The 57,459-nt window shown below is 71.9% G+C and carries 46 protein-coding genes and 2 pseudogenes (1 of these 48 running past the window's edge); 22 read left to right on the top strand and 26 right to left on the bottom strand.

What is annotated here, in order from left to right; translation table 11 throughout:
• Positions 1 to 110: 110 nt before the first annotated feature.
• Complete coding sequence (locus ACWCPM_RS13585) at positions 111 to 491, top strand: winged helix-turn-helix transcriptional regulator (RefSeq protein ID WP_450976312.1); 381 nt, start codon at positions 111 to 113, stop codon at positions 489 to 491.
• A 12-nt stretch (positions 492 to 503) separates the two neighbouring features.
• Here ACWCPM_RS13585 and ACWCPM_RS13590 read toward each other — a convergent pair whose 3' ends face one another.
• The 4 genes from ACWCPM_RS13590 to ACWCPM_RS13605 all read right to left on the bottom strand — a co-directional run bounded on the left by ACWCPM_RS13590 (position 504) and on the right by ACWCPM_RS13605 (position 3,618).
• On the bottom strand, positions 504 to 1,052 hold the full coding sequence (locus ACWCPM_RS13590; protein WP_450976313.1) for a TetR/AcrR family transcriptional regulator: 549 nt from the start codon (positions 1,050 to 1,052) through the stop codon (positions 504 to 506).
• Positions 1,053 to 1,063: 11 nt separating this feature from the next.
• Entirely contained in the window at positions 1,064 to 1,645 is a 582-nt protein-coding gene (locus ACWCPM_RS13595) for a sugar O-acetyltransferase (protein ID WP_450976314.1), read from the bottom strand.
• A gap of 221 nt (positions 1,646 to 1,866) precedes the next feature.
• A complete protein-coding gene (locus ACWCPM_RS13600; protein ID WP_450976315.1) occupies positions 1,867 to 3,126 on the bottom strand; it encodes a cation:proton antiporter in 1,260 nt (419 codons plus the stop codon).
• A gap of 6 nt (positions 3,127 to 3,132) precedes the next feature.
• The gene (locus ACWCPM_RS13605; protein ID WP_450976316.1) at positions 3,133 to 3,618 is read right to left on the bottom strand and encodes a cation:proton antiporter regulatory subunit; all 486 of its coding nucleotides are present in this window, start codon (positions 3,616 to 3,618) and stop codon (positions 3,133 to 3,135) included.
• A gap of 344 nt (positions 3,619 to 3,962) precedes the next feature.
• On the opposite strand from ACWCPM_RS13605, the gene ACWCPM_RS13610 reads away from it, so the two are divergent.
• The 5 genes from ACWCPM_RS13610 to ACWCPM_RS13630 all read left to right on the top strand — a co-directional run bounded on the left by ACWCPM_RS13610 (position 3,963) and on the right by ACWCPM_RS13630 (position 9,490).
• Positions 3,963 to 5,099 carry a PQQ-dependent sugar dehydrogenase gene (locus ACWCPM_RS13610; protein ID WP_450976317.1) on the top strand — a complete coding sequence of 379 codons (1,137 nt, stop codon included), beginning with the start codon at positions 3,963 to 3,965 and terminating at the stop codon, positions 5,097 to 5,099.
• Positions 5,100 to 5,389: 290 nt separating this feature from the next.
• A complete protein-coding gene (locus tag ACWCPM_RS13615; RefSeq protein ID WP_450976318.1) occupies positions 5,390 to 5,776 on the top strand; it encodes a BlaI/MecI/CopY family transcriptional regulator in 387 nt (128 codons plus the stop codon).
• A 6-nt stretch (positions 5,777 to 5,782) separates the two neighbouring features.
• Positions 5,783 to 6,715: a M56 family metallopeptidase gene (locus ACWCPM_RS13620; protein ID WP_450976319.1), complete on the top strand. Its 933-nt coding sequence runs from the start codon at positions 5,783 to 5,785 to the stop codon at positions 6,713 to 6,715.
• 397 nt (positions 6,716 to 7,112) lie between these two features.
• The gene (locus ACWCPM_RS13625) at positions 7,113 to 8,471 is read left to right on the top strand and encodes a hemolysin family protein (protein WP_450976320.1); all 1,359 of its coding nucleotides are present in this window, start codon (positions 7,113 to 7,115) and stop codon (positions 8,469 to 8,471) included.
• A complete protein-coding gene (locus tag ACWCPM_RS13630; RefSeq protein ID WP_450976321.1) occupies positions 8,468 to 9,490 on the top strand; it encodes a hemolysin family protein in 1,023 nt (340 codons plus the stop codon). Before ACWCPM_RS13625 ends, ACWCPM_RS13630 begins: the two co-directional genes overlap by 4 nt.
• A gap of 45 nt (positions 9,491 to 9,535) precedes the next feature.
• Here the strand turns inward: ACWCPM_RS13630 and ACWCPM_RS13635 are convergent, their stop codons facing one another.
• From ACWCPM_RS13635 to ACWCPM_RS13650, 4 genes and pseudogenes are all read right to left on the bottom strand, one after another.
• Complete coding sequence (locus tag ACWCPM_RS13635) at positions 9,536 to 10,060, bottom strand: hypothetical protein (RefSeq protein ID WP_450976322.1); 525 nt, start codon at positions 10,058 to 10,060, stop codon at positions 9,536 to 9,538.
• Between the two features lie 248 nt (positions 10,061 to 10,308).
• Positions 10,309 to 10,374, bottom strand: a pseudogene (locus tag ACWCPM_RS13640) (YciI family protein); the annotation flags it as partial.
• Between the two features lie 126 nt (positions 10,375 to 10,500).
• Positions 10,501 to 11,622, bottom strand: coding sequence for an amidinotransferase (locus ACWCPM_RS13645; protein WP_450976323.1), 1,122 nt, complete (start codon positions 11,620 to 11,622; stop codon positions 10,501 to 10,503).
• Positions 11,623 to 11,699: 77 nt separating this feature from the next.
• Positions 11,700 to 12,107, bottom strand: coding sequence for a RidA family protein (locus ACWCPM_RS13650; RefSeq protein ID WP_450976324.1), 408 nt, complete (start codon positions 12,105 to 12,107; stop codon positions 11,700 to 11,702).
• 242 nt (positions 12,108 to 12,349) lie between these two features.
• Between ACWCPM_RS13650 and ACWCPM_RS13655 the strand changes: the two genes are divergently transcribed.
• A complete protein-coding gene (locus tag ACWCPM_RS13655) occupies positions 12,350 to 13,021 on the top strand; it encodes a dienelactone hydrolase family protein (RefSeq protein ID WP_450976325.1) in 672 nt (223 codons plus the stop codon).
• Positions 13,022 to 13,154: 133 nt separating this feature from the next.
• On the opposite strand, the gene ACWCPM_RS13660 is transcribed toward ACWCPM_RS13655, so the two are convergent.
• A complete protein-coding gene (locus ACWCPM_RS13660; protein ID WP_450976326.1) occupies positions 13,155 to 14,141 on the bottom strand; it encodes an alpha/beta fold hydrolase in 987 nt (328 codons plus the stop codon).
• A gap of 168 nt (positions 14,142 to 14,309) precedes the next feature.
• Between ACWCPM_RS13660 and ACWCPM_RS13665 the strand changes: the two genes are divergently transcribed.
• Positions 14,310 to 14,678, top strand: coding sequence for a low affinity iron permease family protein (locus tag ACWCPM_RS13665; RefSeq protein WP_450976327.1), 369 nt, complete (start codon positions 14,310 to 14,312; stop codon positions 14,676 to 14,678).
• Positions 14,679 to 14,710: 32 nt separating this feature from the next.
• Positions 14,711 to 15,451, top strand: coding sequence for a VOC family protein (locus tag ACWCPM_RS13670; RefSeq protein WP_450976328.1), 741 nt, complete (start codon positions 14,711 to 14,713; stop codon positions 15,449 to 15,451).
• Here the strand turns inward: ACWCPM_RS13670 and ACWCPM_RS13675 are convergent.
• Positions 15,421 to 16,392 carry an AraC family transcriptional regulator gene (locus tag ACWCPM_RS13675; RefSeq protein WP_450976329.1) on the bottom strand — a complete coding sequence of 324 codons (972 nt, stop codon included), beginning with the start codon at positions 16,390 to 16,392 and terminating at the stop codon, positions 15,421 to 15,423. The two genes, ACWCPM_RS13670 and ACWCPM_RS13675, sit on opposite strands and share 31 nt — an antisense overlap.
• 92 nt (positions 16,393 to 16,484) lie before the next feature.
• Here ACWCPM_RS13675 and ACWCPM_RS13680 point away from each other — a divergent pair, with 92 nt between their 5' ends.
• Positions 16,485 to 17,501: an SDR family NAD(P)-dependent oxidoreductase gene (locus tag ACWCPM_RS13680; protein WP_450976330.1), complete on the top strand. Its 1,017-nt coding sequence runs from the start codon at positions 16,485 to 16,487 to the stop codon at positions 17,499 to 17,501.
• Between the two features lie 40 nt (positions 17,502 to 17,541).
• Here ACWCPM_RS13680 and ACWCPM_RS13685 read toward each other — a convergent pair whose 3' ends face one another.
• The 7 genes from ACWCPM_RS13685 to ACWCPM_RS13715 form a co-directional block, all read right to left on the bottom strand.
• Positions 17,542 to 17,874 carry an SCO0607 family lipoprotein gene (locus ACWCPM_RS13685; RefSeq protein WP_450976331.1) on the bottom strand — a complete coding sequence of 111 codons (333 nt, stop codon included), beginning with the start codon at positions 17,872 to 17,874 and terminating at the stop codon, positions 17,542 to 17,544.
• Positions 17,875 to 18,078: 204 nt separating this feature from the next.
• Positions 18,079 to 19,260, bottom strand: a complete 1,182-nt coding sequence (locus ACWCPM_RS13690) for an amidase domain-containing protein (RefSeq protein WP_450976332.1) — start codon at positions 19,258 to 19,260, stop codon at positions 18,079 to 18,081.
• 146 nt (positions 19,261 to 19,406) lie between these two features.
• Positions 19,407 to 20,687, bottom strand: coding sequence for a hypothetical protein (locus tag ACWCPM_RS13695; protein WP_450976333.1), 1,281 nt, complete (start codon positions 20,685 to 20,687; stop codon positions 19,407 to 19,409).
• Positions 20,688 to 20,740: 53 nt separating this feature from the next.
• A complete protein-coding gene (locus ACWCPM_RS13700; protein ID WP_450976334.1) occupies positions 20,741 to 22,996 on the bottom strand; it encodes a transglycosylase domain-containing protein in 2,256 nt (751 codons plus the stop codon).
• 554 nt (positions 22,997 to 23,550) lie between these two features.
• Entirely contained in the window at positions 23,551 to 26,019 is a 2,469-nt protein-coding gene (locus ACWCPM_RS13705) for a SpoIIE family protein phosphatase (protein WP_450976335.1), read from the bottom strand.
• 152 nt (positions 26,020 to 26,171) lie between these two features.
• Positions 26,172 to 27,011, bottom strand: coding sequence for an enoyl-CoA hydratase/isomerase family protein (locus tag ACWCPM_RS13710; protein WP_450976336.1), 840 nt, complete (start codon positions 27,009 to 27,011; stop codon positions 26,172 to 26,174).
• A 142-nt stretch (positions 27,012 to 27,153) separates the two neighbouring features.
• The gene (locus ACWCPM_RS13715; protein ID WP_450976337.1) at positions 27,154 to 27,852 is read right to left on the bottom strand and encodes an SDR family oxidoreductase; all 699 of its coding nucleotides are present in this window, start codon (positions 27,850 to 27,852) and stop codon (positions 27,154 to 27,156) included.
• Between the two features lie 339 nt (positions 27,853 to 28,191).
• Between ACWCPM_RS13715 and ACWCPM_RS13720 the strand changes: the two genes are divergently transcribed.
• Complete coding sequence (locus tag ACWCPM_RS13720; RefSeq protein WP_450976338.1) at positions 28,192 to 28,668, top strand: winged helix-turn-helix transcriptional regulator; 477 nt, start codon at positions 28,192 to 28,194, stop codon at positions 28,666 to 28,668.
• A gap of 112 nt (positions 28,669 to 28,780) precedes the next feature.
• On the opposite strand, the gene tatB is transcribed toward ACWCPM_RS13720, so the two are convergent.
• The 5 genes from tatB to ACWCPM_RS13745 form a co-directional block, all read right to left on the bottom strand.
• Positions 28,781 to 29,107: a Sec-independent protein translocase protein TatB gene (gene tatB, locus ACWCPM_RS13725; protein WP_450976339.1), complete on the bottom strand. Its 327-nt coding sequence runs from the start codon at positions 29,105 to 29,107 to the stop codon at positions 28,781 to 28,783.
• Positions 29,092 to 29,997 (bottom strand): twin-arginine translocase subunit TatC, encoded by a 906-nt coding sequence (tatC, locus tag ACWCPM_RS13730; protein ID WP_450976340.1) that lies wholly within the window; start codon positions 29,995 to 29,997, stop codon positions 29,092 to 29,094. Before tatC ends, tatB begins: the two co-directional genes overlap by 16 nt.
• Positions 29,998 to 30,037: 40 nt before the next feature.
• Complete coding sequence (tatA, locus tag ACWCPM_RS13735) at positions 30,038 to 30,334, bottom strand: Sec-independent protein translocase subunit TatA (RefSeq protein ID WP_450976341.1); 297 nt, start codon at positions 30,332 to 30,334, stop codon at positions 30,038 to 30,040.
• A 110-nt stretch (positions 30,335 to 30,444) separates the two neighbouring features.
• Complete coding sequence (locus ACWCPM_RS13740) at positions 30,445 to 31,776, bottom strand: epoxide hydrolase family protein (protein WP_450976342.1); 1,332 nt, start codon at positions 31,774 to 31,776, stop codon at positions 30,445 to 30,447.
• A 235-nt stretch (positions 31,777 to 32,011) separates the two neighbouring features.
• Positions 32,012 to 32,173, bottom strand: a complete 162-nt coding sequence (locus ACWCPM_RS13745) for a hypothetical protein (protein WP_450976391.1) — start codon at positions 32,171 to 32,173, stop codon at positions 32,012 to 32,014.
• A gap of 81 nt (positions 32,174 to 32,254) precedes the next feature.
• On the opposite strand from ACWCPM_RS13745, the gene ACWCPM_RS13750 reads away from it, so the two are divergent.
• Positions 32,255 to 32,830, top strand: coding sequence for an IS607 family transposase (locus ACWCPM_RS13750; protein WP_450976343.1), 576 nt, complete (start codon positions 32,255 to 32,257; stop codon positions 32,828 to 32,830).
• A gap of 29 nt (positions 32,831 to 32,859) precedes the next feature.
• On the top strand, positions 32,860 to 33,129 hold the full coding sequence (locus ACWCPM_RS13755; protein WP_450976389.1) for a helix-turn-helix domain-containing protein: 270 nt from the start codon (positions 32,860 to 32,862) through the stop codon (positions 33,127 to 33,129).
• Here ACWCPM_RS13755 and ACWCPM_RS13760 read toward each other — a convergent pair.
• Positions 33,119 to 33,895 (bottom strand): annotated as a pseudogene (locus ACWCPM_RS13760) (AI-2E family transporter); the annotation flags it as partial. The gene ACWCPM_RS13755 and the pseudogene ACWCPM_RS13760 overlap by 11 nt on opposite strands.
• Before the next feature lie 63 nt (positions 33,896 to 33,958).
• Between ACWCPM_RS13760 and ACWCPM_RS13765 the strand changes: the two are divergent.
• The 5 genes from ACWCPM_RS13765 to ACWCPM_RS13785 all read left to right on the top strand — a co-directional run bounded on the left by ACWCPM_RS13765 (position 33,959) and on the right by ACWCPM_RS13785 (position 39,806).
• Positions 33,959 to 35,155, top strand: coding sequence for a lipid II:glycine glycyltransferase FemX (locus ACWCPM_RS13765; RefSeq protein WP_450976344.1), 1,197 nt, complete (start codon positions 33,959 to 33,961; stop codon positions 35,153 to 35,155).
• On the top strand, positions 35,080 to 36,990 hold the full coding sequence (gene murJ / locus ACWCPM_RS13770) for a murein biosynthesis integral membrane protein MurJ (RefSeq protein ID WP_450976345.1): 1,911 nt from the start codon (positions 35,080 to 35,082) through the stop codon (positions 36,988 to 36,990). The genes ACWCPM_RS13765 and murJ overlap by 76 nt, the downstream gene beginning before the upstream one ends.
• A gap of 22 nt (positions 36,991 to 37,012) precedes the next feature.
• On the top strand, positions 37,013 to 37,696 hold the full coding sequence (locus ACWCPM_RS13775) for a response regulator (protein WP_450976346.1): 684 nt from the start codon (positions 37,013 to 37,015) through the stop codon (positions 37,694 to 37,696).
• 92 nt (positions 37,697 to 37,788) lie between these two features.
• Positions 37,789 to 39,240 carry an ATP-binding protein gene (locus ACWCPM_RS13780; protein ID WP_450976347.1) on the top strand — a complete coding sequence of 484 codons (1,452 nt, stop codon included), beginning with the start codon at positions 37,789 to 37,791 and terminating at the stop codon, positions 39,238 to 39,240.
• On the top strand, positions 39,237 to 39,806 hold the full coding sequence (locus ACWCPM_RS13785) for a hypothetical protein (protein WP_450976348.1): 570 nt from the start codon (positions 39,237 to 39,239) through the stop codon (positions 39,804 to 39,806). The genes ACWCPM_RS13780 and ACWCPM_RS13785 overlap by 4 nt, the downstream gene beginning before the upstream one ends.
• Positions 39,807 to 39,930: 124 nt before the next feature.
• Here the strand turns inward: ACWCPM_RS13785 and ACWCPM_RS13790 are convergent, their stop codons facing one another.
• On the bottom strand, positions 39,931 to 41,283 hold the full coding sequence (locus ACWCPM_RS13790) for a M28 family metallopeptidase (protein ID WP_450976349.1): 1,353 nt from the start codon (positions 41,281 to 41,283) through the stop codon (positions 39,931 to 39,933).
• A 296-nt stretch (positions 41,284 to 41,579) separates the two neighbouring features.
• Between ACWCPM_RS13790 and ACWCPM_RS13795 the strand changes: the two genes are divergently transcribed.
• The 3 genes from ACWCPM_RS13795 (at position 41,580) to ACWCPM_RS13805 (ending at position 49,589) form a co-directional block, all read left to right on the top strand.
• Entirely contained in the window at positions 41,580 to 42,848 is a 1,269-nt protein-coding gene (locus ACWCPM_RS13795) for a GAF domain-containing protein (RefSeq protein WP_450976350.1), read from the top strand.
• Positions 42,849 to 42,970: 122 nt separating this feature from the next.
• Positions 42,971 to 44,494: an acetaldehyde dehydrogenase ExaC gene (exaC, locus tag ACWCPM_RS13800; RefSeq protein WP_450976351.1), complete on the top strand. Its 1,524-nt coding sequence runs from the start codon at positions 42,971 to 42,973 to the stop codon at positions 44,492 to 44,494.
• Positions 44,495 to 44,807: 313 nt separating this feature from the next.
• Positions 44,808 to 49,589: an amino acid adenylation domain-containing protein gene (locus tag ACWCPM_RS13805; RefSeq protein WP_450976352.1), complete on the top strand. Its 4,782-nt coding sequence runs from the start codon at positions 44,808 to 44,810 to the stop codon at positions 49,587 to 49,589.
• Positions 49,590 to 49,877: 288 nt separating this feature from the next.
• Here ACWCPM_RS13805 and ACWCPM_RS13810 read toward each other — a convergent pair whose 3' ends face one another.
• Both ACWCPM_RS13810 and ACWCPM_RS13815 read right to left on the bottom strand, forming a co-directional pair.
• Positions 49,878 to 51,557 (bottom strand): B12-binding domain-containing radical SAM protein, encoded by a 1,680-nt coding sequence (locus ACWCPM_RS13810; protein ID WP_450976353.1) that lies wholly within the window; start codon positions 51,555 to 51,557, stop codon positions 49,878 to 49,880.
• A 96-nt stretch (positions 51,558 to 51,653) separates the two neighbouring features.
• Complete coding sequence (locus tag ACWCPM_RS13815; protein WP_450976390.1) at positions 51,654 to 54,818, bottom strand: amino acid adenylation domain-containing protein; 3,165 nt, start codon at positions 54,816 to 54,818, stop codon at positions 51,654 to 51,656.
• 616 nt (positions 54,819 to 55,434) lie between these two features.
• Between ACWCPM_RS13815 and ACWCPM_RS13820 the strand changes: the two genes are divergently transcribed.
• A protein-coding gene (locus ACWCPM_RS13820) for an amino acid adenylation domain-containing protein (protein ID WP_450976354.1) crosses the window boundary here: on the top strand, positions 55,435 to 57,459 show its start. Its footprint extends 4,293 nt past the window's final position; the window shows 2,025 of its 6,318 coding nt (coding positions 1-2,025); it begins with the start codon at positions 55,435 to 55,437; its stop codon lies beyond the right edge, outside the window.

Consider the following 57,459-nt stretch of genomic DNA (forward strand, 5'->3'; position numbering starts at 1 on the left):
CCCGGACCGGGCCGCCCGGACGCCTCCCCGTGCTCGCTTGCGGTTACCCGGTACCCGTAGGAGAGTGGCCGTCGACCGTGCTGAACACGCCTTGCCGAGCGGGGAGTCGTATGGGGACGAAGCAGTTCGGCGGCTCGCCCGAGGACGCGGACCTCAGGCGCGCCGACTCGCTCGCCCGGGAGATCTTCTCGGACGTCGCCAACAAGTGGGCGTTCCTGATCATCGAGGCTCTCGGTGAAGGCACGTTGCGCTTCAGCGAGTTGCGCACGAGGGTCGAGGGCATCAGCCACAAGATGCTGACCCAGAACCTGCGCATGCTGGAGCGCAACGGGCTGGTCCACCGCGAGGTGCACCCCGTCGTGCCGCCGCGTGTCGAGTACACCCTCACCGAGCCCGGCGAGGCCCTGCGCGCCACCGTCGACGGCATGTGCGGCTGGACCCAGCGGTACCTCGGCCACATCGAGACCGCACGCCGTCGCTTCGAGGTCTGACGGCCGCCGAGGTCACCGCCCCGTCGTGGTGATACGCCGGACGGCCTCACGGGTCAGGGCGCGGTCGTGGGGCTCCCGCGCCAGTGCGCGGTGCAGGATCAGTCCCTCGACGAGGGCGTCGAGCTGGCGGGCGGTGTCCGGGTCGAAGTGCCTTTCGAGGTGGACGCGGCTGCGCCGCATCCACTCGTGGGTGAGTTCGCGGTAGGCGGGCCGGCGGGCGGCGAGCGTGTACAGCTCCTGGGTGAGGACGAGGTCCCGCCCGCTGCCCTCCGACAGCGTGTGGACCAGGTCCGTCACCGCCTCGCACGCCTCCTCGCGGTCGGCCGGAGCGGCGAGATGGGCGTCGAAGACGGCGACGATGTGCCCGGCGAACTGCCCGAACGCCTCCCGGAGCAGCTCTTCGATGCCGCTGAAGTGGTACGTCATCGACCCCAGCGGGACGCCCGCGCGCACGGCGATCTTCCGGTGCGAGACACCGGCGACCCCTTCGTCGGCGATGAGATCGAGGGTCGCCGCGACGATCCGGGCGCGGCGCTGCGGGTCGGTGTGTCCGGTGGCCATGGCGCAGACCTTCAGAGGGTGCGGACCTGGCGGGCGGGATTCCCGACGACGACGACATCGGCGGGCACGTCCTTGGTGACGACCGCGCCCGCGCCGACCACGGAGTTGTCTCCGACGGTCACGCCGGGCAGGACGATCGCGCCGGCGCCGAGCCACACGTTGTTCCCGATCGTGATCGGGCGGGCGGCCTCCAGCTTGTCGCGCCGGGGCCCCGGCTCCAGCGGGTGGGTGGGGGTGAGCAACTGGACGTTCGGCCCGATCTGGCAGTCCTCGCCGATGGTGATCGCGGCGACGTCCAGCGCGGTCAGGTTGTAGTTGACGAAGGTGCGCGCGCCGATCCTGATGTTGCTGCCGTAGTCGACGTGCAGCGGCGGCCGCACATGCACCTCCTCGCCCACGGAGCCGAGCAGTTCGGCGAGGAGGGGCAGCGCCGAGTCGGCGTCCTCCGTGTAGGCGGCCTGGAAGCGGGCGGCCAGGCGCACCGCCCGCTGCTGACGGCGGGCGATCTCGGGGTCGTCGGCGATGTAGAGGTCGCCCGCCAGCATGCGTTCGAGGTGCGTTCGGGGGTCCTGGGCGAAATGGTCCATCGGCATGCGTACGATCGTACACTCGGTGTTCGGTGTTCGGTGTTCGGTGTTCGGTGTTCGGTGTTCGGCCGGCGGCCGCCTCGGGTGTCGGTCTTCGGCTCGGCGGGCACGTCGGGTGTGGGCTTCTTGGCCCGGCGGCCGCGTCGGATGTCGGTTTCTTGGCCCGGCGCCCGCCTCGGGCGCCGGATGTCCGGGCGGCGCCCTCCGCGCGGTGGGCCCGCCGTCCCTCAGGCGCGGCCGACGGTGTCCTGGTCGTCCAGCGGCTCGTGCGGGTCCGGTCCCGCGGAGCCGTGCTTCCCGTCGGCCCCTTCCGTCGACGCGGACCCGCGGCGCAGGTGGGAGAGGCGCGCGGCGACGGGCTCCGTGTACCGGGCGGTGAGCGGGCCGAGGAGGACCAGGATCAGCACGTACGCGGTCGCGAGCGGGCCGAGGGAGGGCTCTATCCCGCCCGTGACGGCCAGCCCGGCGATGACGATGGAGAACTCCCCCCTGGCCACCAGCGTGCCGCCCGCCCGCCAGCGGCCCCGCGCGCCGACGCCCGCCCGCGCGGCGGCCCAGTAGCCGGTGGCGATCTTCGTCAGCGCGGTGACGGCGGCCAGGCCGAGGGCGGGCAGCAGGACCGGTGGAATGCTCGCCGGGTCGGTATTGAGGCCGAAGAAGACGAAGAAGACCGCGGCGAAGAGATCGCGCAGCGGGGCGAGCAGGCTGTACGCCCCCTCGGCGACCTCGCCGGACAGCGCGATGCCCACGAGGAAGGCGCCCACCGCCGCGGACACCTGCACCTGCTGGGCGAGCCCCGAGATCAGCAGGGTCAGCCCGAGGACGACCAGCAGCAGCTTCTCCGGATCGTCGCTCGAGACGAACCGCGAGATGTGCCGGCCGTAGCGCACCGCGAGCAGGAGGACCAGGGCGGCGGCGCCGAGCGCGATGGCCAGTGTGACACCGCCGGCCACCAGGCCGACGCCCGCCACCAGGGCCGTGAGAATCGGCAGGTAGACGGCCATGGAGAGGTCCTCGAGGACCAGGATGCTCAGCACGACGGGTGTCTCGCGGTTGCCCAGCCGGCCCAGGTCGCCGAGGATCTTGGCGATCACGCCGGAGGACGAGATCCAGGTGACGCCCGCCAGGGCGACGGCGGCGACCGGCCCCCAGCCGAGCAGCAGCGCCAGTGCGGCGCCCGGCAGGGCGTTGAGCGCGCAGTCGACCAGGCCCGCCGGGTAGTGGGCCTTGAGGTTGGTGACGAGGTCGCTGGCCGTGTACTCCAGGCCGAGCATGAGCAGCAGCAGGATGACGCCGATCTCGGCTCCGACGGCGATGAACTCCTCGCTGGCGGCCAGCGGCAGCAGTCCGCCCTTGCCGAACGCGAGCCCCGCCAGCAGATACAGCGGTATCGGCGACAGCCGCAGCCGGCCCGCGAACCGGCCCAGCAGGCCGAGCGCGAGGATGATCGCCCCGAACTCGATCAGGAACACGGTGGAGGAGTGCACGGCGGCTCACTCCCGCCCGAGTGTCCCGGCGGCAGCCTCCACTCCCTCGCGGGTGCCGATCACGATCAGTGTGTCTCCGCCGGCCAGCCGGAAGTCCGGCGCGGGGGAGGGGATCGCCTCGGCCCGGCGCAGGACCGCCACGATCGAGGCGCCGGTCGTGGTGCGCAGCCGGGTCTCGCCGAGCAGCCGCCCGTTCCAGTGGGATACGCCGGACAGCTCGATCCGCTCGGCCACCAGGCCCAGATCGGCGGGGGACAGCAGATTCGGCGCGTGGTGCGCGGGAAGCAGCGCGTCGACGAGAGCGGCCGCCTCCTCGGCGGTGAGCCGCACGGACAGTGCGCAGGCGTCCGGGTCGTCCGTGCGGTACGTGCTGAGGGTGCGCTCCCCGTCGCGGTGCGCCACCACGGACAGGCGCCGCCGCTCGTGTGTGGTCAGGTCGTAGCGGACGCCGATTCCCGGCAGCGGCGTACTGCTCAGGCGGGAAGCGCCCATGGCGACCCCCTCTCTCGCGGGGCACCGACGGCGGCGACCGCGGGGACGCGCCGTGAACCCCGGCCCGGGCCTGTGAGAACCATCGTAGGCCCGCGGCTCCGACCGGGCCGGACCGGCGATGTCGTCGCTGATGACGTCACCGATACCGGCGCGACGGCTGCGCGCGCGACGGCCATTGACGCAGTTGGTCTATACCAAGCCGTGGTGTTTCCGTATCCTCACCCGTAGCCATTGGCACACCCCCCCTCAACCCCCCACAGGTCGCGTGCCGGCGCGGGCGGCACCCCACGACAGGCCCCGGTGGCAGCGCGACCTGCCGATTCACCGCCTCCAGGAGGATCTCGGTGAGAGTTCGCACCTCAAGCTCGGCGATCATCGGCACCATCGTTCTCGTCGCCTCGCTCGCACTGACCGCCGCCTCGGCCGACGAGCCGGCCGCCACGGGGCAGGCGGCGAAGGTCACCCTCAAGAACGTCGCCACGGCCAGGAATCCGATCGCCGGCGCGGCCGGTCCAGGAGGCAAGCTCTGGATCGCCGAACGCGCGGGCACGGTCAGGGTCCTGGGCGAGCGAGGGCTGGGCAGGCCCGTCCTCGACATATCCGCCGAGACCACCGTCGACGGCGAACGCGGGCTGCTGGGCATCGCGTTCGACAAGAGGTTCGCCCACTTCTACATCTCGTTCACGGACCTCGAAGGCACCAGCACCGTGGACGAGTTCGCCGTGCGCAACGGCAGGATCCAGCCGCACACCCGGCGTACGGTCCTCACCCAGGAGCAGCCCTATCCGAACCACAACGGCGGCGCCATCAAGATCGGCCCCGATGGCTACCTCTACATCGCGCTCGGCGACGGGGGTTCGGGCGGTGACCCGCACGGCAACGGGCAGAACCTCGGCACCCTGCTCGGCAAGCTGCTGCGGATCGACCCGAGGGGCGGCGTGCCGTACGCGATCCCGCCGGACAACCCGTTCGTGGACGACCCGGACGCGAGGGACGAGATCTGGGCGTACGGGCTGCGCAACCCGTGGCGGTTCTCCTTCGACTCGGGCACGGGCGACCTCTTCATCGGTGACGTCGGCCAGAACGACTGGGAGGAGATCGACTGGGCCCCGGCGCGCAGCAAGGGCGGCGAGAACTACGGCTGGAACCAGATGGAGGGCACCCACCCCTTCCGCGGCGGCACGGAACCGGCGAACCATGTGCCGCCCGTCCACGAGTACGACCGCAGCAACTTCGGCTGCTCGGTGACCGGCGGCTACGTCTACCGGGGCAAGGCGATCCCGGCCCTCAAGGGGCAGTACGTGTACAGCGACTACTGCGACGGGACCGTCCGCTCACTGCGGTTGGAGAACGGCGAGGTGACCGCCGTGAACGACCTCGGAGTCAACGGCGGCGAGGTCATCTCCCTCGCGCAGGGCGGCAACGGCGAACTGTACGTCTTCGCCATCGGCGGCAGCGTCTTCCGCATCGACCCGGCGTAACGGGCACCGGGAGCGCCGGGCGCGACCGACCCGGCCCGGGCCGGAGTACCTCGTGTACTCCGGCCTGTCGGTGCGGGCGATGGTCCCGAGGGCGTAGGACCTCCGGGAGCGCCGCTCCCGGAGGCAGCCTGAGCCAGGAATCCCCTCCCGCCGGCGAGGGGAGGATGTCCCTCATCCCGGACCTGCCTCGGATCCACAGCACCGGAGAAGAGCAGGGGGCGGGGAAGATTTCCGGGTGTCCGTACGATGGACCGCCCGTGAAGTGCGCGGCAGCGGAAGGGAGACAGGGCGTGACGGATCACCGGGGCTCCCGGCGACGGGGGCAGGGCGAGCTGGAGGTGCAGGTCCTGGCCGCCCTGCGGGAGGCGGACGGGCCCGCGACGGCCGGCTGGGTGCGGCAGCGGCTCGGCGGTGACCTCGCCTACACGACCGTGATCACGATCCTGACCCGGCTGCTGGGCAAGGGCGCCGTGACCCGAGAGCGCGCCGGGCGCTCGTTCGCCTGGACGCCGGCCTCCGACGAGGCGGGCCTCGCGGCCCGGAAGATGCGCAAGGTGCTGGACGCCGAGCAGGACCGCGAGGCGGTGCTCGCCAGCTTCGTCACCGCCCTCGAACCCGAGGACGAGCGGCTGCTGCGGGACCTGCTGGAGCGCGCGAAGGACGACGGGGAAGGCTGAGACGGGATGGGGGTGTTCGTCTTTCTGCCACTGGTGCTGCCGCTCACCGCATGGCCGATCGCGCGGCTCGCCGAGCACCACCTCCACCCGCGCCTGGCCACCCGGCTGCTGACGGTCATGGCCGGCGTCATGGCCTCGTGCAGCACGCTGTGTCTGGGTCTGCTGATGGTGGTCGGCACGGCCCAACTGCCCGGGAACCCGCTGCCGGACGGCTGGTCCGACCCGGAGGTGCGCGCGGCCGTCCCCTACGACGAGCTGGCCGGCCAGGCGGCGATCCCCGCCCTGCTGGCCGTGACGATGGCCTGCGGCGGCACGCTGTGGCGTCACGGGCGGACACGCCGGCGCGCCCACCGCGCGCTGGCCGGGCTGCCCGCCAGGAACATCACGGTGCTGCCCGACGACACGCCCTACGCGTACGCCCTCCCGGGCGGCCTCCGGGGCCGGATCGTGGTCACCACGGGACTGCTGCGCGTCCTGCGCCCCGCCGAACGGCGCGCCCTCTTCGCCCATGAGCGCGCCCACCTGGCCGCACGCCATCACCGGTACCTGCTCGTCGCCCGGCTGGCCGCGCGCGCCAACCCCTTCCTGCGACCGCTGCGCACGGCGGTGTCGTACACGACGGAACGGTGGGCGGACGAGGAGGCGGCCCGCGAGGTCGGCGACCGCCGGACCGTGGCGCGCGCGATCGGCAGGGCGGCCCTCGTCTCCCGGGGGGCGCCGCTCTCCCCCCTGGCGGGCTTCGCCGCGCCCGGACCGGTGCCGCGCCGGGTCGCGGCGCTGCTGGGGCCCGCCCCCGCGACGCGCGCCTGGCCCTCCGCGTTCACGGCGGTGGGGGTGGCCGCGTGGACGGCCGCCGCCGGGACGGCGGTCTCCGCGATGTCGTCCGCCAACTCCGCGGTGACGCTGGCCGTCATCCTTCACGCGGCGACACCCCTCTGACCCCGAGGGTCGTGCGTCCTGGTGCCCGACGGTGAAGCGGGTCAGCGCGTCGTGCCCGTGCGCGAGGAGACCGCCGCGTTTGTCGGTCTTCATGACGGAACAACCGGGAGGTCCCGGCCGTTCTCTACAAGCGAGTAGAAGCATAGGGTGGCCCATGACGCCGCAGGTGATGTCATGGGCCTCGGCGCGCGTAGGTCCGAGAAGTGCCGCAGGGTCTGCGGCGCCCAAGGACTTGACCAGCTTGCTTTGCTTGTCCTTTACCATGGGGTCAGGGCGCCGACGCCCTCCCGTACCGACCGACAGAAAAGGAGCCAGGACCCGCAATGGGTGAGCCTCCCAGTACCAGCCGTGCCAAGCCCCGCCCACGCCACGACTGTGAGGGAACGGGGGTGGCACGGTGACCGAGGTCCTGCTGCTCCTGCTGGCCCTCCTGCTGACCCTGGTCTGCGCGGTGTTCGTCGCGGCCGAGTTCTCCCTCACCACCGTCGAACGCGGTGACCTGGAGCGCGCCGCCACGGCCGGTGAGCGCGGCGCCGAGGGCGCGCTGAAGGCGGTACGCCGGCTGACGGTCCAGCTGTCCGGCGCCCAGCTCGGTATCACCGTCACCTCTCTGGTGATCGGCATGCTCGCCGAGCCGTCGCTCGCGACGCTGCTGCGCGGCCCGCTGGAGGGGATCGGCCTCGGCGGCGCCGCGTCCCCCGTCGCGACGGTGCTGGGCGTGGTCGTGTCCACCGTGGTGCTGATGGTGATCGGCGAGCTGGTGCCCAAGAACTGGGCGATCTCCCGCCCGCTGGCCGTCGCCAAGGTGGTGGCCGGCCCGCAGCGCGGCTTCACGGCAGCCTTCGGCCCGTTCATCAGCCATCTGAACGGCACGGCGAACCGGTTCGTCCGCCAGGTGGGCCTGGAGCCCGCCGAGGAGCTGGCCTCCGCCCGCAGCCCGAAGGAGCTCGTCGCGCTGGCCCAGCACTCGGCGGCCGAGGGCGCCCTGGAGGCCGACTCCGCGGAACTCTTCGTACGGACCCTGCACCTCGCCGAGCTGACCGCGGAGAACGTCATGACCCCGCGGGTCGACGTCAAGGCCCTGGAAGCGCGGGCCACGGCCGCGGACGCCGCGAACCTCACCCACGCCACCGGCCTGTCCCGCTTCCCGGTCTACCGGGGCGGCCTGGACGACGTCATCGGCAGCGTCCACATCCGCGACGTGCTGGCGCTGCCGCCGGAGAAGCGCGCGGTCACGCCCGTCACCGAGCTGGCCACCGACCCCCTGCTGGTGCCCGACAGCCTCCCCGCCGACCGGCTCCTGGTGCGGCTGCGCGCCACCCGCACCATGGCCGTGGTCATCGACGAGTACGGCGGCACGGCGGGCGTGGCGACGATGGAGGACATCGTCGAGGAGGTCGTCGGCGAGGTCCGCGACGAGCACGACCCCGTCGAGGTGCCCGACCTGCTGCCCACCCCGCGGACCGCGGACGGGCGCGCCGCGTGGGAGGCGGACGGGTCCGTCCGCCTCGACCAGCTGGCCGGGATAGGACTGTCGGCACCCGAGGGGCCCTACGAGACCGTGGCCGGACTGGTCGCCACCCGTCTCGCGCGCATCCCCGCCAAGGGCGACGTCCTGGACCTGGACGACGGCTGGCACCTGGACGTCCTCGACGTCGAGCACCACCGCGCCGATCGCGTCCGCATCCTCGGCCCCGCCCGGGTGGAGGTCCGCACGGCCACGTCGCGGAAGGTGAAGGGGGAGCTGTCCCGATGACCGTGCTGCAACTCGCCATCGGCGCCCTGACGCTGCTGACGAACGCCTTCTTCGTCGGCGCGGAGTTCGCCCTGATCTCGGTCCGGCGCAGCCAGATCGAGCCCCACGCGCAGGCCGGGGACACGCGGGCCCGGATGACGATGTGGGCGCTGGAGCACCTCTCCGCGATGATGGCCACCGCCCAGCTCGGCATCACCGTCTCCTCGCTGGTGCTGGGCGCCGTCGCCGAACCGGCCATCGCGCATCTGATGGAGCCCGCCTTCGAGGCGGCCCACGTCCCGCACGGCCTGGTGCATCCGATCGCGTTCGTGATCGCGCTCGCCGTGGCGACCTATCTGCACATGCTGATCGGGGAGATGGTCCCGAAGAACATCGCCCTGGCGGCCCCCGTCCCGACCGCGCTGCTGCTCGGCCCGCCGCTCGCCGCGCTCACCCGCGCCCTGCGTCCGGTGGTCTTCGGCATCAACGCCTTCGCCAACGCCCTGCTGAAGCTGCTGCGGGTCGAGCCGAAGAACGAGGTCGAGTCCGTCTTCACCGACGATCAGCTCGCCCGTATGGTCGTCGACTCCAGTGAGGCCGGGCTGCTGTCGCCGGCCGACGGCGAGCGGCTGCGCGACGCGCTGGAGCTGGGTACCCGTCCGGTGGGCGAGATCCTCGTCCCCGTGCCCCGGATGCGCACGGTCGGCCACACCGTCACGCCGGACGAGCTGGAGCGGGTCGCGGCCGAGGCGGGCTTCTCCCGCTTCCCGGTCACCGGAGCGCACGGCACTGTGCTGGGCTACCTGCACATCAAGGACACCCTCGGCGTCGCCGACCGCGACCGTCCGTTCCCGCGCGAGGCGCTGCACCGGGTCACCCGGGTCCGCATCGACACCCCGCTGGACGACACCCTGACCGCCCTGCGTGCCGACGGCAGCCACCTCGCCGCGGTGACCGGTCAGAAGGGCGCGGTCCTCGGCTTCGTGACGATGGAGGACGTGCTGTCGGAACTGGTCGGCCCGGCACCCGCGAGGTCCTGACCCGACCGGGCGGCCGTCCCACGACGGCCGCCCGGCGGCTACGGCTCAGCAGCCGCCGCAGTTGTAGTAGGTGACGTCCCAGTGGTTGCCCTCGTCGGCGTAGATGTTGCCGGAACCGGACCGCCACTGGAGGGCGCCGTCGCCCCGCGGGCCGATGTAGGTGAACGTGTTCTTGATGTAGTTGCCGACGCACGCGTACTTGCTGTAGTCGAGCTTGTAGCCGTTCCAGTGCGAGTACGTCCCCGAGGCGTGCCCCGTCTCCGTACCGCCGGTGATGTTCAGCGCACAGCCGCTCGCCTGCCTGAGCGTCTGGGCGCCCTGGGCGCTGGCGAGGTTGAGCTGCTCGAAGGACGTACAGGTCGGGTTGTTGCGGTTGGAGCAGCCTCCGGAGGACGACCAGGTGATGCCGGACTGCCGGAACATCGAGGTCGCGGTCGCGTGACTGATCTTGGTCGCGGCATGTGCCGAACCCGCGCTGCCGACGACCACGGCGCCGGGGGCGACGACGAGCGCGAGCGCGGTCAGCACGGATCGGACCTTGAGCGCTTTCATGGGCTGGACGGTCTGCATGGGGGAACCTTCCTGCGCGGGGCCATGAACGCTGTGCTGCGGGGGGTGGCGGGGCAGGTGGAGCAGACCGCATCGTGCCCGAGGTCTACGCGCGTGCACCAGAGGGCAAAGGGGCACGAACCGTCCCCGGATCCCGACGACCGTGCCGACGGGGCCGGTGGCCGGTGGCTCGGATCGGGTCTCAGTGACGGTCGCGGGCGTTCAGGCGGGGGCGGCCCGGCGGGTCAGATGGTCGCGGTCGGCGAGGCCATGGGCACGTCGTTGACCGCAGCCGGAGCGCCGCGGTAGTGCTTGAGCAGCAGGTACTTGGCCATCGTGGTTCTCCTCCTCGGTGCCGCGGCCCGTTCTGGCCGCGTTCACCCCGGGGACGGAGCCGGTCACGGGTTCTCGACATCGCCGCTCGGGTTCTTCTGGACTTCCTCCGTCCGCGTGCGCCTCCGTCAGGGGAAGTACGACTCCAGCGTGCCGCGGCGCCGGACGTCGAGCGTCGCGCAGTGGAACGAGCCGCCGAACGGCGCGTAGTGCAGGAGGTCGCAGGGGATCGGCTCGAAGCCCCACTTCTCCAGCGCGCGCAGCATCTCCGTGTGATTCCGCTCCGCGATGACCCGCTTCTCGTCGACCATGAGCACGTTCATGCTCAGCCACTTGCCGCACATCGAGGTGACCCTCAGCAGCCGCTCGTCGATCGGACTGGGTTCGGGAGCGACCAGGATCTCCCAGGAGCGCAGGACGTCGGGCAGCCGGTCGACATCGACGTACTCGGGATTGACCAGTGCCTTGCCGGGCGCCAGCAGCACGAACGTCGTGTCGATGTGCATCGGCGTGCGGCAGCGGCTCTCGATCTCGTGGACGCGGTAGCCGGTCCCGAGATGGCGGCGCAGCCAGGCGATGCCCATCCGGTTGGTGACGTTGCTCCGGGTGACGAACAGGTCCCGCCCCGCCCGCACGAAATCCGCCGCGTCGAACACCGGCTCGAACTCGGTGAGGATGTGGCGCAGCGGCTCGCCCGGCTCGGGGATGCGGAAGTCGGGCTCGAACAGTTCGTCGGTGAGCTGCGGCTTCGGTGCCGCCGTCCAGCGCGCGCCCCGGCGGAAGTAGTCCTTGAGGATCGCGCGGTAGGAGTGGGTCTCGAAGTAGCGGCACGGCCATGCCATCGGCGTCTCGATGATCTCGTCGCCGATCACCAGCAGGCTGTCGCGCGGACAGGTGTTGCAGAACCCGCGCGACGACCAGTCGGGGGTGCCGTAGCGCCTCCCGTGGTCGACGGCGTCCGGGCGCCTGACCGTGACGTCGAGCGACTCCAGGAGGGCGATGAACCCGTCCAGTTCCCGCTGTGCCCGCTCGATCAGGACGTCCGGGTACTTGAAACCGGCGGCGAGCCGCTGGAACCGCGCCGCCCAGGGCGGGATGTTGCAGGTCACGACCGGGTGCCCGGAAGGGATCGTGGCGCCCTCCAGGCGCCCGACGATGATCTCCTCCAGCGGATCCCACTCGTTGTGCGAGCTGACCGGCAGGGCGAGCGGCTCCTCCGCGGCGATGTCGGTCCTCTGTGCTACCGCCATGCTCAACCGCTTTCGATCGCGGAATGGTGATAACTCAATATAGCCACTCCATTACCGAAGGTGAACGCGAGAGTCTCTCAGTCGATCACCGCGGTGGCTTCGATCTCGACCAGGTGCTCGGGCACGTCCAGCGCCGCGACACCGATCAGCGTGCCCGGCGGGACCGGGGTGCTCCCCAGCCTCGCGGTCGCCCGGGCGACACCTTCCAGGAACCGGGGCATCTTGTCGGGGGTCCAGTCGACGACGTACGCGGTCAGCTTCGCCACGTCGTCGAAGGAGGCGCCGACGGCGGCCAAGGCGGTGCCGACGTTGAGGTAGCACCGCTCGACCTGCGCGGCGAGGTCGCCCTCGCCGACGGTGACCCCGTCGGCGTCCCAGGAGACCTGCCCGGCGACGAAGACCAGCTTCGAGCCGGTCGCGACGGACACCTGCCGGTAAGCGTCGATCGTCGGCAGTCCTTCGGGGTTCACCAGGGTGACGGCCATGTCGCGGTCTCCTCGTCCTCGGAGCGCTGTGCTCTCCTGTGGTTACCCGGAAACCGTAGGAGAGCATGTGCTGACATGGAAGAACGCACTTTTCCGTGACGGAGGAACCTTGTGGTGACCCCGCACTGAACGGACCCGTGCGCCTGGTTCCGGCTGGTGGGGCGCTGGGGCGGGTACGGGGAGGGAGAGGGGGCGATGCATCGATTCGCAAGGCCGGCGGGCCGGGGAAGAAGTTGATGTCGATGATCTCCGACATGGTTCTGGTGCCCACTGACAGCGCGATGCTCCCGGGCGACCTCGTCGTCCCGGCGTCCGCGCACGCGGTGGTGTTGTTCGCGCACGGGAGCGGCAGTTCCCGGCACAGCCCGCGCAACCGGATGGTCGCCGCCGAACTGCGCGCGGCCGGGATGGGCACGCTGCTGATGGACCTGCTCAGCGAACGGGAGGAGCGGCACGACGCGCTGACCGGCGAGCACCGCTTCGACATCGCGTTCCTGGGCCGGCGGCTGGTCGCCGCCATCGACTGGCTGGACACGCAGCCCGACGCCCGAGGGCTCCCGGTCGTCATCTTCGGCGCCAGCACCGGTGCCGCCGCCGCCCTGGTCGCGGCCGTCGAACGCCCGGACCGCGTCCTGACCGTCGTGTCGCGGGGCGGCCGGCCCGACCTGGCCGGCGAGGCGCTCGGCGCGGTACGGGCGCCGGTGCTGCTGATCGTCGGCGGTGAGGACCACGAGGTGCTGCGGCTCAACCGGGAGGCGGCCGGCCGGCTGGACGCCCCGCACGCACTGCACGTGGTGCCCGGCGCGGGTCACCTGTTCGCGGAGCCCGGGGCGCTGGAGGACGTCGCCGCTACCGCCCGGCACTGGTGCGACGCGCGGCTGCGCGCGGGACGGGACCGGGCGCCGGGAGGGTGAGGACGTGGGCGGGGAACTCCACCGGCAGGCCCGGCACAGCCGCCCGCCCCCGCCCCGACGCCTAACCCCGACCGCGCCACCCGCTTCCGACACCTGCGCGCCTGCCCGCGCGCCCGCCTGGCACCGTGCCGTGTCAGGCGGGCAGGGAGGCGAGCCACTCGATCAGCAGCCGGCTCACCTCCTCCGGGCGTTCCTGCTGGATCCAGTGACCGCAGCCCTCCAGGACGTGCGAAGCGACCAGACCCGGCAGGGTCGTGGGGAAGGCGTCGATCGCCGCCGCGAGCCAGGCGGTGGAGGCGTCCTGGGCGCCGCCCACGAACAGCGAGGGCTGGGTGACCGGGGCGCCGTCCTGGTCGGCGAGGTCCTCCCAGTCGCGGTCCATGTTGCGGTAGCGGGACAGCGCCCCGGTCATGCCGGTCCGCTCGAACTCCCCGGCGTAGAAGTCCAGATCGCGTTCGCTCAGCCAGGACGGCAGCCGGTCCGCCGGGAACCGGTCCCGCATGCGTCCGCCGGGGCCGACGAAGTGCGGGTCCGGAGCGCCGGGCGCGGGCATGGTCTCGGCGGACAGGGCGGCGTAGATGCCCGCGAGCCAGCCGCGCACGTCGGGCTCGATCTCCGCCTCCGCGCGGCCGGGCCGCTGGAAGTACGAGACGTAGAACTCCTGGTCCGGTCCGCCCAGCCGGGTGAAGACCTCACTGGGCCTCGGTCCGCCACGCGGGGCGTAGGGCACGCTGAGCAGCCCGACCGCACGGAAGACGTCGGGGCGCAGCAGTGCCGAGTTCGCGGCGACGGCTGAACCCCAGTCGTGGCCGACGACCACCGCGGTCCGCTCGCCGAGCGCGTGCACGACCGCGGCGTTGTCCTCCACCAGGTGGCGCATCCGGTACGCCTCCACCGCCTCGGGCCGGGAGGAGCGCCCGTAACCGCGGACGTCCAGGGCGACCGCGCGGTAGCCGGCCGCGGCCAGGGCCGGCAACTGGTGTCGCCATGAGTACCAGGACTCAGGGAAGCCGTGTACCAGCAGGACCAGCGGACCGCTGCCCTGCTCCACGAGATGGATCCGGCCCGCGGGGGAGGGCAGCAGGTGGTGGGTGAGGCCGATGGCGTTCGTGTGGGGCATGGATCCTCCGGGGAAGCCGATGGGACGGCCGGTGCGGCTGCCGTTGCCGTGGCGCTCCGGCCGAGGGCGCCGTGCAGTGATCCTTCTGGGGCCCGCCCGTCCGAAGCGAGTCCGGTTGCCGCTTCGGCAAGAGAATGCGCTTGTGAACATCCGAGGGAAGGTGGCGACATGGCACTGCAGCATCCCGCCGAACGCGGCGACGGCAGGCGTGGACGGTTCGAGCGGTTCGCCGAGGCGGCCTCGTTGTTCACCAGCTCGCCGGTCTTCTTCGGCGTCTGCCTGGTCATGGTCGCCGGAGTGGTCGTCACCCACCTGTCGAGCGTCGGCCTGGAATGGAAGGTCTTCGCCGGCGAGGGCATGACGGCCGTGACCCTGTTGCTGCTGGCCCTGCTGAAGAACTCCGAGCAGCGGGCGGAGTGGGCTCTTCAGCGCAAGCTGGACGCCATCGCCACCGCCCTCATCGAGTCCCATCTGGGCGACAAGGACAAGGCGTTCGAGGACCTGAAGTCGGCGATCCGGCTGGAGGAGGAGACCTGACCCTCCCTGGGCGGGTGCATAGGATCACCGGCATGGCACTGCGACCCGTTCAGGTGAACATCAAGGCACGGGACGGTTTGGCGGTCGGCCGGTTCTGGGCGGAGGCACTCGGCTGGAGCGTCCACCGGCCCGGGGTCACGACCTACGTCGGACCCCCCGGCGGCCTCGTCTGGCCGCATCCGGAGGCCGTCTGCGTCGACGTCGTTCCCGTCCCGGAACCCAGGTCGGTGACGAAGAACCGCGTGCACCTCGATCTCGCCACCACCTCGGACGCCCATCGGGCGGAGCTGGTCGCCCGTCTGCGGGCCGCCGGCGCGACGCCCGTCCAGGTGGGGCAGGGGGAGGTGCCGTGGACGGTCCTGGCCGACCCGGAGGGCAACGAGTTCTGTGTGCTGGAGCCTCGGGAGGTCTACCGGGACACCGGGCCGATCGCCCGTGTGGTCGTCGACTGCGTGGATCCGCGGGCCATGGCCCGGTTCTGGGGCGAGGCGACGGACTGGACCCTGCACGAGGTGACCGACGCCCGCGCGGTGCTGCGCTCCGCCAAGGGCACGGGCTCCTACCTCGAGTTCGTCCGCACGCCCGGTGGCAAGTCCGTGCCGGACCGCGTGCATCTCGACCTGCTGCCGTACCCCGGCGACGACAAGGCGGCGGAGGTGGCCCGGCTGCGGGACCTCGGCGCCACCGACCTCGACCTCGGCCAGGGCGACGTTCCCTGGACATGCCTGGCCGATCCGGAGGGTCACGAGTTCTGCGTCCTCGCCGCGAACTGAGGCGGCCGGTCCACGGCGCGACGCGCTCGAGGCGTCGTCGGACGCCTGCGGTAGTCACCCGGGGACACGCCCAGGACCCTCTTGAAGGCGACGCTCAGCGCGCTCTCGGACCCGTACCCCACGGAGCGCGCGATGGCGGCGAGGGTCTCACCGCCTTCCCGCAGGTGCCGGGCCGCGAGCTCGATGCGCCACCGCGTGAGGTACTCCAGCGGCCCCTGACCGACCGTCGCCTTGAAGCGGGAGGCCAGGGTGGACCGTGACACCGCCGCGGAGCGCGCCAGTTCGGCCACGGTCCAGGGCCGTGCCGGATCGCCGTGCAGGGAGGTCAGTGCCGCGGCGACCACGGGATCCCTGAGCCCCGCCAGCCACCCGGACACCGCATGCGGTTCACGCGCCAGGTGCAGCCGCAGCACATGGACGAGCATGACCAGGGCGAGCTGCTCCGCCACCAGGGCCGAGGCCATCGGCCGGTGCGTCAGCTCCTGGTCGATCGAGGCCAGCGCCCACTGCACGGTCTCCGCGTGCCGGGTGCCGGCCGGGACGTGGACGACCGGGGGCAGCCCGTCGAGCAACAGCTCCTGGGCGCGGGCGCCGAAGGAGAAGGCGCCGCCCATGAGGTGGACCTCGTCGCCCTCGCCGGTCCTGGCGATGCCGCCCTCGGTCCGGGCGAACACGGGACCGGCGGGGACGGGTTCGGCCTCCAGTTCGCTGCGGAGTGTGAAGGGACGCTCACGGGTGAGGAGGTAGCAGTCGCCCTGCGCCAGTGCGATCGGCTCGCCGATGCCGTCGACCTCCAGCAGGCAGGAGCCGCGCCGGACGGCGTTGAACTTCACCGGCTCGGGGGCGTCGAACCGCACCGCCCAGCGCCCACCCGCCACCAGGCCCGCGGACAGCCGACCGCGTGCCTCCAGCAGGGTCAGCACATCCTCCAGAGGATCCACGACACACACCCAACCCCTGTGCTGGACGATGGCTAAAGAACGTAGGACTCTCCATCATAGAGCGTCCAGCGGGCTCGCCGTAGCGTGGACGTATGACGACGAACCCCCAGGCCGACGCCCACGCCCGTGCCGGCAGGCGCACCGGGACCGACTCCGGCCTCCTGACCACGCCCTTCGCCTCCCACGCCCGCGCGGAGGAGGTGATCGACGGAGTGGATCTCACCGGACTGCGCGCCGTGGTGACCGGCGGTGCCTCGGGCATCGGGGCCGAGACCGTCCGGGCCCTGGCCGCCGCGGGAGCGGAGGTCACGATCGCCACCCGGCGGCCGGGCTCCGCCGAACAGCTCGTCCGGGAGTCGGCCGCCGTCCACGGAGAGGGCCGGGTGCGCGTGGAAGCCCTCGATCTGTCCGATCCGGCCTCGGCAGGAGCCTTCGCGCGAGCGTGGCGCGGCCCCTTGGACATCCTCGTCGCGAACGCCGGGATCATGGCCCTTCCGACGCGGACCCTCACCGCGGGCGGCTGGGAGACGCAGCTGGCCACCAACTACCTGGGCCACTTCGCGCTGGCCACCGGACTGCACACGGCTCTGCGGGAGGCAGGCGCCGCCCGTGTCGTGGTCGTCAGCTCCGGCGCCCACCTGGCCCAGCCGTTCGACTTCGAGGATCCGCACTTCGAGCGCCGCCCCTACGACCCCTGGGCGGCCTACGGTCAGTCCAAGTCCGCGGACGTCCTGTTCACGGTCGGGGCCCGCCGCTGGGCGGCCGACGGGATCACGGCCAACGCGCTCAACCCCGGTTACATCCTCACCGGACTGCAGCGCCACCTCGACGACGACACCATGCGCGCGTTCGGTGTGATGGACGACGAGGGGAGCGTGAAGCCGCTGCCGTACTACAAGACACCGGAACAGGGGGCCGCCACCTCGGTCCTGCTGGCCGCCTCACCTCTCCTGAAAGGCGTCACCGGCCGCTACTTCGAGGACAACCAGGAGGCACGGACGGTCCGGGGCGCGGAGGAGCGGCCCGGCGGGGTCGCCGTCCATGTGCTCGACCCGCAGGCCGCGGACCGGCTGTGGGACTACGGCACGCGGGCCCTCCGCACCGCGTGACCACCACACCACGCCGCGCGGCGGGGCGCCGGCCGTGCGGTCAGTCCGCGTCCGGCGCGTCGACGACGGCGCCGTTCTCGTCGAGCATGTGGGTCCGCCAGTACACGTCCCACTTGTCGTCGACCTGCTGCGGCACCTTGCCCTCCGGGTAGCGCACGTATCCCGCCGGGGGCTCCTCGCCGTTCGGGACGCATGCCGAACCGGTCCCGTTCACCGTCGTGACCGGGTACTCCTCGCTCGCGCAGATGTCCTCCCTGTACTCGAGGGAACATCCCGTGAGGGCCACGACCGCGGCCGAACCTGCCAGGGCGGCGGCCACCCGGAGCCCGCGGGGGCGCGGGGCGGCGGCGGGCCGGCGGACACTGCGGGGCATGCGCATGATTCACTCCAGTCGCTCGGTCTGACACCACTCTCGCCGGTGGGGCCCGCCGGGCCCTGAGTACGCGTACTCACACGCGTATGCGCGGATGCTCAACTCCGCGCGGACCAGGGGCTGGAGGGCATTCGGCGCCCCGAAGCGGACCGCCGCCCCGGCCTGGAGAAGGCGGGGGCGGCGGGAGCGGGCGCACGGCGCCGATCAGGTGCGGTAGGCGTAGTACGCGGCGTTCGGGTAGGACGCGATGATGCTGGCCACCGACCGGCGGTATGTGTTGGTCGAGTGGTACGTCAGGTACGGCACGCCCTGGCTGCTGCGGTACGTGACGATCATCGTGTGGTCCTTGGACCCGTTCTTGTCGAAGTCGACCTGGAGCACGTCGCCGACGTCCATCTGGTAGACGTTCGCGAGGCTGGTGACGCGCTTGGAGTTCTGCGCGAACCAGGACCACTCGTTGACGCCGACGAACGAGTGCGACTGGATGTCGGCGGTGCCGAACCAGCGGGTGTAGTCGTACACGTAGCCCGGCACGTGCTTCCAGCCGCCCGCCTTCAGGGACTGGCTGACGAAGTTGGTGCAGTCACCGCCCGCGCCCTGCCCGTTGAAGTTCGGGTAGGCCGGGTTGTAGTTGCTCCAGTACTTCTCCGCGTAGGCGGCCATCGCCTTGTAGTCGTAGCCGCTCGCGGTGAAGTTCTTCGGCTTGGACGGCGCGGGCCGTGTGGTGGCCGCGCGCGGGGCGGCCGGCGTCGTGTTGCCCGCCTTGGCCTTGGTGGCGGCCGCGACACTCGGCGTGGCCGTCGTGTTGACGGCGAGACCGCCGTCGTCGGACTCACGGATGTCCGTCAGCCGCCAGTCGCCGTCCCGGTCCGCCTTGAACGTGAGCTCGTGGTGCGCCTCGAACCCGGTCGTCCTCGGCTCGTCACCGCGGACCTTCTCGTATGTCAGGGTGGTGGTCTCGGTGACCTTGACGACCGCGTGGCGGCCCTTGACGCTGGTGTGGTTCAAGGTGACGGACGTGTTCGCCGCGCTGTACTTCTCGCCGAGCCGGGCGAGGCCGTCCTTGCGGTCGCCGAGCCGGTCCACGGCGGCGTCCTCGGTGCGGGCGGCTCCGGAGGAGACCGCGACCTCACCGGAGAAGCCGTCGATCAGCGGCTTCTTGCCCTGGGCGGGCTTGTTCACCAGGGCGTTGGTGCGGTCGGTGAAGACCGCGTCGGCCAGACGCTGGAACGTGGCCTTCGTCCTGGCGTCGACCTCGGGATCGACCGGGGCGGACGCGCCCGCGGTCCAGTTGGGCAGCAGCGCGGCGCCCGCGGCGACCGAGGCCGCGGCCGCCGTGAGTATCGACGCACGCCGCCGCGTACGGCTCAATTTCCTTGACTTCACTGATGTTCCCCTCTTCCCCCGGCGGAGGTATGCCGAGGTAAGCGGCATCCTTGCACGGCCTGTGTGACCAGTGTGAAGGGGGTTGCGGCCCTGGCGGGGCGGGAGTTACCGGACTGTCATCGCCGTCCACCGGGCCCGGCGGCACGTCACTGAACGACCGTGGACCAGTCCGGGGACTGCGCCGGGTCCAGGCTGCGCAGCCGCTCCAGGGTGGCCGGCTTCTGCGCGTCCATCCAGTCGGCGAGCTCTTTGAAGGACACGCACTTGACGTCCTTCTTGGTGCAGACGGTCTCGATGAGCTCGTCGACGGCGTTCATGTAGATGCCGCCGTTCCACTGCTCGAAGTGGTTGCCGATGAACAGTGGCGCCCGGCTGCCGAAGTAGACGCGGTTGAAACCGGCCATGTAGGCGTCGATGGTCTCCTGCTGCCACTGCGGGTACATGGCCGGGTCGCCGTCGGTCTCACCGTCGGACTGGTTGTAGAGGAAGTTGAAGTCCATGGACAGGCCCTGGTACTTGCCGCCCTCGTACGGGAGCATCTGGAGCGGAAAGTCCCAGATGCCGTTCTTCTTCGTCGGCCAGATCTGGAAGTCGCCGGCGGAGCTCGCGTCGTAGCGCCAGCCGTAGTCCTTGGCGGCCTTCAGAAGGTTCTCCTGGCCCTCCAGGCAGGGGGCGCGGCCACCGGCGACGGCCTTCCTGATGTCGAAGGGCAGCGGGTCGAGGTCCGTGTACCCGGTGTGGGTCTTCCACTTCTCCACGAAGTCGTAGAACTGGTCGATCTCGCTCTTCCACTCCGCGACACTCCAGTCGCCGCCGCCCTGCGCGCCGCAGAAGTGGCCGTTGAAGTGGGTACCGATCTCGTTGCCGTCGAGCCAGGCGCCGCCGAGCTGCTCCAGCGTGGTGCGTATGTGCTCGTCGGTGGGGAAGCTGATGGCCGCGGTCCCCTTGTCGTGCTGCGGCGGCGAGTAGACGTCCGTCTTGCTCTTGGGCACCAGGTAGATGCCCGTGAGGAAGAAGGTCATGTGGGCGTCGTACTTCTTGCCCATCTCGCGGTAGTGGGAGAAGAGCTCGTCGTCGCCCTGGAGGGCGCCGTCCCAGGAGAGGACCACGAACTGGGGCGGCTTCTCACCGGGTTTGAGCGGCACCGGCTTCAACTGGTTCTTCTGCGGGCCGGTGAAGGACGTCGAGCCGTCGCCGAGCACCTTGGTCCGCCCGTCCCACGGCTCCTCGGTCTCCCGGGAGCCCGCGTTCCGTTCCTTGTCCTTGGCCGAGGCGGTCGCGGCGGTGTTGCCCGTGTTGGACAGCACCAGGTACCCCCCGACGAGGGAGGACACCGCGAGGAACGCCGCCAGGGTGATGAAACCCGGGCGGGCGGCGGGGCGGCGCGGTTCGCGGGCCTTGCGGCGGCGGCCCGACGGCTGTTTCATCTTGCGGCTCAATCTCTCGGGGACAGGGGCTGGCCTGCCGGTCGCGTCGGTGGTCAGTCGAGCGGACTCATGGCACGTGACCAGATGCCGTACGGGACACTCTCGGTTGCGGTTTCCGTTCCGTCCAGGCCCTGGAGCGGCAGGGGCTCGAGACTCTTCTTCAGATCGATGCGGTAGACGACGACGGCCGTGGCCACCCTCTTGGCGCTGCCGACGTACCAGGCGGCGGTGTCGTCCTCGGTCGTGCCCACCTTCCCGGCGACCTCGGCGTCGGCGGGAGCGGCGTCCGGGTGGGCGGTGCGGAACGCGTCGGTGAGGGCGGACTGGACCTCGCCGGCGGTGTCGGCGCCCATCGCGCGACGGTTCGGCGCCGGGGTGAGGGCGACCCTGTCGCCGTTGTGGGTGATCCTGCGCACCGAGTAGGGCTCCGTGTGCACGCCTTCGGCGACGAACGTGGCGTAGCCGCTGGCCATCCGGATGGCGCTGGGGGTGGAGCTGCCGGTGGACAGGGCCGGCACCTGGGCGCCCATGCTGGAGGACAGCAGCCCCGACGCCTCGGCGGTGGAACGCACCTTCTCCAGCCCGGTGTCCATGCCGAGCTGCATGAAGGGGGTGTTGACGGACTGCGCCAGCGCCTGGTGCAGGGAGATCTGCCCGTAGGACCTGTCACCGTCGTTGCGCGCGGCGACCTTGCGTCCGCTGCGGTCCCAGTACGGGCCCTCGGGCGTCGTGACGGGCACCTTGTTGTTACCGTCGTAGAGCGACTCCCCGGTCACCTCGGTGACCTCGCCGTCGCGGGACTTGCGCACCCCGTGCTCCAGTCCGGCGGCGTAGACGAACGGCAGGAACGCCGAACCGGCGGGCACGGTGGTGGCGTTGGACTCGTTGTACCCCTGCGTACGGTGGTCGGGGCCGCCGTAGACGGCGAGGATCCGGCCGTCCGAGGCGATGGACGCGGCACCGTAGTGGGCGGCCCCGGCGAGCTTCGGATGATCCTCCTTGGCCTGCTTGCGGGCCTTGGCGACGGCTTCGGTGAGCTGTGCCTCGCGGTGCTTCTCGAAGGTCGTGTAGATCTGGTAGCCGCCGAGGTCGAAGTCCTTGTCGGAGATGCGGGCGGTCTTCTTGGCGTACTGCGAGGCGAGTTCGACCAGGTAGTCGCTCTGCTCACCGGTGTCGTAGAGCGGGTTGCTCTTCAGCGGCTCGGGGAACGTCCGGTACGTGGCCCGCTCTCGCGCCGAGAGCTTGCCGATCGCCACCATGCGGTCGAGGGTCCATGACCAGCGCTCCACGGCCCGGTCGTGGTTGGCCTTGCCGAGCGTGGGGTCGTACAGGCCGGCGCCCTTGAGCAGGGAGGAGAGGAAGGCGGCCTCGCTCGCGTCGAGCTCGCTGACGTCCTTGCCGTAGTAGGCCTGGGCGGCGCGCTGGATGCCGTACGTGCCGCGGCCGAACCAGCTGGTGTTGAGATAGCTCTCCAGGATCTCGTCCTTGCTCATCCGGTTGTCCAGCTTGAGGGCGATCATCGCCTCGGTGAGTTTGCGGGTGAGCGTCTGGTCCTGGCTGAGGTAGACGTTCTTGACGTACTGCTGGGTGATGGTCGACCCGCCCTGGGTGTCGCCCCGGCCGAGGGTGCGGAAGAGGGCCCGGGAGATGCCCTTGAAGGAGATGCCGGGGTCGCTGTAGAAGCTCTCGTTCTCGGCGGCGAGCACCGCCCAGCGCACGTCCTCGGGGACGTCCTTCAGGGGCATCGCCTGTCGTTGCACCCAGCCGGTGCGGGCCATCGGCGTGCCGTCGGCCCAGAAGTACACGTTGTCCTGCTGGGTGGCGTAGGTGTTGAGGTCGTCCGGGATGTCGGTGGCGGCGTAGGCGACCACCAGGAACAGCGTGCTCAGGCCGAGGGAGGCGAGGACGCCGCCGACGGACTGGCGCCAGGAGGGGATCCAGCGGCGCCAGTCCTCGCGGCCCGGCCGGGGGTACTGCGGGCGCAGCCGGCGGGCGTAGGGGCTGAGCCGGGTGACGAGGGGGCCCAGGCGGGCGGCCAGGAAGCCGAGCAGGACGGCGAGGCGGGGGCCGAGGACCGCGGTGAGGCGGGCGGCGGGGGAGGGGCGTGGGGCTTTGCGGCTGCGACGGGCGGACGTGCCGGACATGCCGGACGCGGCCTGGTCGGTGGCGGTCTCCTCGGTGATGTCACCGGCTGAACCGGAAGTCCCGGGTATGTCGGACCCGTCGGGTATTCCGCCTTCGGGTACGCGCAGTTGCATGGTCTCGTCCGCGGCGGGCCGCGGTGGCGGCGCCGGGACCTTCAACTGCATAGTGGCGTCAGGCTCCAGAGGCTCCTCGTCGCCAGCCTGATCGCGTTCCCCCTGACCTTCCTGGGCCACGACTGTGCCTCCCTCCGCACTTCATGTTGCTCGCGCAGGCAGACCGTACGGACGTACGAGGTGGGATGTTGTTGCCGCGGCAGCGGCCGCAAATCCTGACTCCCCCTCCCCGACCTCGCGGGGTATCGCGGCGCTCTCAAATTACCAGCGTCCTTCGCGAAGTCTCCACACAGAACCGGGCGGAACTGGTCACTTCTGATGTGACGGAAACCTCAGTCGGGCAAGGCAACCATCTGGCCCTCAGGCCCGTGAGGCCCTGCCGAGGGGCCTGGGTGCGAGCGCCGGGGCGACCGGACTTTCCGATGGTGGACGGTTCCCGAGCGGGGGCGGCGGACGGTACGAAGGTCCGGCCGCGGACCTGGAACGACGGCGGCGCGTCGGCGCACCTGTGGGCCTGCCCCACCGGAGCCGGCCGGAAGCGGACCCTTTCCTGACGAGCCGTCACCCGGCTGACGGGGAACCCTGACCCGCTCCCGGCGGCGTTCCTACGCGCCGGGCGCGAGGCGCTGTTCGGCCCAGGTCAGCTTGCCCTCGGGGGTGTGGCGCGTGCCCCATCGCCGGCTGAGCTCGTCCACGAGGAGCAGTCCCCGGCCGCTCTCGTCCGTGCTGCGGGGGCGGCGCCTGCGGGGCGTGCTGTCGCCGGTGTCGTGGACCTCGCAGGTCAGTGTCCGGTGACGGATCAGACGGAGACCGACGGGGCCGGTGCTGTGACGGACGGCGTTGGTGACGAGCTCGCTCACGATGAGCTCGGTGGCCCAGACGTGATGCGGCAGGCCCCATTGCGTCAGCTGCGCGGCGGCCAGGGCGCGGGCGTCGCGGACGGCGGAGGGATCGGCCGGGAACTCCCAGGAGGCGACCTGCTGCGGACCGAGTGAGTGGGTGCGGGCGAGCAGCAGGGTGACGTCGTCGCACCAGTTCCTGGTGGGCAGGGCGTCCACGGCGGACGAGCAGAGCTCCTCCAGTGAGCGGCCCGGACCCGCGAGGACGCTGCTCAGGCGTTCCATCCCGACCTCGACGTCACGGTCGCAGGCCTCGATCAGTCCGTCGCTGTAGAGGGCGAGGACGCTTCCCTCGGGGAGTTCGAGGGTCACGGACTCGAAGGGGACGAGGCCGACGCCGAGCGGTGCTCCGGTGGGCAGGTCGGGAAAGGTGACGCCACCGCTCGGGTCGATGATCGCGGGCGGCGGATGACCGGCGCGCACCATGGTGCACCGGCGGGTGACCGGGTCGTAGACGGCGTACAGGCAGGTGGCGGTCATGGTGGCCAGGTCCGTCGCGTCCGCGTCGTCCTCCTCGGCGAGGCGTGTGATCGTGTCGTCGAGGTGGGCCAGCACCTCCTCCGGGGGCAGGTCCAGGTCCGCGAGGGTGCGGACGGCGGTGCGGAGCCGGCCCATGGTGGCGGCCGCGTTGATGCCGTGCCCGACGACGTCGCCGACGACCAGGGCGAGGCGGGCTCCGGACAGCGGGATCACGTCGAACCAGTCGCCGCCGACGCCGTGGTGACTGTCGGCGGGCAGATAGCGCCAGGCCACGTCGGCGGCGGTGCCGCCGCTCACGTGGTGGGGGAGCAGATGGCGTTGCAGGGCGAGGGCCGCCGAGCGTTCGCGGGCGTACCGCCGGGCGTTGTCCAGGGACAGCGCGGCCCGGCCGACGAGTTCCTCGGCCAGGAGCAGGTCGTCCTGTTCGAACGGCCCGCGCTCCTCGGTCCGCAGGAACATGGCCACGCCCAGCACGTCCTCCCCCGCCCGGATCGGGACGACCAGCAGGGAGTGCACTGCGTCGCCGTGGCCCCGCCGTGCCTCGGCCGTGCCGAGACGGTCGGCTCCGGCACGGCAGGGGGCGTCCGGGAGGGCGGGCGGGAGATGAGGCGCTCCCGACCCCAGGACATGGGTGATGGACGACACCGGTGGGACGAGGAACGGTTCCACGCCCGCGAACGGGGCTTCGGTCGCCCTGTGGTGGACCGAGGCGAAACCCGCGCGGCGGAGGGTGGGGACGCGCCCGCGCCGCGGGCCGGGGTGGGTCGAGGGGCCGGTGCCGAGGGGGACGTCCTCGGTCAGGTCGACGGTGGCGTGGTCGGCGAAGAGGGGTACGGCGAGGTCGGCCAGTTCCTGTCCGGTGCGCAGGACGTCGAGGGTCGTGCCGATCCGTTTGCCGGCCTGCCCCAGGATCGCCAGGCGGTCGCGCGCCCGCCGGCTGTCGGTCACGTCCACGCTCACGACGCACACGCCCAGCGCCCGGCCGGCCGCGTCGTCGAGGCGGAAGAGGGAGGCCATGAAGGTGGGTTCGTGGCGCCGGCGCGTCGGGCCGAGGGCCTGGAACTCCACGTGTGTCGCCCGGGAGCCGCTTTCGAGCACCTGGCGCATCAGCGCCTCCAGGGTCTCGGCCTGCGGTCCGGGCGCCGCCTGGGTGAGCGTTCGCCCGCGCCGCCGCTCGGCGGGGATGCCGTCCCCGGCGCCCTGGGTGTCGCTCAGCCAGGCGCAGCGGAGGTCGGCGTCGCGGATCACCACACCGATCGGCACGTCTTCACAAGTGTGCGGGGCGGCCGTACCCGCCTCCGGTGGCGGTCCGTGCGCCGGCCAGGGGGGAGGCGCGGTCGCGTCCGTCGCCGAGACGACCCACCGGAGGCCGCCGTCCTGTCCGGACAGCGGCTGTGCCCACAGGCGCACGTCGATCGTGTGGCCGTCGCGGTGGCGGAGGGTGGTGACGGCGGACCGCCGTGCGGGCGCGCGGCCGGCTGCCAGGTCCGCGGCCTTCGCCCGGGCCTCGGCCGCCGCGAGCAGTTCGGTGGCCGAGCGGCCGACCACGTCCGACGCCGTGTGGCCGACCAGCCGCTGGGCTGCCCGCGTCCACCCGACCACCGTCCCCTCGGCGTCCAGCAGGGCTATCGCCGCCCCGGCCGTCTGAAAGGCCGTCTGATCGGGAGTGACTGCCGTCTGTGCGAGTTGTTCCATCGGCTGGTCCTTTCGTGTCCGTGCGGGGGACGGTGTGCCGAGCGCTCTCTTGACCGGGTGCGACGCGATCAGGTGCCGCCGGGCAGGGGGCCCGCGACCGTGGCCGTCGAGGCCCGCCTGCCCGTTCCGCGGCGGACGTCAGGGGCCGTCGGTCAGGTCCGGTCGTCGAGCAGGTGGGCGAGGTGCGCGCCGAACCGGTTCTCCAGATCGCCCTCGCGCTGCATCCCGCGCGCGAAGAGTGCGGCCACGCGCTGGCGGGTCTCGGGCCAGGTCAGGGCGTCGGCGAAGGCGTCGCGGCCGTCGAGGAGCCTGTCGACGGAGGGCAGGGAGACCTGGTTGACGAGACGCTTGGCCGCCTCGATCGGGCGGCGGTCGAAGGAGGCGATGCGCCGGGCGAGCGTGTCGACGAACGCGTCGAGGTCGCCGTCGGGGAGCGACCGGTTGACCCAGCCGTAGCGCTCGGCGGTGTCGCCGTCGAAGTCGTCCGCGCCGAGGATGATCTCCAGGGCCCGCCCCCGGCCGGTCAGCGGCGGGAGGCGCTCCGTGCCGCCGCCACCGGGGATGACCCCCGCGCCGACCTCGGGCTGTCCGAGGACGGTGTTCTCGCGGGAGGCGAAGCGCATGTCGCAGGCGAGGACGAACTCGCTGCCCACCCCGCGGACCCGGCCGCGGATCTTGGCGATGCTGACCACGGGGGACTTGGTGAGCCGGACCAACGTGTCCGTCGGTACGGCTGTTCCCGTGGGGCCGGTGGTCCTGGCGATGCCCGCCGAGGCGCCGGACATGTCGAAGTGGGCGAGATAGAAGTCGAGGCTGGCGCTCTCGAAGACGACGACGCGCAGACGCGGGTTCTCGTCCATCCGTGCGAGCAGGTCCTGGAGGCCCTGGAAGACGGAGTGGTCGACGACGTTGAGGGGCGGGTTGTCGAACACGACCCGCCAGTAGGCGGGCGTTTCCTCGATGACGCGTACGGTCGCTGATGGCTCGGTCATGTCGTCCCTACCGGATTCTGAAGTAACTGGACTGCGTGGAATGAACTGCGTGGAATGGGCTGAGAGATCCGGAACCGGATCTGGATCGCGAGATCTGCGTCGTGAGATCCGGCTCGTGCGGGCTGGAGTGTCGCGGCGGGCCTCAGAAGGCGCGTCGTGTGCTCGCCGGCTGTGACAGGGCGGCCTTGACGCGCCGCGTTCCCTCGTCGGCGAGGACCTCGAACCGGTCGCCGGCCAGGGCGTCCATGGTCAGTTCGGCCACGCTGTCGGCGCTGATCTTCGGCGAGTCGGTCCAGGCGCTGAGCTCCGTGTCCACGAAACCGGCGTGCACCGCCACCACGAGCGTTCCCCGGGTGTGCAGGGACTGCCGCAGGGCGTCCGTCAACGACCACTGCGCGGCCTTGGACGCCGCGTAACCGGGGAAGGCGGGGTCGCTCGCCCAGGAGGCGAGGGACAGCATGTTGACCAGGGCACCGCCACCGTTGCGGGCCAGGATCGGTGCGAAGGCCCGGGAGACGGCCCAGGTGCCGAAGTAGTTGACGTCCATCGCCTGGCGGGCGCCGTCGAGGGGGCCTTTTAGGAGATGAGCGGCGGCACCGCCGGTTCCCGCGTTGTTGATGACGATGGAGACGTCCCCCGCGGCGGCGGCTGCCGCGGCGACGTCCCTCTCGTCGGTGACGTCGAGGCGCAGCGGGACGACGTCCGGGTCGGTCACGCTCGCCGGGTCGCGGGCGCCGGCGTAGACCTTCGCGGCGCCGTGGCGGACGAGCGCGCGCGTGAAGGCGCGCCCGATGCCGCGGTTGGCACCCGTGACGAGGGCGACGGATCCTGCGATGTCCATGGAGCTCCCTTGGTGTGGGTGGGCGGTGCGCGGTGTTCAGGGGGCGGGCTGCGGCGTACCGCCGGTGCTCTCGCGGTGGAGGGCGTCATGGCCGCCGTCGCTGCTGTCGGCGTCCGGCACGTTCCGGACGCGAGGGGCCTTGCCCGTGAGACCGACTCTAACAGCTGACTTTAATTATGCAAGGGAGATCCCCCTGGTTGTGCAGGGTGGATCTGCCCGAGGCGGTCCGCACGGTCCGTGACGGCTGAATTGCAAGACGAAACTCAGCAGGTACACTGTCCGGTGGACAGTGCGACCGCCGGGTCCATGGGGGACCTGGCGAGAAGTGGGAGGTGCGGCGTGCCGACCGGAAGGCAGTTGCCGGGCTCCGTGGACGACGAGCCCACGTGCTCGATCGAGCGGAGCCTGCAGATTCTCGGGGAGCGGTGGTCCCTGCTCGTGCTCCGGGAGATCTTCAGCGGCAAGCACAAGTTCGCCGAGATCCAGTCGTCCCTCGGTATCGCCTCCAACCTGCTGAGCGCCCGGCTGAAACTGCTGGTCGAGACGGGTGTGCTCGACACGCGGACCTACCGGGACCCTGGCAGCAGGCCGCGCCAGAGCTATCACCTGACGGCGTCCGGGCGGGATCTGTTCGTGGTGCTGGGCGCGCTCCAGCAGTGGGGCGACCGTCACCGGCCGCGTCCGTCGGGCCCCTCCGCGCTGCGGCGGGTGCGTTTCACGGACCGTCCCGTCCACGTCGGGTTCCTCGACGACGAGGGCCGCGAGGTGCCGGCCACGGAGGTCACGATGCTCGCGAACCCGACCGCCGACGTCTGAGCGGAAGCCTCTTCGGAAGCCGCACTCCGGCAGCGGGCGGACTTCGGCGGGGAAGCGTGCGACGCGGTCCCGCGTCGACGCGGCCGGGGCCGCGCCGTCCTCGAGGCGACGCTCAGGTGCGTCGACCCGCGCCGACGGGCGTGGGCCCGCCGGCGGGGAGGTGCGCGGCCACCGGCTCGTCCGCGGTCCCGTTCCCCGCCTGGTGCGCGGGCGCGCGCGGGTCGAGATCGTGGAGGTCGAGGTCGCGCAGGTCGAGATCGGCGAACCCGGGATCGAGCTCTTGGCGGATCTCGTTCCGGGCGGTGGCGGAGAAGGATCTGAACCTGCGCACGAGGGCGGCTGTCTCGGAGACCGCTCGGGGGAGCTTCTCCGGGCCGAGGACGACGACGGCGACGACGAGAAGAGTGAGCATTTCGAGCGGGCCTATGTCGAAGAGCATGTGGCCTCCTGAGCAGTGCGGTCGAGGGGTGGAGCCGGCTCGGAGGCCGTGGTGCGGTCGAGCGGCGGAGCCGGTTCGGCGCCGTCGTACAGGTCCTCGCTCGGGGGCGGTGGGCGCCTGCGGGCGCGGCGGCGGTCGTTGAGCCAGGACACCGCGCAGGCGACCAGGTACAGCGCGGTGATCGGTCCGGCGAGCGCCAGCAGGCTCAGGGGATCGCCGGTGGGGGTGGCGACGGCGGCGAACGCGGTGATGCCCAGGACCATGTGCCGCCACCAGCCGGTCATCCGGCGGGAGCTGAGCAGGCCGGCGGCGTTGAGCATGACCAGGACCAGCGGGAGTTCGAAGGACAGGCCGAACACCACGACCAGCCGGGTCGCGAGGTCCAGGAAGTCGTCGACGGGCAGGATGCTGGTGGCCTGATCGGGGGTGAGCGAGAGCAGTACCCGAGCCGTGGTGGGCAGCAGGGCGTAGGCGAACGCGGCCCCGCCCAGGAAGAGCGGGATCCCCGTCGCGACGAAGGCGAGGCCGTACTTCCTCTCGCGGCGGCGCAGCCCCGGGACGAGGAACGCCCAGAGCTGGTGGAGCCACACGGGACTGGCGCCGATGAGGCCGGCGGTCAGCGACACCTTCAGCGCGAGGCTGACGGGGGCGAGGAGGCCGCTGGTGGCGACGATGCCGCACGTGCCGGGACCGGTCGCGCCGCTCTCGAGGGTGGTGCAGCCGGGCAGGGGCGCGATGACGAACCCGATCAGCTGCTTGTAGAAGAGACCCGCGACGACGGTGGCCACCGTGACGGCGGCGATCGCCGTCATGAGTCGCCTGCGCAGTTCGCTGAGGTGGCCCACGAGGGACATGTGTCCCTCGGCGGGCGGGGATGTGGCTGAGAGCACGGGCGGACCTCGGTTCCTCTCCCGCTGACACCGTCCGGCGTCAGCGCGCGGCGGCATCCTGGACCTGGGGCGTCCCGGCCGTCGTGCCCCGCGATCCGGGTATGGCGTCGAGGTCGTGCGAGGAGGTGAGGTGGCCCGCGAGGTCGGCCCGTACGGGGTCCTGGCCGTGTGCGGAGGCGTCGTCACCGTTGCCGCGCATGGCTTTGGTCTCGCTCTTGAGGATGCGCAGGGACTGCCCGAGCGAGCGCGCCATGTCCGGCAGGCGCTTGGCGCCGAAGAGCAGGATGACGACGACGAGGAGGACCAGGATCTCGGGTGCTCCGAATTTGCCGAACATGAGGGGTACTGCCTTTCGTGGGGGGCGTGGGGGGCTTGTGCGTGGGGGAGGGGGCAAGGGGCGTGAGGCAGGCGCGGGCGGGGGTGATGGCCTGCCCGCGTGCGCCGCGACTAGCGAAGGGTCCGGAAGCCCGAGCGCAGTTCCTCCGTGAAGAGCTTCGGCTGCTCCCAGGCCGCGAAGTGCCCGCCCTTGCGGGGCTTGTTGTAGTGGATGAGACGGGGGTAGGCCTGCTGCGCCCAGCTCTTCGGCGCCTGGAAGTTCTCGTCGGGGAAGGCACTCACGGCGGCCGGGAGGGTCACCCCGTTCGGGACGAGGGTGTACTTGTTCTCCCAGTACAGGCGAGCGGCCGACACCGCGGTGTTGGTGAGCCAGTAGAGGGTGATGTTGTCCAGGATGTCGCTGCGCGTCAGGCCCTCGCGGTGTCCGGCGAAGACCCGGGAGATGAGTTCCAGGCTGCGGCCGTCGTGGTCGAGCATGAAGGCCGCGAGACCGACCGGGGAGTCGGTCAGCCCTGCCAGGGTCTGCGGGCGCGACCCCATGATGCGGGCGTAAGCGAGGTGCTTGTAGGTGAACTGCAGCTGCTCGTACGCGTGCTTCTCGTCGCCGGACAGTCCCGGAGGCACCGGGGCGCCGGTCGCGAGTGCCTTGGCGATCTCGGGCGGAACCACGCCGGGCAGGTTCGTGTGGATGCCGAGCAGGCCCGCGGGCTTGCGCACCGCCATGCGGTCCACGATGAGCGCGCCCCAGTCGCCGCCCTGAGCCACGTACTTCCGGTATCCCAGGCGGTTCATCAGCTCGATCCACGCACCTGCGACGCGGTCGGGGCCCCAGCCGCTCGTGGTCGGCTTGCCCGAGAAGCCGTAGCCCGGCAGCGACGGAATCACCACATGGAAGGCGTCCGCCGCCGTCCCGCCGTGGGCGGTGGGGTTGGTGAGCGGATCGATGATCTTCAGCAACTCGATGATCGAGCCGGGCCAGCCGTGGGTGACGACGACCGGCAGGGCGTTCCTGTGCTTCGAGCGGATGTGGAGGAAGTGGATGTCCAGACCGTCGATCTCGGTGATGAACTGCGGCAGGGCGTTGAGCCGTGCCTCGACCTTGCGCCAGTCGTACTCCGACACCCAGTAGCGCGCGAGTTCCTGCATGGTCGCCAGCGGCACCCCCTGCGTGTGGTCCGGGACGGTCTCGTGCTCGGGCCAGCGGGTGGACACGATGCGCCGGCGCAGCTCGACCAGATCCCTTTCCGGGACACGCACGCGGAAGGGGCGGATGCTGCCGCCCGGCGCCGGACGGTGGCCGGTCGCCGCTCCGGCCGCCTCGGCCGCCTCGGCCGGTGCGGCGGAGAACAGACCGAAGGAGCCCGCCGCCGCGGCGGCCGTCGCGGCGGCGGCGGTGGTGGAGAGGAAGGTCCGTCGGGAGTGCGGCGGAAGGAATTCGGACATGAGGAAGCTCCAAGAGGTGCGTGAATTTCGATGAGGGGGGGCGACCGCCCGGGATGGGTGCCGGTTCCGCCGCCCTCGGCATACGGACAGCATGCCCATCTGACTTTAATTTCGCAAGCCTGCCGCTTTCGACCGAATTGGCATGACTCCAACAGGTAGGCGCGCCGTGCGGTCGCCGGGGCCGAACTCCGCGGACGGGGGCGGGACTTGAGCCGTGCGGCCGACGGGTCGCGCGTCAGGACTCCGCGTCCCTGTCCCCGCGCAGCGTCGTGTGGACCGACCAGATCGCCGACACGAACGGCACCGCCACCACGGCCCCCACCACGCCCGCCGCGATCGCCCCCGCGACGACCGAGACGGCCACCACCAGCGGGTGCAGCCGGACTGCCCAGGCCATGACGAGGGGGGTGAAAGCTGCTACATATTTTCTAGTCATTCGTAGTCGTTCCTGGTCGTGTGTCTCGCATATTTTGGTGTTGTGAAGCTTTCGGAGTGGGCCCGTCAGCAGGGCGTGAGCTACCAGACCGCCTGGCGGTGGGTGAAGGACGGGAAGATGCCCGTTCCCGTTCGCCAGGCGCCGTCCGGGACGTGGTTGGTCGACGAGGTCGCCGTCGAGTCGTCCGGGCGTGTGGTGGCGTACTGCCGTGTGTCGTCCGTTGACCAGAAAGCCGATCTTGAGCGGCAGGCCGCCCGGGTCGTGTCCGGCGCGAACGGGCTGGGCCTGGCCGTCGCTGAGGTCGTCACCGAGGTGGGTTCCGGGTTGAACGGGCGGCGTCGCGAGCTGCACCGGCTGCTGTCCGACCCGCGGGCGGCGGTGATCGTGGTCGAGCACCGCGACCGGCTGGCCCGGTTCGGCATCGAGCACCTGGAGGCCGCGCTGTCGGCGTCCGGGCGGCGCCTGGTCGTCCTCGACCCCACCGAGACCGCCGATGACCTGGTGCGCGACATCACCGAGGTGCTCACCTCCCTGTGCGCGCGCCTGTACGGTCGCGGCGTGGGGAAGGACCGGGCCGCCCGCGCGGTGGCCGTGGCGACCGGCGAGGCCGCCGAGTGAAGAAGTTCCAGCCGCAGCCCGGGTTCGTGGTGCAGGCGTATCGCTTCGCACTGGACCCGAACACCACCCAGGAGCATGCTCTGCGTTCGCACTGCGGCGCGGCGCGTGCCGCCTACAACTGGGCCGTCGGCTGGGTGACCGCCTCCTGGTGGCAGCGCCGCGCGGAGGAGTCCTACGGCATCGGCGAGGCCGGGCTGACGCAGTGGCGGCCGTGGTCGCTGCCCGCGCTGCGGAAGGCTGACGGTGGCCCGACTGCAGGAAGAACACCGAGCAGAAGAGGCCCAACGCCACGGTGGTGAGGATCGACACCAGCTTCTTCGCGTTGCTCAGCGCCGTGCTGACCAGGTCGGAACGGTGGCTCGCGATGAACTCCGTCACCTTGTCCTGGATGTTGAGCGCCCTCACGTCCAGGCGGAACGGTGGACGGCCCAGCCAGTCCTCGATCCGTTCGACGCCGTCCCGGAACTCGCGTACCAGCGTCGTGCTCTCTCCGGCCACCGCCTCGCTCACCAGCACGAGCACCCCCAGCGCCAGGACCGCGCTCCCGACGAGGGCCGAGGCGACGGCGAGCGGACGCGGCATCACCCGGTCCAGCAGGTCGACGAGGGGACGCAGGAGGGCGGTGACGACCAGGCCGAGGAAGACGGCGACGCCGATCTCGTGGAACTGTCCCAGCACCGCGAAGGCCGCGTACACGACGGCGCCGACGGCGAGCAGGCGCCACGCGTAGGCGGCGGTCCTGCGCAGGAGCGGGTACACCGAGGGCGAACTGCCTGGCTGCATGAGCATGCGCTTCCCGCTGCCGCCTCCGGGCACCACGCCCTCGCCGCACGTTCGCCCGACGGGTCCAAGGAGAGGGGTGACGGCGTGAACACCGTCCTCCCCGGCCCTCGCCCCGGCGCGCCGCAGCTCTGGGGCGGCGGGGAAACCGTTCGGCGATCGGGCGGTGAGCGGCGGGCGGTGAGCGGCGAGCGCCGGGTCCCGGTCGGCGGCCACGGAGCCGTGTGACGGCGACCGGTGACGAACGGTCATGGTCCGGTCACATCCGCCGCTCGGTGCGGTCATGGGGCGCTGTGAGCATCGTGCGGGTCCCCGCGACGGACCCGGGGAGAAGGAGAGGCCCACACCGTGTCAGCGCTGCTCGTGCCGCCCCGCCGCCATCACCGTGAACGGAATCCGCACCTCCCTCTGGGACCTGTCACCGCGGAGGCGTACCGCGCCTTCCTCGCGTCCCCCGCCGGTTCGGCGCTCGGCGCCGGTTTTCTGCAGTGCCCGTCCTGGGCCGGCGTCAAGGACGGCTGGAGCGCGCAGCTGGTCGGCTGGGGACCCGCTCCGCAGGCCGGACGGCTGACGGGCGTCGCGCTGGTGCTGCTCCGACAGTTCCCCGGCACCCGCAAGTTCTTCGCCTACCTTCCCGAAGGCCCCGTCGCCGACTGGCGCGACCCGGACCTCGACGGCTGGCTGGACCCGCTGCTGGAGCACCTGCGCCGCTCGGGCGCCTTCGCCGTACGCATCGGACCCTCGCCCGCGTACCGCCGCTGGGACGCCGCCCTCCTCAAGTCGCACACCGGCCCGGGCCGGCGCCTGGCCGACGTCCTTCCCCGTGAGGTCGACCCGCTCGGCACCGCCGTCGCCGACCGGCTGCGCGCCCGGGGCTGGCGTCGCCGCGGTGACGACGGCACCGGGGACCACGGCGACGCCCAGCCCCGCCATGTCTTCCAGGTGCCGCTCGCCGGACGCACCGCCGAGGACCTGTGGTCCGGGCTCAGCCAGGCGTGGCGCCGGGGCGTCCGCCGCGCCCGGAAGGAGGGCGTGGAGGTGGTGGTGGGCAGCGCCGCAGAGCTTCCCGAGTTCTACCGGCTGCTGCGCGTCACCGAGGAGCGCGACGGCTTCCGGCTCGGCCGCTCCCTCGCCTACTACGAGCGTCAGTACACCATGCTCAACGCGGAGGAGCCGGGCCGGATGAAGCTCTACCTCGCCCGGCACCGTGGGGAGATACTCGCCGCCCACACGATGATCACGGTGGGCCGCAGGGTCTGGTACCAGACCGGTGCCTCCGCCGACCACCGCCGCGAGGTCCGGCCCTCCCACGCCCTGCAGTGGCGCATGTTGCTGGACGCCCACGCCGTCGGCGCCGCCGTGTACGACATGCGCGGGGTACCCTCCACTCTCGACCCCGACGAACGTGCGTACGGACTGCTGCGGTGGAAGCTCGGTACCGGCGGACAGGTCGTCGAGACGTCGGGGGAATGGGAGAGACCTTTGGGCGGCACCGCCAACCAGACGCTTCACCGCGCCTTCCAGGCGTACCTGAACCGCCGATGAGGCGGACGACACCCGCGGCCACGGGACCGGACGGCGGCGGTCCCGGCCCGGACGACGCCGCGAGAGCCCCGCACAACGGCGCGGACGTCACCGTGCCCCGCGCCCGGCACGGCAAGCGGTCCACCGCAGGCGCAGGCGCAGAGGCAGGCGCGGAGAAAGAGGCAGAGGCAGGCGCAGGCAATGGCGCGGTCTCGGGCGAAGTCGCCGATTCCGGCAGGCCCGTCCCGCACACCCCCGGTGACCCGCCCGAGGCGCCCTCCGCGGCGCGCAGCAGCGCCGTCATGGCCGCCGGGTCCCTGGTGTCCAGGGCCACCGGATTCGCCCGGTCCGCCGTGGTCGCCGCCGCGCTCGGCACGATCGGGCCGACCGCCGACGGTTACGCGGTCGGCAACTCCCTGCCCACCATCGTCTACATGCTGCTCCTGGGCGGCGCCCTGAACGCCGTCTTCGTACCGGAGTTGGTCAAGGCCGCCAAGGAGCACGCCGACGGTGGCGCCGCGTACACCGACCGGCTCGTCACCATCTGCGTCGCCGCCCTGCTGGCCATCACCGCCGCCGCGGTCTGGGCGGCCCCCGCGATCGTCGGCCTGTACACCGACTACACCGGCGAACAGGCGGCGATGACGGCCGCGTTCGCCCGCTACTGCCTGCCCCAGATCTTCTTCCTCGGGTTGTTCACCCTGCTCGGCCAAGTGCTCAACGCGCGCGGGCGGTTCGGCGCGATGATGTGGGCGCCGGTCCTCAACAACCTCGTCGTCATGGCCGTCTTCGGACTGTATCTGGCGCTCGCGACGGGCGGCGGCGGCACACTCACCGCGACCGAGACCGCGGTGCTCGGCTGGGGTACGACCGCGGGCATCGCCGTGCAGGCGCTCGCCCTGGTGCCCGCCCTGCGCTCCGCCCGCTTCCGCTGGCGGCCCCGCTTCGACTGGCGCGGCAGCGGACTGACCCGCCCGCTGCGGGCGGCCGGCTGGCTCGTGCTGCTCGTCCTGGCCAACCAGGCCGCCTACTGGGTCACGACCCGGCTCGCCACGGACGCGGGCGTCGACGGCGGCCCCGGATTCAGCGCCTACAACAACGCCTACGCCCTGTGGGCCGTACCGCACGGCATCATCACGGTCTCCCTGGTGACGGCGCTCCTGCCCCGGATGAGCGCCGCGGCGGCCGACGGCGACACCGCGGCCGTACGACGCGACGTCTCGCACGCCCTGCGCGCCTCGGCGTCCGCCGTCGTACCCGCCGCCTGCATGCTGTTCGCGCTCGCCCAGCCGGTGATGGCCCTCGTCTTCGGGTACGGCAGGACCAGCGCCGGCGACACGGCCGCCATGGCCTGGATCCTCATGGCCTTCGCGCCCGGACTCGTCGCCATGTCCGGCCAGTACGTCCTGTCGCGCACCTTCTACGCGCTCTCCGACACCCGCACGCCCTTCCTGCTCAACCTGGTGATCGTCGCCGTCAACGCGGGTCTGTCCCTGGCAGCCGCCGGGCTGCTGCCGGCCCGTTGGGCCGTGACGGGGATGGCGGCGGCGTACTCGGTGGCGCTGTGCGCCGGCTGGGCGGTGACGGCCGGGGTGCTCAGCCGCCGGCTCGCCGTCGCCCGGCCGCTGCGGTCGTCGGCCGCCGGAGCGCACGTACGGCTGCTGCTCGCCGCCGTGCCCGCCACCGTGCTGGGTCACCTCGCGGCCACCGGCGCCGCGGGGGCGGGGGCCCTGGCCGCGACGGCCGCCGGCGCCGCGGCCGTCGCGCTCACCTTCGTCCTGCTCGCCCGGCCGCTGCGCCTCACCGAGCTCGACGCCCTGCTCTCCGGCGCACGCCGGCGAGTCACCCGGTCCTGACCACCACCGAGGGAGACTGCCGATGCCCCGCGTGCTCCTCATCGAGGACGACCCTTCCGTGCGTGAAGGGGTCGAACTCGGTCTGCGCCGCCGCGGCCACGAGGTACGGGCGGCGGCGACCGGTGAGGCCGGCCTCGCCGCGCTCGTCGAATTCCGCCCCGATCTGCTGTTGCTGGACCTGATGCTGCCCGGCATGAACGGCGTGCAGGTCTGCCGCAGGGTCCGCGAGCGCAGCCAGTTGCCGATCATCATGCTCACCGCGCGCGGCGACGACTTCGACGTGGTCATCGGCCTGGAGGCCGGTGCCGACGACTACATCGTCAAACCCGCCCGCACCGAGGTCATCGAGGCCCGCATCCGCGCCGTGCTGCGCCGCATCGAGGACGCGAGCCCGGGCCGTCCGTCCATCGAGGTCTACGGCGAACTGGCCATCGACCGGACCGGGCTGACCGTCACCAAGGCCGGCGAGCGGCTGCCGCTCGCCCCCTCCGAGCTGAAGCTCCTGCTGTACCTCTCCTCCGCCCCGGAGCAGGTGTTCAGCAGACAGCAACTGCTGGAGCACGTCTGGGAGCACAGCTTCCACGCCGACGCTCGCCTGGTCGACGCCTGCGTCAGACGCCTCCGCAGCAAGATCGAGGACGAGGACGGCACCCCCCGCTACGTCCAGACCCTGCGGGGTTTCGGTTACCGCTTCGGGCCGCTGTGATCACCGGGACCAGCCGAGGGCGACCGCGCCTGCGAAAGGGCCGACCCGAGACCGGGGCGAGTGCCCCGCCCTCCGACGGCCACGTGCGGCGCATGTGGTCCCGGGCGTTCGGGCTGCGGGCGCGGCTGGTGCTGTCCTTCCTGCTGGTCGCCGCCGTCAGTGCCGGGACCACCGCCGCGCTCACCTACCGCGAGGCCCGCAGCGCCCTGCTGCGGACCGCCCAGGACACCGCGGTGTCGTCGTTCCGCGACCAGGTCCAGCAGACGGGCTGGGGACTGCCCCTGCGGCGGGAGGGGATGGAGGAAGTCCTGCGCGACCTCGCCCGCAAGGGCAAACCGCGTCCCTGGGTGGTCTTCGCCGAGTACGGCTCGATCCGCGCCTCCTCCGGCGAGAGCCCCGTCTCCACCGTCGTCACGCCCGAACTGCGCCGCGCCGCGCACGCCAACCCCAACGGCGCCTTCGAACGGGTCGTCAAGGACGGCGTCCCCTACCTCACCATCGCCATGCCCACCGTGTTCAGGGCGAGCCCCGACAGCGTGCTGCCCAGTGGGCTCGTCCTGTACGCCGTCATGCGGATGACCGACGAGCAGGTGGGCGTCGAGGCGCTGCTCACCGCCGCCCGGGACGGCGCCCTGCCCGGTCTCGCCGTCGCCCTGATACCCGGCCTGATCGCCGCGGGCAGCGTGCTGCGCCCCGTACGCGATCTGCGCCGGGCCGCCCGGAGCATGGGCAGCGGCCGGCTCGACACCCGCATCCAGGTGCGGGGCAACGACGAACTGGCCGATCTGGCACACACCTTCAACGAGTCGGCGGGCCAACTGGAGCGCTCCGTGCGCGAACTGCGCGAGGCCGAGGCACGCGCCCGCCGCTTCGCCTCGGACGTCTCCCACGAACTGCGCACCCCGCTCGCCGGCATGCTCGCCGTCACCGATGTCCTGGACGAGGACGCCGCCGGGCTGGACGCCGACACCGCCCGAGCGGTCCGGCTGGTCAGCACCGAGACCGGAAAGCTCGCCGTGCTCGTCGAGGACCTCATGGAGATCTCCCGCTTCGACGCCCGCGCCGCCGAACTGAACGCGGACGAGGTCGACGTCGCGGAGACCATCCGCAAGACGCTGCAGAGCCGGCGCTGGACCGACGGCCGGGTCCGCACCGAACTCCCCGACGGCATCCGCGCCCGGCTCGACCCGCGCCGCTTCGACGTCGTCGTCGCCAACCTCGTCGGCAACGCGCTGCGCCACGGAGGCGCGCCGGTCACGGTACGGCTGCGCGGCGAGGCGCGTTCCGAGGGCCCGCCCGTGCTGATCACCGAAGTCACCGACAGCGGACCGGGTATCCGGCCGGAGGCGCTCCCGCACATCTTCGACCGCTTCTACAAGGCCGACGCGGCCCGTACCCGCTCGGCGGGCAGCGGCCTGGGACTGGCGATCACGCTGGAGAACGTCAGGCTGCACGGCGGGACGATCCGCGTGGGGAACCTCCCCGGCGGCGGTGCCGTCTTCACCGTCGAGATGCCGCACCACGCGGAGGAGGCCGGCGGATGAGGCGGGCGCGCACGCGCCGATGCGCGGCGGCCGTCGCCGTGCCGGCGGCCGCGCTGCTGCTCGGTGCCTGCGGCATCCAGGACACCGATGTCATCGAGGCGGGCAGTCCCGCCACCGTCGAGGCGTTCGTGGACCGCGACCGCGACATGCTGCTCTTCTTCCGTTCGCCCGGCGGGGAGGTGCTTCCCGTGGTCCGGACGGTGGGGTCGTCCAGCGGTTTCGGTCCGGAGTACGAGGACCCCGCCGCCGTGCCCGTGGCTCCGGAGAAGACGGTGACCGCGCTGCTCGACGGTCCCGGGGACGAGGACCGGGCGGCAGGGCTCGGCACCTCACTTCCCCGGGCGGCCCCCGGCGGGAGGGTCACGGTCGAGTTCTCGCGGGGCGGCGGGGCCGACGCCGAGGTGCCCATCGCCCTGGGGGCACTGGACGGCACCGCGCTGCGCCAGTTGATCTGCACGATCGCCTACAGCGGGGACGCCGACGGTCGGGTCACCGTGCGGGTGAGGGGGCGGGACGCCGTGTCGAGGACGGGCACATGCGGCCTCGGGCGCGGGAGAACACCATGAACGCGACATCCGAGGCCGGGAGAGGGCGTGGAGCCGCGTCGAGGGGGTGGGCATCGCTCCCTGACGGGGTCCGGGGCCCGGCTGCCGCGTGTGCCGACGCCGGCCGCCACACGCGGCGGTCCGGTCAGAAGGTCAGCTTCCAGCTGTCGATGTAGCCGGTGTCCTGCGAGGCGACGTCCTGCACCCGCAGCCGCCAGGTGCCGTTCGCCGTCTCACTGGACGCGTTGACGGTGTACGTGGCGATGACGTTGTCCGCGGAGTCCGAACTGCTGGAGTTCTTCAGCCGGTAGGCGGTGCCGTCCGGTGCCAGCAGGTCGACCACGAGGTCACCGCGCCAGGTGTGCTTGATGTCGACCCCGACCTGGAGCGCCGCCGGCGCGTTGCCCGTGCGGCCGGCGACCGTGACGGCGGAGGTCACCGCGGCCCCGTTGTCCGGGACGGCGACGTCGGCGGTGTTCTCGTACGACTCACCGGGCGGCAGTGGCTCCGCTGTTCCCAGGGTCCATATCGCGTGGGCGAGGGCGTCGCTGTTGCGGTCGAGCGCCGTGTCGTTGATGTTCGTGCTGGAGTCGCAGGAGGAGTGGTAGCACCGGTCGAACGCCTGGCCCGAGGTGCCGCCCCACTTGGCCGCCTGCGCCGCCGTCTTCGTACGGCTGGCGCCGGTGAACAGACCGCCGACGGGTATGCCGACGTTCTTGAAGGACGCGTGGTCGGAGCGGCCGTCGCCCTCCGTCTCGATCTCGGTGGGCACGCCGATGCCCGTGTACCAGTCCTTGAAGACCTTCTCGATCGCCGGGTCGTCGTCGTAGACGAAGTAGCCCGGGTTCGGGGAGCCGACCATGTCGAGGTTGATGTAGCCGGAGACCTTGGCGCGCTCCGCGGCCGGCAGGTTGTTCACGTAGTACCTGCTGCCGATCAGCCCCAGCTCCTCGGCTCCCCACCAGGCGAACCGCAGGTGCTTGGTCGGCTGGAGCTGGGCGCGGGAGACCGCGAGGGCCGTCTCCAGCACGGCCGCGGACCCGGAGCCGTTGTCGTTGATCCCGGCGCCGGAGGAGACCGAGTCGAGGTGCGCGCCGGCCATGAGGACCTGGTTCGGGTCGCCGCCCGGCCAGTCGGCGATCAGGTTGTACCCGGTGCTCCCGGACTGGGTGAACTGCTGGATCGCGGTGGTGAATCCGGCGGCGTCGAGCTTGGCCTTCACATAGTCGAGCGAGGCCCGGTAGCCGGGGCGGCCGTGGGCCCGGTTGCCGCCGTTGGCGGTGGCGATCGACTGGAACTGCGTGAGGTGCGCCTTGACGCCTGCGAGCGGGATGTCCGGTGCCGCCAGGGCCCCGGCGCCCGTGCTGCCCGCCCCGGTCCGGTCGGGTGTGGCCGAGGTCGCGGGCGAGGCGGCGAGGAGTCCCGCCACGGCCGCGAGGGCCACGGCGGCCAGACGTCCGGGGGTGGTCGTGGGCAGGCTGGATCTCGGATGTGTCATGTGGGGAGCCGCACTTTCTCGTCGATGGGGGGTTCGAGCGATGCCTGGATCGGTGGTGCCAGAGCTGTGCGGGTGCTGTGTGCGCCTGATGCTCAGTCAGATGTTGATGTCCTGTCAAGAGCTGTATCCGGTCACGGCCGTCCGCTCAGCGGACGGCCGGGCCGGCTCCCCGGTACCGGGCGGCCCGCTGGGCGTCCCCGCGACGAACGGGTCCGGCGCGCCGGGTCGAAACGGTTGTCGCGAGGCACCCCCCGGGCGACGATGTCCCCCAGCGCATCGCCCCGCGGGAGGTTACGTTGACCGATCCCTGGGTCGCCCTGGAGCCGGGGGCCGACCCCGCCGAGCGTGTACGGGTACTGCACCGGGCCCATGAGATCTTCACCGAGGCCGGGACGGTGCCCCGGCCGGTGCGGGGCGTGGTGGCCGACTCCTGGCGGCGGTCGGCGCGGGCGGGCGTCCGTCCCGACGGCACCGCCGACATCGAACTGACGGACAACGACCTCGGCGTCCATCGCGCCGAGCATCCGCTGGCCCTCGTGATGCCGCTCTTCCGGGAGTTGATGGGCACGTTCGCTTCCGACGGCCGGCATCTCCTCGCCGTGTGCGACGCGCACGGCAGGCTGCTGTGGGTCGAGGGCCACACCTCGACGCTGCGGCAGGCGGGACGGATGAACTTCGTCCCCGGAGCCCGGTGGGCGGAGGACGCGGTCGGAACGAACGCGCCCGGCACGGCCGTTGCCGTCGACCGCCCCGTACAGGTCTTCGCCGCCGAGCACTTCGCCCGGCGCGTCCAGCCCTGGACCTGCGCCGCCGCACCCGTGCACGACCCGCGCACGGGCCGTGTGCTGGGGGCGGTGGACATCACCGGCGGGGACGGCCTCGCCCACCCCCACAGCCTCGGCTTCGTCCAGGCCGTGGCACGCGCGGCGGAGTCCCAACTGGCGCTGCTCGCACCCCGCCTGCCCGAGTCCTGCGCACTCGAACTGACCGCGCTCGGCCGCGACCAGGCGCTTCTGACGGCGGACGGCCGCAAGCTGCGCCTGAGCCGCCGGCACAGCGAGCTCCTCGTCCTGCTGTCCCGTCACCCCGGCGGACTGACCGGCGACGAGCTGCTGTGCGCCCTGTACGAGGACGAGTCGGTGACACCGGTGACGCTCCGCGCGGAACTGGCCCGGCTGCGCCGGCTGCTCGGCCCCGGACTGCTCGCCTCGCGCCCGTACCGGCTCACCGCCCCCGTCGCGTCCGATGTCGCCGTCGTGGAACGCCGGCTGGCCGCCGGTGCGGTCACCGGCGCCCTGACCGCCTACGCCGGCCCGCTGCTCCCCACGTCCGAGGCCCCGGAGGTCGTACGGCTCAGGCGCCGGCTCGCCGACGGTCTGCGCGCCGCGCTGATCGCCCGCCGGGATCCCGACCTGCTGGCCGACTGGGCGCACGCGTCGTGGGGCGAGGACGACCTGGACGTGTGGCGCTCGCTGGCCACGGCCCGGCCGACGGCCGCGAACCGGGCCCGACTGGCCGCCCTGGAGTCGGAACTGGCGGCGCCGGTCACCCGGGTGCTCCCGTAGCGACGGCCCGGGTCCACGGCCGGCCGCGCGCCGCCGCAACGTGGATGCAACGTCCGCCTCCCTACCCTCCGTCGCAGAGCTGCCCGACGGCGGGCAGCGCTGCTGAGGGAGGTCAGTTCCGCATGACCCGTTACGCGGCGCCCGGGAGCGAGGGCGCGATCGTCTCCTACCAGCCCCGCTACGACCACTTCATCGGCGGCGAGTACGTGCCCCCGGTCAAGGGGCGGTACTTCGAGAACCCCAGTCCGGTCAACGGCCTGCCCTTCACCGAGGTGGCCCGCGGCACCGCCGAGGACGTCGAGGCGGCCCTCGACGCGGCGCACGCCGCCGCACCCGGCTGGGGGCGCAGGTCGGCGACCGAGCGCTCCGACATCCTGCTGAGGATCGCCGATCGGATGGAGGCGAATCTGGAGCGGCTGGCCGTCGCGGAGAGCTGGGAGAACGGCAAGCCGGTACGCGAGACCCTGGCCGCCGACATCCCGCTGGCCATCGACCACTTCCGCTACTTCGCCGGCGCGGTGCGCGCCCAGGAGGGCTCCCTCAGCGAGGTCGACGAGGACACGATCGCCTACCACTTCCACGAGCCGCTGGGCGTCGTCGCCCAGATCATCCCGTGGAACTTCCCCATCCTGATGGCGACCTGGAAGCTCGCGCCGGCCCTGGCCGCGGGCAACGCCGTCGTCCTCAAGCCCGCCGAACAGACCCCGGTCTCCATCCACTACTGGCTGAGCCTCGTCTCCGACCTGCTGCCGCCGGGTGTGCTGAACATCGTCAACGGCTTCGGCCCCGAGGCCGGAAAGCCGCTCGCCTCCAGCCCGCGGGTGGCCAAGGTCGCCTTCACCGGCGAGACGTCCACGGGCCGTCTGATCCTGCAGTACGCGGCGGAGAACCTGAAGCCGGTCACGCTGGAGCTGGGCGGCAAGTCGCCGAACATCTTCTTCGACGACGTCTGGGACAAGGACGACGAGCTGCGCGACAAGGCCCTCGAAGGGTTCACGATGTTCGCGCTGAACCAGGGTGAGGTGTGCACCTGCCCGTCCCGCGGCCTGATCCAGCGCGGCAACTACCCCGACTTCCTGGCCGCGGCCGTCGCCCGCACCGAACTGATCAAGCCCGGGCATCCGCTGGACACCGACACGATGATCGGCGCCCAGGCGTCCAGCGAGCAGCTGGACAAGATCCTGTCCTACATCGACATCGGCAGGAAGGAGGGCGCGAAGGTCCTCACGGGCGGCGAACGCGCCGACTACGACGGCGACTTGAAGGGCGGCTACTACGTACAGCCGACGATCTTCGAGGGCGACAACCGTATGCGGGTCTTCCAGGAGGAGATCTTCGGCCCGGTCGTCTCGGTGGCGTCCTTCGCCGACTTCGACGACGCGATCAAGATCGCCAACGACACGTCGTACGGGCTCGGCGCGGGAGTGTGGACCCGCGACATCAACATGGCCTACCGCGCGGGCCGCGCCATCCAGGCGGGCCGCGTCTGGACGAACTGCTACCACGCCTACCCCGCACACGCGGCCTTCGGCGGCTACAAGCAGTCCGGGATCGGCCGCGAGACGCACAAGATGATGCTGGACCACTACCAGCAGACGAAGAACCTGCTGGTGTCGTACTCGCCGCAGAAGCTGGGCTTCTTCTAGGCGCGGGAACCGGGCGCCTGACCGGGCGGATGCCCGGCGGGCGCCCTTTCCGTGGCGTGGGACGCCCCCGGGCCTGCGGCCCACTGGGCAGGTGGTGTTCACGGAATCCTTATGCGGTCCTGATGCCGCCTTGATCTTTGTGCCCGCTGCCGGGCGCGGGCCGGTGTTAGAGTCGCATTCTTAACACGCAATTTCGCCGCAGCGAGAATGCGATGCGGGCGCTTGACGCCGGGGGATCTCGGGGGAACAAGACGAATTCCATGCGCATCGCGCACGGCATACGGAGAGCTCAGTGAGAAATGGCGTTCACGCGATGACGTCATGTGTGCATGAAGCATTTGAGCTGCAGGCACAGCGAATTCCGGACCGCACTGCCGTGGTGGCCGGTGATATCAGGCTCAGTTACGCGGAAGTCGACCGCATGGCGAACGGCATCGCCGAGCGGTTGCGCGCCTCGGGAGTGAGCCGCGGCGATCGTGTCGGCCTGTGCGTCAAGCGCGACATGTGGTTGATACCCGCCATCCTCGGGGTGTTGAAGACCGGTGCCGCCTATGTGCCGCTCGATCCGGCCTACCCCGCGGAGCGCATCAGGTTCATCACCGAGGACGCCTCGCTCTCGACGGTCCTCACCTCCGCGGACACGGCGCATGTGCTGCCGGCCGCTGTCAGGTCCCTGGCCGTGGAGGACACCCGGCCGGCCGACGGCTCCGGGACCGACTTCGATCAGCACGGCACCGTGTACGTCATCTACACCTCCGGCTCCACCGGGACGCCGAAGGGCGTGGTCGTCGAGCACCACAGCCTCCAGAACCTGGTCCGCTGGTTCGTGGACGACCTCTCCGAGGACGAACTGGGCGGTGTACTGGCGACATCGTCGGTGTGCTTCGACTCGTCGGCCATCGAGATGTTCGTCCCCCTGGCCGCCGGGGGAACCCTGATCCTGGCGGAGAACGTCTTCGCCGTGGCGACGCTCCCGGCCCGCTCCGAGGTGACCGTGGTCATCGCCGCGGCGTCCGGCCTGTCGGCCATGGTGCGCGACACCCTGCCGCCGAACGTGCGAAGCGTCTACACCGGCGGGGAGTTGGTCACCCGAGCCCTGTGCGACCGGGTCTACGCGCACCCCCAGGTCCGCCGTCTGCTCAATGGATACGGCCCCACCGAGTGCACCGTGTGCTGCACGATGGCCCTGGTGGACCGGCACGGCGACGACAACCCCCCGATCGGTCAGGCCATCGCCGGAGCCGAACTATCCGTCCGCTCCCCGGACGGTGACGTCCTGCCGGACGGGGAGACCGGCGAGCTGTGGATCGCCGGACCGGTCGTCGCCCGTGGATACCTCGACCGCCCGGAACTGACCGCCGAACGGTTCGGCTCGTTCGGTTACCGCACGGGCGACCTGGTGCGACGGCAGGGCGACACCCACTACTTCGTCGGACGCGCCGACGAGCAGGTGAAGGTGGGCGGTGTCCGGGTGGAGCCGGGTGAGGCCGAAGCCGCGCTGGCCGCCCACCCCGGTGTCCGGCACGCCATCGTCCTGGCCACCGGGGGCCGGCTCGTCGGATACGCCGAGTCGGACTCGGCGACCGAGACGGAGCTGCGCGCCTGGCTCACCGACCGGTTGCCACAGCACTCCGTCCCCTGGCGGATCGCGGTGCTGCCCCGCCTCCCCGTCCACCCCACCGGCAAGGTCGACCGCGGGGCACTGCCCGCCGTCACCGCGGGCCGCCGGCCGGACGCCCCGTACACGGCGCCGCGCGACGACACCGAGCAACTCGTCGCGGACGTCATCGCCGAGGTCCTGGGCATCGACCAGGTCGGTGTCGACGACCGCTTCGCCGACCTCGGCGGACACTCGCTGGCCGCCGGCCAGGTCGTCAGCGAACTCGGACGACGGCGCAGGACCCCGGTGCCGTTCGCGACGTTCCTGAACCACCCCACCGTGGCGTCCTTCGCGCGGGCACTCGACACCGTCGCCCCCGAACCGCGCCTGCGCCGCTCGCCCGGCCTGACCCGCTACCCGCTCACCGCCATGCAGCGGGAGTTCTGGCTGCTGCGCCAACTCGCCCCGGACCACCCCGTCACCACGTTGACGATGCGCGTCCACGTCAGCGGCCCGGTCGGCGGACCGGCGGTGCGAGAGGCGCTGGACGCCATCGTGAGACGCCACGAGGTGCTGCGCAGCACCGTGCGGTCCGACACCGAGCCGTACCTGGTGGTCGGCGCGCCGGTGCCCGCCCCGTTCATCGAGGCCGACCTGCGCGCACTGCCGGCCGACGAGCAGCAGCGGCGGCTCGACGTGCTGGACCGGGACACGGCGACGCACACGTTCGATCTGGGCGCCGGAACTCCGCTGCTGCGGGCCGCGTTCGCCCGCACGGCCGATGACGCGGGCGAACTCTTCGTGGCCGTGGACCACTTCGCGTTCGACGGCGCCTCCGTCTCCGTCTTCCTGCGCGAACTCGCGGGAGAACTCGCCGGCGACCCGGTGGACGAGCTTCCCCTGCAAGTGGGCGACATAGCACTGCACGAGCAGGAACTCGACGACGACCCGTCGCGCCGGGACCGGTTGAACGCCTTCTGGCGGACCGCCCTGGAAGGTGCCGTCATCCCCGACGACCTGCCCGGCGGTCCGCAGGCGCCGGGGTGGGACACGGAACGGGTGACCCACACGCTGGAACTACCCCTGGTGACCCGGCTGGGCCGCTTCGCGGCGGACACCGGGACCACGCCGTTCGCCGGATACCTGGCCGCGCTGGGACTGGTGACCGGCGGCCTCGGCGGGCACGACGACATCGTGATCGGCGCGGCCGCCGCCCGCCGGCACCGGCCCGGCACCGAGCGGCTGCTGGGCCCCCTGGTGGACACGCTGCCGCTGCGGCTGCGCCTGAACGGCGAACTCACCTTCAGGGACCTGGTGCGGCACTGCGCCACGACCACCGTCGCCGCTCTCGCCCACCAGGAGCTTCCCGCCCGGGCACTGATCGACCATCTGCCGGCCCACCGCGTGGCCGGCGCGTCGCGCACTCCGGTCGTCATCACCATGCTGCCGCTCGACGAGCCGGCGACGCTGTCCAGCGGACCGTTCCGCCTCGACCTGCGTTCCGACCGGGGCAGCGGCGCCGCGGCGAACGAACTCTCGGTCCTCATCTGCCGGACGTCCACCGCTCACGAACTCCATGTCGAGTACGCCACCGACCGTTTCACACGGCCGGACGCGGAGGCCTTCGCCGAGCGCATGCTGAGGATCCTGCGGACCGGGCTCGCCGACCCCGATCTGCCGCTGTCCGGCCTCGAACTGGTCACCCGGCAGGAGCGTGACACCGTGCTGGCGCTCGCCGAAGGGCCCGCGCTGCCGGAGTCCATGCCGGCGACGGTGGTGGAGGCCGTCCTCGCCGCTGCCGGCACCCGGCCCTGGGCCGTCGCCGTTACGGGACCCGAGGACTCCCTCACCTACGCCGAACTGGCCGACCTCTCCGGCCGGGCGGCCTCAGGCCTGCTCGACGCCGGAGTGCGACCCGGTGACGTGGTCGGCGTGAGCCTGCCCCGCGACCACCTGCTTCCCGCGGCTCTGCTGGCCGTGTGGCGGGCCGGGGCGGCCTATCTGCCGCTGGACCCCGACCACCCGCCGGAGCGGCTCACCCGGCTGGCGGCGGACGGCGGCGCCCGGGCGGTACTGGTACGGGGGCCGGCTCCGGCCGGACTGCCGACGCCGCTGGACATCGACGAGTTGTCGGCGCACGGCGTCCGGCGCGCCCTGCCCGAGGCGGACCCCGACGGGCTCGCCTACGTCCTGTACACCTCGGGTTCGAGTGGCCGGCCCAAGGGCGTCGAGGTCACGCACGCCAACCTGGCCGCGTGTGTCGCGGGATTCCGTGTCACGCCCGGCGTGGGGCCGGCCGACTCGATGGCGGCGGTGGCGCCCCTGTCCTTCGACATCTCGGCCCAGGAGATCTGGACGCCGCTGGCGGCCGGGGGCCGCTGTGTCGTCGTCGAGCGGGCCTGCGCGACGGACGGATACGCCCTGGCCGAGCGGATCACGGCCAGTGGCGTCACCCTGGTGGACCTGACCCCGACGACGATGCGCATGCTGCTCGCCGCCGACTGGCCGGGCGACCCGGATCTGAGGGTCGTCACCGGCGGCGAGGTACTGGACGCGGGGCTCGCCCGCACACTGCTGAGCAAGGTCGGTCGCCTCTGGAACGCCTACGGGCCGACCGAGGCGACCATCACCACCACCGTCCACCAGGTGACCGAGGCGGCCGGTGACCCGGTCGCGATCGGCCGCCCGGTGGCAGGCGCGCGCTGCTACGTCGTGGATCCGCTCGGCCGACTGCTGCCGCCGGGAGTGACGGGCGAGTTGTGGGTGGCCGGCAGCGGGGTGGCGCGCGGATACCGCGAGCTGTCGTCGTCGGCGTTCGCGGCCGATCCCTTCGTACCCGGCGAGCGGTGCTACCGCACCGGAGACAAGGTCCGCCTGCGCGGTGACGGGACGCTGGAGTACCGCGGCCGGCGCGACGAGCAGCTGAAGGTGCGCGGGTACCGTATCGAGCCGGGCGAGGTGGAGGCCGCGCTCCGGGCCGACGCGCAGGTGGACGACGCCGCGGTGGCGGTGTCCGGCTCCGGCGGCGATGCCCACCTGGTCGGCTACCTGGTGCCCGACGGTATCGACGCCGCGGCCGTCCAGGCACGGCTTCGCCTACGGCTGCCCGACCACATGGTTCCCGCCCGATGGGTGCGCCTGGCGGCGTTGCCGACCCTGCCCAGCGGAAAGGTCGACCGTGCGGCGCTCCCGCAGCCGACGGAGGACTCCGGGCGTGCGCAGGTGCCGCCCAGCGGAGAAGCCGAACAGCTCGTCGCCGCCGTATGGGCAACGGTGCTGGGGGTTTCCCCCGTCTGGTCGGACGACCACTTCTTCGCGCTGGGCGGCCACTCCCTCGCCGCCACGCGTGTCGTCGGACGGCTGCGGGAGGCCCTGCGGGTCCCGGTGGCGGTGCAGTTGCTGTTCGACCGCCCCGTCCTCGCCGACTTCGCTGCCGCTCTCGAACGGCTGCTGCTCGACGAACTGAAGGACCGGCCTCAGGAGGTCGGCGCCTGACGCGTCGTCCGCCGCGGTGTGGTGCCGGGACCGCCCAGGGCGTCCCGGCACCCACGCATGAAGGAGCACCCGGTCCGGCCGTGCCGGACCGGGTGCTCGCACGAGTTCCCCTGGACGCGTTCCCCTTGGCGTCCCACCCGGGCCGTCGTCCGCGAGAGCCCTCACGTCCGACCCCGAGGCGCAGCCTTCGGGGTCTTCCGTGTTCCCGCGGACACGGCACACCGACGGCCCGCCGGGAGGACCGACGGGCCGCGGTACGGGACGTGGTGTTCAGTCAGGGGAGTTCGGTCAGCCGAGCTCGGCGAAGATCTCGTGCAGCAGCCGATGTTCGAGGGACTCCTCGTGGTCCACTCCGCCCAGCATGTAGCCGCCGAACTTGATGTTGGCGCCGGCGTTGTCCAGGGCGATGACACCGCGCCCGAGATCGGCGAGCGCTGCTTCGACGTCCGCCAGTTCCACCTCGGTGTTCTCCCGGATGTAGAGCTCGGACAGTTTCCGGATGGGAAGCAGCTCGCCATGCCATTCCCGGACGGCCGCATTCTGCTTGAAGGCGTCACGGTACATGCGGGACCCGGGAATGATCGCCGGTGCGGCGACCGATATCGTCGTGATGGAGCCCGTGTAGCTCTCCGCTATGGAGAGCCAGTTGTCCACTTCCTCCTTGAGCTGACGCAACGTGGTCCCGGGAAGGCCGAGAATTCCCGAGAGGTACATCTTGTAGTCGAGGCTCTGCGCCAGTTCCAGTGCCTCGACGACCCTGTCGGGCCCCTTGTTGATGCCCTTCGAGTTGTCCTTCAGCAGCTTGGGGTCGAAGGACTCGATTCCGACGTTCCAGGTCTGCACGAATCCCTTGCAGAGCTCCGCCGACTGCAGGAACTCGTAGACCAGGCCGTAGGCGAGCATGAACCGCCGGTCCCGGAGGACCTCCGACCCGGCACACGCCTCGGCCAGTTCGTCGAGGAACGACGTGGTGCCGCCCCATTGCGCCTTCGACATTCCCAGAGTGGAGTCGCCGGCCGCGTAGACATTCGACTTCAACTCGCCGACCAGCACCTCCAGCGTCGAAACGGCCGCCTGGACGTCTGTCGTCTTCGGAGTCAGCCCCTGGATGGAGCAGTGCAGGCACCGGCGCGTGGGACGCCTGCCCCAGTTGCAGCCGCCGTCCAGCGGCAGGGTGACCATGCGCTTCAAGTCGTAGTGCGAGGCGTACCAGACTCTGAACGCGTCGTCGTAGTGGGCCTTGAGCTCGTTCTCGATGAGCCGGTAGTCGGGGAGCATCCGCCCGGAGAGCGGATACGTGGGCGCCGACTGGTTGACGATCTCCCCGGCGCCGCCCCGGTACGCCAGGGACGGGATCCGCGAGATCTCCAGTCGTCCCTCGAGCCACGACAGCAGACCCATCATGGTGAAGGGGCCGTTGTTCCCCGTGCAGACGAAGTCGACGATCTTCGACCCGTAGGTGCCCGAGAGAACCTCGCGATGCAGGATCCCGGGGTGATCGTTACCGAAGACGATCACGGCGTCCGGGTTCACCCGCTTGATCTCGCCGGCGACTATGTACGCCCACATCGCGGTCGACGAATAGACGGTGAACGCCGCCATGTCGGGCGGATCGGACTGGATCTCCGCGCGTACGTTCTCCCAGTCGAGATGACTCATGTCCATGTACTTCCAGTCCACATCGGGGAAGCACGCGTTCTGATAGGTGATCATCTCGACCAGCGCGGAATGCGGATAGACCGTGCCCTCGTTCGCGTAGCGCGACTGGTCCCCTGCTTCGTCGATCAGCGCCCCGCCGCCCGAGTGGCTGCCGCGATGAGCGGACGTGAGAGGGAGCCCCACGTACCAGACCTTCTGGATCTTCTTCGTTCGCTGCTCTGATACGGGTCGGTCGACCGGATAGGTCCAGACGTATCGGGAATCAGTGGCGGAGACCAGCTCCTCCACCGGCTCAAGGCTCATCTTCACGGTCTCTCACCTTTCGCAACACGAAACCGGAGCGCACCTCTTGGGGGCGCACCGTCAGCCGGCCTCATGGCCGCTACTCGACCGGGCCGGCGATTCTCATAGGGACGGAGCACGGTCCTGCTCCCTGTCTTCCGTGACCCCCGGGGTTTCCCGCACCCGCGGTTCGGGCGTGCGGCCGCCTCGCGCAGGTGTCCGCAACCGCGGTGCCAGAGCGGCGACGGTCGGCGCTTCGAAGAGATCGCGGAAGCCGAGATCCGCGTCCAGCCGGGCGCGGATCGCGGCGACCAGCCTCGCGGCGAGCAGGGAGTGGCCGCCGAGGTCGAAGAAGCCGTCGTCGATCCCGATCCGGTCGATGCCGAGGACCTCCGCGAACAGGTCGCACAGCACCCTCTCCTCGCGTGTGCGCGGGGTGCGGAGAGTGCCGTGCCCTGAGGCCTCCGGCGCGGGGAGCGCCGCGCGGTCCAGCTTGCCGTTGACGGTCAGGGGCAGTCGCTCCAGACGCACCACGGCCGCGGGCACCATGTAGTCCGGCAGCCGTTCCCGCAGGTGGGCCTTGAGAAGGGCGGTCTCCTGCGCGCCGCGGCCCGCCGCCATGGGGCTGTTGGTGTGGGCCGCCGGTTCCGTGAGGGGGCCGGCGGGCTCGTACGCCTCGAGAATCCCGTCCACGCGGGAGAAGAGGACGTCCACCGTGTCGACGGAGGTCACCGACGGGGCGACCGCCACCCGGTAGCCCGCTTCACCGCCGAGGGCGTACAGCGCCTCCGGTTCGGTCCCGTGCGGGGCGCGCGCCAGCAGGTCGCGGATCTCGGCGAGGTCCGCTCCGTGGTTGAACGCGCGCACGGCCGCGGCCTCCTGGGCCGTCCGCCGGTTGGGTACGCCCGTCACCCGCAGCCGTTCGGGGCGCTGCTCGCGCAGCCGGGAGGCGAGGCGGCCGACGGACGCCACGTCCTCGGACCAGCGCAGCCGGACGGTGTCCGGGGCGGCCGGGGGCACCGGTGTACCCGTCCTGTGCAGCACGGCGTCGTACCGGTACCGGGTCATCTCGTTGTCGTGGCGGCCGCGGCGCACCTGGATGTCGACCGCCCCCACCGTCGGCTCACGCCGGGCGAAGGCGGGGAAGAAGTCGGGAGCGACGAGCAGTTCGGCCTCCAGGGCCAGGGCACGCTCGACGGACCGGCGCAGCCCGGCCCGGTCGTCCCGCGCGGACGCGCCACGCAGGACCACGGCGCTCGAGAAGCAGCGCAGGGACCTGGCGTCGCGGACGTCCCCGGCGAAGAGGGCACCTCCCGGACGGAGCAGGCTCCATGCCTTGCTCAGGACGTCGAGCAGGTGGTCGCCGTCGGGGAAGTACTGCAGGACGGAGTTGAGCACCACCACGTCGAAGTGGCCGGCCGGCAGGTCGCCGATCTCGTGGGCCGCCCGGCGGTCGATCCGGACCCGATCGGCCAGACCGGGCCGAGTGGCCGTCTCGCGTCGCAGGGCGTCGACCGCCCGCGCGGAGACGTCGGTCCCCCAGTACTCCTCGCATTCGGGGGCCAGTTGCGACAGCAGCAGTCCGGTCCCGACGCCGATCTCCAGGACGCGGCCCGGGCGCAGTTCCCGGATGCGCCGCACCGTCGTGTCGCGCCACTCCCGCATGTGGGCCAGGGGGAGGGGAGCGCCGTCGGCGTAGGTGTCGTGCCAGCCGGTGAAGTCCTCGCCGAAGGCGACGGCGGCCGTCGTCCCGGCGCCCGCGTACTGGGAGTCGAAGACCTTCGCCCAGTCGTCGACCTGCGCCGTGGTGTCGGCCGCTGCCCGCGTCCGGCGGCGGGGGACGACATAGGCGACCAGGCGCCGATCGCCGGGGATGTCCTCGCGGACGACGACCGCGGCCTGGCGCACCGCCGGGTGAGCCTCCAGCGCCGCCGAGATCTCACCGGGTTCGACGCGGAAACCGCGGATCTTCACCTGCTCGTCCGCGCGGCCGAGGAACTCCAGGTCGCCCCGGTCGGTACGGCGGACCACGTCGCCGCTGCGGTACATGCAGCTGCCGGGCGGTCCGAAGGGATCGGCCACGAAGCGGGCGGCGGTGAGCGCCGGTCGGCCCAGGTAGCCACGCGTCACCCCGGCCCCCGCGACGTACAGCTCTCCGGCGACACCGTCGGGAACCGGGCGCAATGCCTCGTCCAGGACATGGAGGGTCAGGTCGGCGATGCCGGCACCGATCCGGCTGGGGGCGCCGGCGACGGCGTCGTCGCGGGTGAGGGTCGTGAGGGTGGCGTGGACGGTGGTCTCGGTGATCCCGTACATGTTGACCAGCGCGGGGGCGTCGTCGCCGTGCCGCTCGTACCAGGGGGCCAGTCTGGCGAAGTCGAGCGGCTCCCCGGCGAACACCACGGCGCGCAGGTCGAGCGGGTTCCCCGTCGCGGGGCGGTCCTGGTCGGCGAGCATCAGCGGGTAGAAGGCGGAGGGCGTCTGGCTGAGGACCGTGACCCGCTCACCGGCCAGCAGTTCGAGGAAGCGCTCGGGGGAGCGGCTGACGTCGTAGGGGACCACGACCAGACGTCCGCCGTGCAGCAGCGCACCCCACATCTCCCAGACCGACACGTCGAACGCGTAGGAGTGGAACAGCGTCCACACGTCGTGCGCGGAGAAGCGGAAGCGGGCGGAGGTGCGGGTGAACAGGCGGACGACGTTGTGGTGGGAGGCGACCACGCCCTTGGGCCGGCCTGTGGAGCCGGAGGTGTAGATCACGTACGCGGCCGTGTGCGAGGTGAGCGGGCTGTGGCGGTCCGCCGCGGTGGGCGCGGTCACCGGACGGTGCGCCAGGTCCGCCGTGGTCCGCGAGTCCGGGAGGACCGTCACCGGGACGTCGGTGCGCAGCGCGACGGGTTCGAGGCTCAGGAGCAGCACGGGGCGCGCGTCCTGGAGGGTGCGCTCCAGACGTTCCCGGGGGTGGTCCAGGTCCAGCGGCAGATAGGCCGCGCCGGACTTGAGGACCGCGAGGACGGCGACCACCAGGTCGATCGAGCGGGGAAAAGCCAGGGCGACGACCTGTTCGGGGCCGGCGCCCCGGTGGATCAGCTCATGGGCCAGGCGGTTGGCGCGCTCGTCGAGGGTGACGTAGTCGAGGTGCTCGTCACCACAGGTGACCGCGGTCCGGCCGGGGTGCAGCAGCACCTGTGCCTCGAACAGGTCCACCAAGGTGGCGTCGGCCTCCGCGAGCGCCGGGGGCGTCCCCTGGTGGTGGGGCACCGGCGTGCGGTCCCCTGCGGACATCACCATCGCGCGTCCCCTTTCTCGTCGTTCATCCGGTGGACTGCGGTTCCGAGCCGTCCCGGTCCGGCGGTATCGCTCCGCCGCGCGGTGCGAGCCGTTGGCTTCCGTCGCGGTTCGGGGCGCCGGATCGTGGCTCGTCGGCGCCCGGGAACAGGTTCCGGTCCGATATGCGGTCCGGCGGCCGGGTCGCGAATCAGGGCGACCGGCCACATGAATGTCGTAGTCGCCGGAGAAAAGCCGCGATGGCCGATGGCCGCGGATTTCATATCCGCGGCGTCCGGCGTCGCGGCCAGCCGACTGTAGCACCCTGGAATGCGGCGAAATACCTCCCGGCCGGTCCGAGGACCTGCTGCTCCTCCCGGGTTCTGACGTCGGCTCACCCCGGGCCGGACCCCTGGTGGCACGCCCTGTGACGGCCGTGTGTGAAGTTCCCGTCAAAGGCGGCCCGACCATCATCATGGACGCGTTAAGAATTGTTTCCATGCAGTCACCACTGACTTAAGTTGCCAACGCCCGCTGGTCGTTACTGAGTGGATGAAATCCTCCCGCGTCCTGTGCCTGCGGCGGAAAACGTCCCGTCCTCGACGAGCAGGCGGAACGGCCTTAAGGAACGGAAACGATGAACACCACAGGTGATGACCCGCGCGCATTGCTGAAAGCGCGTTTCGCGGCCGCCAGGGAGACCGTGGCCCTGGCGACGGCGCAGACCGCGGGCACCGGTCGTGAAGGCCCTGCTCCGCTGTCGGCCGCGCAGCGCAGGCTGTGGTTCCTCGCGCAACTGGAACCGGACAGCCCGGCCTACAACGTGCCCCTGGTCCTGCGCCTCACCGGCGGGTTGGACGAGGAGGCCCTGCTGGGTGCCCTCCGGGACCTGGCGGAGCGCCACCGGGTGCTGCGCGGCGTCGTCGATACGGACGGAGCCCAGCCGCTCGTGCGCACCTGCCCGGCCGCCGACGTGCCGGTGTCCGTCGAGGACACGCGTGAGGAGGACCTGGAGGCGGCGCTCGCCGAGGAGACCGGTCGCCCGTTCCGGCTCACCGCCGAACCGCCGATGCGGGCCGTGGTGTTCCGGTTGCCCGGCTACCGGGTGCTCGCGATGACGCTGCATCACATCGCCACCGACGGATGGTCGCAGCGGCTGCTCCTGGAGGATCTGGGCTCCCTCTACGCCGCCCGGTGCGGTGGCGGCGAGCCGCCGGCGGCAGCGCCGCAGTACGCGGACGTGGTGACCGAGGAGGCCGGGGATCCGGCCGACCTCGACTGGTGGGCCGGGTATCTCGCCGGCCTGCCGCCCGTACTGAACCTGCCGGCCGACCGGCCGCGGACCCTGGAGTCGGCCTGGCCGGGCGGGGCGTCGCCGGTGGAGGTGCCGCCGGTCACGGTGGCCCGGCTGCGTGCCCTCGCCGTGGAGACGGGCGCCTCCCCGTTCATGGTGGTCATGGCCGCCTGGCAGGCACTGCTCGGACGGCTCGCGGACACCGACGACGTCGCCGTGGGTGTTCCGCACGCGGGGCGGTACTCCGAGGCGAGCGAGGCGGCCGTCGGCTGCTTCCTGGACACGATCGTGGTGCGCACCGACCTCACCGGAGATCCGACCGGACGCGATCTGATCGCCCGGGTACGGGCCGGCGCCCTGGACGCGTTCAGTCACTCCCGCACCCCGTTCGAGCGCGTCGTGGAACGGCTCCGGCCGCAGCGCACCCTGTCGGCGACGCCGGTGTTCCAGGTGCTGCTCAACCTGTACGACGAGGTCACGCCGCCCGTGCTGCCCGGCGTGCGGGCCGAGTGGCGGCCGGTTCCGCCGGCCACCGCCAAGTTCGACCTGAGCCTGGAACTGGCCGACGGCGGGCCGGAGTCCGGGCTGAGCGGCCGGCTGGAGTACCGGCGCGACCTGTTCGACCCCGGGACCGCCGGGAAACTGGTGCGGTGGTTCCTGGCACTGCTGGAGGGGATGACCGCCGATCCGGGGCGGCCGGTCGGGCAGATCCCGCTGGAACCCGCGGAGGGCCCCGCGCTGGCCGGACCCGTCACAAAACCGTCCGCGGTGCCGGTGCACGCGCTGATCGAGAGGTGGGCCGACGAGCGCCCGGACGCGACGGCCGTGACCGGTCCCGACGGCAGCCTCACCTACCGGGAGCTGGAACTGCGCGCCAACCGTCTGGCGCACCGGCTGACGGCGCTGGGTGTGGTGGCGGACCAGCCGGTCGGCATCCTGCTGGACCCCGGCGTCGACTTCGCCACGGCTGTCCTCGGCATCCTCAAGGCGGGTGGCGCGTACCTGCCGATGGACACCGGCCATCCCGCCTCCCGCGTCCAGGACATGCTCCGCGCCTCCGGCGCCCGGCTCGTGGTGACGGCGGGCGAACCGGCGGCCCGCGTCCAGGGCTTCGCCGACGTCGTCGCGCCGGCCGCCCCCCACGACGGCGGCCCCGAGGGGCGGCCGGCCGTGCCGGTCGGCCCGGACGACCTGGCGCACGTCATCTTCACCTCCGGTTCGACGGGGACCCCCAAGGGCGTCGCGGTGCGGCACGGCAGCCTGGCGCACCGCGTCACCGGACTGATCGGCCGGATGCCCGAGGTCGCCGGCGGGTCCTTCGCGGTGGTGTCCACCGTCGCCGCCGACCTCGGCCTCGCCTGCCTCTAC

This window comes from Streptomyces sp. NPDC002309, from assembly GCF_053593375.1.

Excerpts from the sequence above, each read along its gene's own strand:
- ACWCPM_RS13585 (WP_450976312.1), top strand. The coding sequence starts at position 111 with ATGGGGACGAAGCAGTTCGGCGGCTCGCCCGAGGACGCGGACCTCAGG.
- ACWCPM_RS13590 (WP_450976313.1), bottom strand. The coding sequence starts at position 1,052 with ATGGCCACCGGACACACCGACCCGCAGCGCCGCGCCCGGATCGTCGCG.
- ACWCPM_RS13595 (WP_450976314.1), bottom strand. The coding sequence starts at position 1,645 with ATGCCGATGGACCATTTCGCCCAGGACCCCCGAACGCACCTCGAACGC.
- ACWCPM_RS13605 (WP_450976316.1), bottom strand. The coding sequence starts at position 3,618 with ATGGGCGCTTCCCGCCTGAGCAGTACGCCGCTGCCGGGAATCGGCGTC.
- ACWCPM_RS13620 (WP_450976319.1), top strand. The coding sequence starts at position 5,783 with ATGGGGGTGTTCGTCTTTCTGCCACTGGTGCTGCCGCTCACCGCATGG.
- ACWCPM_RS13630 (WP_450976321.1), top strand. The coding sequence starts at position 8,468 with ATGACCGTGCTGCAACTCGCCATCGGCGCCCTGACGCTGCTGACGAAC.
- ACWCPM_RS13635 (WP_450976322.1), bottom strand. The coding sequence starts at position 10,060 with ATGCAGACCGTCCAGCCCATGAAAGCGCTCAAGGTCCGATCCGTGCTG.
- ACWCPM_RS13645 (WP_450976323.1), bottom strand. The coding sequence starts at position 11,622 with ATGGCGGTAGCACAGAGGACCGACATCGCCGCGGAGGAGCCGCTCGCC.
- ACWCPM_RS13650 (WP_450976324.1), bottom strand. The coding sequence starts at position 12,107 with ATGGCCGTCACCCTGGTGAACCCCGAAGGACTGCCGACGATCGACGCT.
- ACWCPM_RS13655 (WP_450976325.1), top strand. The coding sequence starts at position 12,350 with ATGATCTCCGACATGGTTCTGGTGCCCACTGACAGCGCGATGCTCCCG.
- ACWCPM_RS13660 (WP_450976326.1), bottom strand. The coding sequence starts at position 14,141 with ATGCCCCACACGAACGCCATCGGCCTCACCCACCACCTGCTGCCCTCC.
- ACWCPM_RS13665 (WP_450976327.1), top strand. The coding sequence starts at position 14,310 with ATGGCACTGCAGCATCCCGCCGAACGCGGCGACGGCAGGCGTGGACGG.
- ACWCPM_RS13670 (WP_450976328.1), top strand. The coding sequence starts at position 14,711 with ATGGCACTGCGACCCGTTCAGGTGAACATCAAGGCACGGGACGGTTTG.
- ACWCPM_RS13680 (WP_450976330.1), top strand. The coding sequence starts at position 16,485 with ATGACGACGAACCCCCAGGCCGACGCCCACGCCCGTGCCGGCAGGCGC.
- ACWCPM_RS13685 (WP_450976331.1), bottom strand. The coding sequence starts at position 17,874 with ATGCCCCGCAGTGTCCGCCGGCCCGCCGCCGCCCCGCGCCCCCGCGGG.
- ACWCPM_RS13695 (WP_450976333.1), bottom strand. The coding sequence starts at position 20,687 with ATGAAACAGCCGTCGGGCCGCCGCCGCAAGGCCCGCGAACCGCGCCGC.
- ACWCPM_RS13700 (WP_450976334.1), bottom strand. The coding sequence starts at position 22,996 with ATGCAGTTGAAGGTCCCGGCGCCGCCACCGCGGCCCGCCGCGGACGAG.
- ACWCPM_RS13705 (WP_450976335.1), bottom strand. The coding sequence starts at position 26,019 with ATGGAACAACTCGCACAGACGGCAGTCACTCCCGATCAGACGGCCTTT.
- ACWCPM_RS13710 (WP_450976336.1), bottom strand. The coding sequence starts at position 27,011 with ATGACCGAGCCATCAGCGACCGTACGCGTCATCGAGGAAACGCCCGCC.
- ACWCPM_RS13715 (WP_450976337.1), bottom strand. The coding sequence starts at position 27,852 with ATGGACATCGCAGGATCCGTCGCCCTCGTCACGGGTGCCAACCGCGGC.
- tatB (WP_450976339.1), bottom strand. The coding sequence starts at position 29,107 with ATGCTCTTCGACATAGGCCCGCTCGAAATGCTCACTCTTCTCGTCGTC.
- tatA (WP_450976341.1), bottom strand. The coding sequence starts at position 30,334 with ATGTTCGGCAAATTCGGAGCACCCGAGATCCTGGTCCTCCTCGTCGTC.
- ACWCPM_RS13740 (WP_450976342.1), bottom strand. The coding sequence starts at position 31,776 with ATGTCCGAATTCCTTCCGCCGCACTCCCGACGGACCTTCCTCTCCACC.
- ACWCPM_RS13745 (WP_450976391.1), bottom strand. The coding sequence starts at position 32,173 with ATGGCCTGGGCAGTCCGGCTGCACCCGCTGGTGGTGGCCGTCTCGGTC.
- murJ (WP_450976345.1), top strand. The coding sequence starts at position 35,080 with ATGGGAGAGACCTTTGGGCGGCACCGCCAACCAGACGCTTCACCGCGC.
- ACWCPM_RS13775 (WP_450976346.1), top strand. The coding sequence starts at position 37,013 with ATGCCCCGCGTGCTCCTCATCGAGGACGACCCTTCCGTGCGTGAAGGG.
- ACWCPM_RS13780 (WP_450976347.1), top strand. The coding sequence starts at position 37,789 with ATGTGGTCCCGGGCGTTCGGGCTGCGGGCGCGGCTGGTGCTGTCCTTC.
- ACWCPM_RS13785 (WP_450976348.1), top strand. The coding sequence starts at position 39,237 with ATGAGGCGGGCGCGCACGCGCCGATGCGCGGCGGCCGTCGCCGTGCCG.
- ACWCPM_RS13790 (WP_450976349.1), bottom strand. The coding sequence starts at position 41,283 with ATGACACATCCGAGATCCAGCCTGCCCACGACCACCCCCGGACGTCTG.
- exaC (WP_450976351.1), top strand. The coding sequence starts at position 42,971 with ATGACCCGTTACGCGGCGCCCGGGAGCGAGGGCGCGATCGTCTCCTAC.
- ACWCPM_RS13805 (WP_450976352.1), top strand. The coding sequence starts at position 44,808 with ATGACGTCATGTGTGCATGAAGCATTTGAGCTGCAGGCACAGCGAATT.